This is a genomic window from Streptomyces lacrimifluminis (assembly GCF_014646095.1).
GTDB classification, from domain to species: Bacteria; Actinomycetota; Actinomycetes; order Streptomycetales; family Streptomycetaceae; genus Streptomyces; species Streptomyces lacrimifluminis.
This window is the reverse complement of sequence record NZ_BMMU01000004.1, coordinates 229266-286936: the sequence shown is the minus strand read 5'-3', so window position 1 is coordinate 286936 and position 57671 is coordinate 229266. Positions and strand designations below refer to the sequence as shown.

Here is a 57671-nt window from a genome sequence, read left to right as displayed (position 1 = left end):
GTGCGGGCCAGGAGCTGGCCGGGTGGGTGGGCCGGGGCCTGACCGCCGTCTTCGTCGCCAACGACCAGATGGCGCTCGGGGTGTTGTGGGCGCTGCGGGAGGCGGGCGTGCGCACTCCCCAGGACGTCGCGGTGGTCGGCTTCGACGACATCCCGGAGTCGGAGTTCTTCGCTCCGCCGCTCACCACCGTCCGGCAGGACTTCTCGGCGGTCGGCAAGCAGAGCATCGCCCTGCTGCTGGACCTCATCGAGGGCCGGCCGCCCTCCGGGACGTCACAGGTCGCCATCGAACCCCAACTCCTCGTCCGCGCCAGCACTTTCCCGTACGCCCCTCAGTCGGCGACCGCTCCCGACTGAGGGGGCACTGACCGGTTCGAGGATCGCCCCCCATCAACGTGGCCGATATCTCGAACAATGATCGACAGGTTGGACATATCGCAACCTGTCGCACCGAGCCCCACGAGAACAAAAGCACCACCAGCAACAACAAGCCCCACGAGTACCAACGAGCACCACGAGTTACCAGCGGGCCCATCACCGGGCCGGCGGCTCTTCAAAGGAGAAGACACATGCTCAACAGAAGGAACTTCCTCACTGCGGCGGTCGGCGTGGCGGCTGCGACGGGCCTGGCCGCCTGTGCCAAGAAGGACGAGGGCGGCTCCACCGGCTCCGGTGGCGGCGACGGCAAGATCGTCCTCGGCTTCTCGCAGGTCGGCTCGGAGAGCGGCTGGCGCAGCGCCAACACCGACTCGGTGAAGGAGGCCGCCAAGGAGGCCGGTTACAACCTCAAGTTCTCCGACGCGCAGCAGAAGCAGGAGAACCAGATCTCCGCGATCCGCAGCTACATCACCCAGGGCGTGGACGTCATCGCCTTCTCCCCGGTGGTCGTCACCGGCTGGGACGCGGTGCTGAAGGAGGCCAAGGCCAAGAAGATCCCCGTGGTCCTCACCGACCGCTCCGTCGAGACCTCCGACGAGTCCCTGTACGTCACCCTGGTCGGCTCCGACTTCACGGACGAGGGCCGCCGCGCCGGCAAGATCCTGGAGAAGGTCCTGGAGAAGGCCGGACACAAGGGCCCGGTGAAGATCGCCCAGCTGGAGGGCACCACCGGTGCCGCCCCCGCGATCGAGCGCGCCAAGGGCTTCAAGGAGGTCATGGACGCCGACCACGCGGACGACTGGAAGATCGTCGTCAGCCAGACCGGCGACTTCACCCGCGCCGGCGGCAAGCAGGTCATGGCCGCCTTCCTCCAGTCCAACCCGGACATCGACGTGCTGTTCGCGCACAACGACGACATGGGCATCGGTGCCATCCAGGCCATCGAGGCGGCCGGCAAGAAGCCCGGCAAGGACATCCTCATCGTCACGGTCGACGGCGTGAAGGACGGCTTCATCGCCATGTCCGAGGGCAAGATCAACGCCATCGTCGAGTGCAACCCGCTGCTCGGCCCCCAGCTGATGGAGGTCGTCAAGAAGGTCAAGAACGGCGAGACGGTCGAGCGCTGGATCAAGACCAAGGAGGGCGACTTCATGCAGGACCAGGCCAAGGCCGCCCTGCCCTCCCGCAAGTACTGACCGACCGCACCCATCGGCAGGGAGCCTCCGCCCGACCGCACACCACGGTCGAGGGGGCTCCCTGCGGGCCCGAACGACATCGCGGGCCCGACCAAAGAAACCGTGGGCCTGAACAAGATTCAAGAGGAGCATCTGCCATGGCAGAGCCGCGGCCCGTCCTGGAAATGACGGGCATAGTCAAGGAGTTTCCGGGGGTACGCGCTCTGTCGGGTGTCGACTTCCGGCTCTTCCCCGGTGAGATCCACGCCCTGATGGGCGAGAACGGAGCCGGGAAGTCCACCCTCATCAAGGTGCTGACCGGCGTCTACCCGCTGGACGGCGGCACGATCGCCCTCGACGGGCAGTCCATGCGGATCGACAGCCCGTTCCAGGCACAGCAGGCCGGCATCAGCACCGTCTACCAGGAGGTGAACCTCTGCCCCAACCTGTCGGTGGCGGAGAACATCTTCATCGGACGTGAACCCACCCGCTACGGCCGCATCCAGTGGAGCCGTATGCGCAAGGACGCGGCGGAGCTGGTCGACCGGCTCGGCCTCGACATCGACGTCACCGCGCCCCTGTCCTCGTACCCGCTGGCCGTGCAGCAACTGGTCGCGATCGTACGGTCGGTGGGCACCGGGGACAGCGACGGCGCCGGAGCCGGCACCAAGGTGCTGGTCCTCGACGAGCCGACCTCCAGCCTCGACCGCGACGAGGTCCTCGAACTGTTCCGCCTGATGCGCCGGCTCAGGGACGAAGGCGTCGCGATCCTGTTCGTCTCGCACTTCCTCGACCAGATCTACGAGATCTGCGACCGTATGACCGTCCTGCGCAACGGCACCCTCGTCGGCGAGCACCTGGTCAGCGAGCTCGACCAGGTCGGACTGATCCAGCTCATGATCGGCAAGGCCATGGACCAGCTGGAGGGGCTCCACGAGCACCAGCTGCACGCCGAGGTCGGCGAGACGCTGCTCCAGGCGGAAGGCCTCGGCCGGACGGGCGGTGTCGCCCCCTTCGACCTGGAGATCAAGAAGGGCGAGGTCCTGGGCCTGGCCGGCCTCCTCGGCTCCGGCCGTACCGAACTCGCCCGGCTGCTCTTCGGCGCCGACCAGCCCGACAGCGGCAAGGTCACCATCGGCGGCAAGCAGGTCTCGATGAGCGCCCCGAACGACGCCATCGGCGCCGGGGTCGCGTTCTGCTCCGAGAACCGCAAGACCGAGGGCCTGGTCCCCGACCTGACGGTGCGGGAGAACATCATCCTCGCCCTCCAGGCGGCTCGCGGCTGGACCCGGCCCATCCCGGCCGCCCAGCGCGACGAACTCGTCGCCAAGTACATCAAGGCGCTGGACATCCGCCCCGCCAACCCGGAGGCCCGGGTCGGCCAGCTCAGCGGCGGCAACCAGCAGAAGGTGCTGCTGGCCCGCTGGCTCATCACCCAGCCGAAGCTGCTGATCCTGGACGAACCGACGCGCGGCATCGACGTCGGCGCGAAGGCGGAGATCCAGAAGCTCGTGGTCTCGCTCTCCGAGGAAGGCATGTCCGTGCTGTACATCGCGGCCGAACTGGAGGAGGTGCTCCGGCTCAGCCACACCATCGGCGTGCTGCGCGACCGCAAACTGGTCGCCCGGATCGCCAACGGGCCCGAGATCACCCCCACCCGGATCCTGGAGACCATCGCGAGCGGAGAGCACCAGTGACCACCACTCCCCGTTGGCGGGCGTTGACCCAGCATCACCTGTTCTGGCCGGTGGCCGTGCTGGTCGTCCTGCTGCTGATCAACGTTCCCTTCACCCCCGACTTCTTCTCGATCAAGATGACGGACGGCCACCTCTACGGCAGCCTCGTCTCGATCGTGCTGTTCGGCTCGCCGCTCATCCTGGTGGCGGTCGGTATGACCCTGGTCATCGCGACCGGCGGCATCGACCTCTCGGTCGGCGCCGTGGTCGCCATCACCGGCGCCCTGACCTGCTCGTACATCAGCGACCAGGCCGACCAGGACTCCCTGTCCGGTGTCTTCCTGGCCCTGGGCATCGGCCTGGTGGCCGCGGTCGTCTGCGGTCTGTGGAACGGCTTCCTGGTCGCCCGGATGGGCATTCAGCCGATCATCGCGACCCTCATCATCATGGTCGCGGGCCGAGGCGTGGCCCAGCTGATCACCGACGGCCAGATCATCACGATCAACAGCGAGCCGTACAAGCTGATCGGCGGCGGCTACTGGCTGACGCTGCCCTTCTCCATCTTCGTGGTCGCGGCGGTCGTCGCCGTCACCGTGGCCCTGACCCGCCGGACCGCCCTCGGCCTCCTCGTCGAGTCGGTCGGCGGCAACGCCGAGGCCAGCCGCCTGGTCGGCATCAGGTCCATGCGCATCAAGATCATGGTGTACGTGTTCTGCGCCCTGTGCGCCGGCATCGCGGGCCTGATGATCAGCTCCAACACCTCGGCCGCGGACGGCAACAACGCCGGCCTGTGGATCGAGCTCGACGCGATCCTGGCGGTCGTCATCGGCGGCACGTCACTCCTGGGCGGCCGGTTCTCCATCGGCGGCACGGTGGTGGGCGCCCTCGTCATCCAGACCCTGACGACCACGATCTACACCATCGGCGTACCGACCCAGACCAACCTGGTCTTCAAGGCCGCCGTCGTCATCGTCGTCTGCCTGCTGCAGTCCCCGAAGTTCCGCGCGAAGGTCTTCGGCAACAAGTTCGGCTCCGGAGCGGGAAGCGGCGCGAAGGGCGGCGGCACCTCGGCCGCCACCCCGGCGGACACCGCCCCGACCACCGCGGCAGCCCCCAAGATGGAGGTGTCGTGATGAGCACGGCCACCAAGACCCCCACGGCCCCCGACAGCCGTCGTACGCCGTCCAGGGCCGCGCAGTTGCTCGGCGACCGGCGCCTGCCCGTCGTCGTCACCGCCACGCTCTTCCTCGTGATGTACCTCGTGGGCCTCGGCCGCTACCAGAACTACGGTTTCGGTGAACCGCAGGTCTTCCTCAACCTGTTCATCGACAACGGCTACCTGCTGGTCGCCGCGGTGGGCGCCACCTTCGTCATCCTCTCGGGCGGCATCGACCTCTCCGTGGGCTCCGTGATCGGCTTCACGACCATGCTCACGGCATGGCTGGTGGAGAAGCAGGGCCTGCCCATCCTGGTCGTCATCCCCATCGCGCTGGGCGTGGGAGCCTTCGGCGGCTTCCTGATGGGCTATGTGATCCACAACTTCGAGATCCAGCCCTTCATCGTGACCCTCGCCGGCCTGTTCCTCTTCCGGGGCCTGTGCCTGATCATCAGCAAGGAGTCGATCGCCATCGACGACTCCTCGGTGAGCAGCATGGCGCAGGCGCAGGCACAACTGGGGGTGGGCTTCCTGTCGATCGGCGCGATCATCGCGCTGGTGGTACTGGCCATCGCCTTCTACGTTCTCCACTACACTCGCTTCGGCCGCCGCGTGTACGCCATCGGTGGCAACGAGCAGTCCGCCCTGCTGATGGGCCTCCCGCAGGGCGGCACCAAGATCGCCGTGTACACGGTGAGCGGCTTCTGCTCCGCCCTGGCGGGCCTGCTGTTCACCCTGTACATCCAGTCGGGCGACCCGCTGCACGCGACCGGCATGGAACTCGACGCGATCGCCGCGGTCGTCATCGGCGGCACGCTCCTGACGGGCGGCTCGGGCTATGTCGTGGGCACCCTGTTCGGTGTCCTCGTGCTGGGCCTCATCAAGAGCATCATCCAGTTCGAGGGAACGCTCAGCTCCTGGTGGACGAAGATCGCCACCGGTGTGCTGCTCTGCGCGTTCATCCTGATCCAGCGGGCCATGACGGCGCGTAAGAAAACCTGAGCGGATGTGCTCTGCGGGCGGTCCGTCGCGCGTACGCCGTGCGACGGACCGCTCCGGCGTGCCAGAAGATGGCATGGAATGATCAACCTTGACCTCAAGTAGGCAAACTCGAAAGGCAAGTTCCGCACGGAATATTCACAGGTCTCCCTAGGAACGCTCCCCGTGAGGAACCTATTCTTCCCGCGTCATGGACTACTGCGACCAGTGCCAACGCCACCTCAACGGCGCACTCGCCTGCCCGGGGTGCGGCTCATCGACAGCACTCCTCCCTCTGTACGGGGAGGAAGCCGACGCGCGCCCGGAAACGGACGCGGGCGCGGACGGCTCCGCCGCTGCTGTCGCCGAGGCAGTCCGTCCTGGGCGGGCGGCGGCCCGTAAGGCGGGTCGTGGACGCGGGCGCGAGGCCGCCGCTGCCGTTCCGGCCGCGGAAGACGCCGACGAGTACGAGGGTGAGGATGAGGCCGCCGACCGGGCAAGCGGCAGCCGGCGTGACCGCAAGGCGGCGGCGCACCGGCGGCGACGGAAGCGGGCGCTGCTCGTCGTCGCGGGATTCGTCCTCGCGGCGGGCGGGCTGAGCCTCACCGAGCTGGGCACGGACGCGCCGGGCTCGAACCCGAACTCCGCGACGGCGGACGGCGAGACGTCGGACGGTGTGGCGTCGGCGGAGGCCGACGCCACGGAGGCGCCCGTGTCCGAGGAGTCGGCCGCGTCGGACGACACCGCGTCGGACTCGGCGTCCCGGTACTCGTCCCCGTCCTCATCGGCGTCGCCGTCGGCATCGGAGAGCTCGGGATCACCGTCGCCGTCGGTCTCGCCGAGCAGAAGCAAGGACGCCCAGTCGGCGCCGATCGGCTCGGCGCCGACACCGACGAGGGGCGAGTCCGCGACGACTCCGACGGACTCGACGACCCCGTCCACCGACCCGACCACCGCGGACCCGACCCCGGAACCGTCACCTTCGGAGACGTGCGAGCAGTTCCTCTGGTGGTGCTCGTAGGTTTCCTCCCGCCTGGGACCAGCCGTTTCCCCTGGTCAGCGATCAGTTCCGCCCGCAGCTGTGCCCTGTGGGGCAAGGTCGCGGCAACCGGCTGACCCGGCGGCCACGGGGGCTCTCGGCGCGGCCAGGGAGCCCCCGCCCGCCGGTCACCGTCGGTGGCTCCGGAAGGCCGAGCGCACGGGACCCGACCGGCCCCGGCCCCTTCCCTCCCGTTCGCCCGTCCGCCCTCGCTCGACGCGTCACCGAAGCGCCGGAGCCTTCCGCGAACCGAGGGCCCGCTGCGCGCCCGTGGCTACGCCTCCACCATCCGCACCAGCAACCCCCGCAACAGCACCCGCTCCTCGTCCGACAGTCCGGCCAGCGGCTCCCGGGCGAAGTCCAGGGAATCGCGCAGGCTCCGCGCGACCCTGAGCCCCTCGTCCGTACAGGCGGCCAGCTTCACCCGGCGGTCCGACGGGTCGGGGCGGCGCTCGACCAGGTCGCGGGACTCCAGGCGGTCCACGATCCCCGTGACGTTCGACGGCTCGCACCGCAGCTTCCGTGCCAGCTGCCGCATCGGCAGTGGGCCCAGGGAGAGCAGGCTCAGCAGGCGGGCCTGCGCTCCGGTGAGGGAGTGCTGGGTGGCCGCCTCCTCGTACTCCTCGTGGTAGCGGGCCACGACAGCGCCGATGAGGTCGACGACCTCCAGGGTCAGGGGGTCGGGGCGACGGGTCTTCTCCGGTGTGGCCATGCTCTCCAGGCTACCCGTTTACTTGACATCATGAAATGTTCAGGAGCATTATTGTTTCAGGTACTGAAACATTTGAGCCGTACAACCCCCAGGTACCCGTAGACACAGAGACAGTCAGCCGCACCGGAAGGCCCCCCTCATGTCCGAGACCCTCACCCTCCCCACCGTCAGCCGCGAATGGCACCTGCTCAGCCGTCCGGTCGGCTGGCCGAAGGCCGAGGACTTCGCCCTGGTCGAGGCCGAGGTCCCGCAGCCTCGCGAAGGCCAGGTGCTGGTGCGGAACCTGTACGTCTCCGTGGACCCCTACATGCGCGGCCGGATGAGCGACGCCAAGTCGTACGTCGCCCCCTTCGAACTGGGCAAGGTCATGCAGGGCGGGGCCGTCGGCGAGGTCGTCGCCTCCAACGCCGAGGGCTTCTCCGTCGGTGACCACGTCCTGCACTTCCTCGGCTGGCGCGAGTACGCGGCGGTGAACGCGAAGGACGCCGTCAAGGTCGACCCCGAGGCCGCGCCGCTGTCGACGTACCTCGGTGTACTCGGCATGACCGGCCTCACCGCCTACGCGGGCCTCCTGCGCACCGCCTCCTTCAAGGAGGGCGACGTCGTGTTCGTGTCCGGCGCGGCCGGCGCCGTGGGCGGCCAGGTCGGGCAGATCGCCAAGCTCAAGGGTGCCTCCCGGGTCATCGGTTCCGCCGGGTCCGACGAGAAGGTCAAGCTGCTGGTGGAGGAGTACGGCTTCGACGCCGCCTTCAACTACAAGGACGGGTCCGTCAGTTCGCAGCTCCGCGAGGCCGCCCCCGACGGCATCGACGTGTACTTCGACAATGTGGGCGGCGACCACCTGGAGGCGGCCATCGGCTCCCTCAAGCACGCCGGCCGGATCGCCATCTGCGGCATGATCTCCGTCTACAACAACACGGAGCCCGCCCCCGGCCCGAAGAACCTCGCCCGTCTCATCGCCACCCGCGGCCGTATCGAGGGCCTCCTCGTGGGCGACCACTACGACCTCCAGCCGCAGTTCGTCGAGGAGGTCGGTGCCTGGGTCCGCTCCGGCGAGCTCAAGTACCGCGAGACGGTCGTCGAGGGCATCGAGAACAACCTGGAGGCGTTCCTCGGGGTGCTGCGCGGCGACAACACCGGCAAGATGATCGTCAAGTTCTGAGCCACCGGACCTTCTTGACGGTATGACCGAGGCCGCACCCCTGGACGTGGGGTGCGGCCTCGTCCGCTGGACGGGAGGCTGGGTCAGCCGCGCAGCGCCGCCGTGTGCGCCGCCCGTACGAACCGCTCGTTCTCCGGCGCCGCTCCGCCCGGGAAGGCGTACCGGCGGCGGGTGTAGCCGTAGGCCAGACCGCTGTGCGGGTCGGCGAAGGCCTGGGAGCCGCCCGCGCCGCTGTGACCGATGGTGCCCGCACCCAGGAACGGGTAGGCCACGTCGGCGGTCTTCTGGAAGCCCAGGCCGAACGATTTGTGGGCACGGGCCACCAGGTCGTAGCCGGTCGAGTGGAACTGGCCGAACTCCGCCACCGTGTCCGGCTTCAGCAGCGGCGCGTGCTCACCGACCTCGCTGATCGCCGCCGCGTACAGCCCGGCCAGCCCACGCGCCGACGCCACCCCGCCGACCGACGCCGGACCCTTGGCGCGGACCACCCGGTGGTTGGGCAGGGACTCGATGTCGGTGGGCTCGACCCCGTTGCGGTTGAAGGCGATCGAGGCGAGCGTGTGCGGCCCGGAGGGCAGCGAGTCCAGCAACTCCCGTTCCACCGGCGTCGGTCGCATCGGCTGGACGGTACGGAAGCGCGGCTCCAGTGCCTCCGGCAGCCCCAGGTAGAAGTCCAGGCCGTACGGGACCCGCACCCGCTCCTCGTGGACCTCCTGGAGCGTACGGCCCGTGGCGCGCCGGACGATCTCGCCGGTCAACGCGCCGATGACCAGGGCGTGGTAGCCGAAGGCGGTGCCGGGGCGCCAGAACGGGCGCTGGTCCGCGAGGCGTTCGGCGATCAGCCGGTCGCAGGCCAGCTCCTCCAGGGTGAAACCGGTGTCGGTACCGACCAGCCCGGCCCGGTGCGCGATCAGGTCGCGCAGGGTCAGCGAGGCCTTGCCCTCAGGGGAGAACTCCGGCCAGTAGTAGGTGACTTTGCGGTCCAGCTCCAGCGTGCCCTCCTGGACCAGCAGGGCGACCACGAGATGGGCGGCGCCCTTCGTGGACGAGTACACGCCGTAGAGGGTGTCCGGTTCGGTGTCCGGCCCCGCCCACAGGTCGACGACCCGCCTGCCGTGCACATACGCACACAACTGGCCCTCGTAGTCGGGCAGTTCACCGGCGACGAAGGCGGCGAACTCCTCCCGCACCGCCTCGAAGCCCTCGGCGACCGTGCCCCGGACGAGTCGTCCCGCGGCCTCGGTGGTCTCCTGCGTCATCCGCTCTCCTCGCCCGACGTACCGATCGTCGCGGTCGGCACGCTCAGCAAAGCACGTGCCACCTGCGCGAACTCCCCCTTGGGATGATCCCGGAACAGCGGCTCGGTGCCGAACAGCACGGCGTGCGGCCCGCTGACCACCGACGCCTGTCCCGCCGCTGCCGCCGGACCCCCGGAGCCGTCCGCCAAGGGCCGCCAGTGCCCGGAGACCAGAGGATTCCCGGCCCCGTACGACTGGTCGACCCGCACGCCGGGGCCCAGGTCCGTGAACCAGACGGGCGCGTAGACGAACCCGTGGTCCGGCGCCCCGCCGGTGACCGGGCTCCGGCCCGAATTCACCACCCGGACAACGCCGTTGGCGTCCCCGTTGCCCTCGACCGGCTTGGCCGCCAGCAGCCCGGCGGCCGAGTTCAGCGCTGCCCCTTCCGCACCCCGGCCGACCAGCCCCCGGGAGCCGAGGAAGGCGTCGAGTGCCATACGGGCGGCCGGGGTCAGGCCGTCGTACTCCACGCCCTGCGACACGAACAGCACATCCGCCCTCGACCAGTCGAAGCCGGCGTTGAGGACGGCCGTCGACACCGGCGTGACCTCGAAGTTCATCTCCCGCAGCGCGAACAGTTCCCCGGACGTGACGGCCGCCGCGACCCGGGTGCGGTGCAGAGTGGCCGTACCGGTCGCCTTCGTCGCGTCGAAGGCGACGCCGTACGTACGGGCCAGCGCGACCGCCTTCCCGCGCGCAGACGCCGGGACGATCGCACTGCCGTCCGCTGCCCGCCGTACCGAAACACCGTCGCGCAGAAGGGAGTTGAGAGCCGCGATCTCACGCGGATCGTCCAGGCGCAGCCGCAGCCTGCCGTGCGGAGCGACGTACCCGAGGCGCGTGGCAGCGGCGACCGCCCGCAGGGGCGCGCCCGACAGGCTGCCCCGGTCGACCGGTTGGACGGTCGCGCCCCACAACCGGCCCAGGCTCCAGCCCGAGATGTCGTACATCACCGACACCTTGTCGCTGATGTCCCGCCCGTCGGCGAGCAGCACGTTCGCGAGCCCGCGCTTCGGCTGACGCATGTCGACGACGTACGAACCCTTCGCGTACGTCCGTCCGCCGAGGCGGAAGGCGTGGGTCGCGCGGGTGACGCGGACGTCGTTGGCGAGCAGCTGGTCGACCAGCCGGGCGGCGGCGGGCGCGGAGCGCTGGGCCGAGGTGCCCGCCGGGATGACGTACGCGCGGGGGAAGGTGGTCGTGTAGACGTCCTCCGGCCCGATCCCCGGAACACCCGGGACGGACGTCGTCGACACCGGCACCTGGGCGGCCCCCGCGGCACCGCGCCGGAAGACCTCGATCTGGTCGGCCACGAGCGAAGCCCGGTGATCCCGCACGTAGTCGAGGGTCCCCGTGATCGCCGCGCCGGCCACGGCGACGTTGATCGCGGAGCGGCGGCGCAACTCGTCCACCGGGAGGGTGTCGTAGGCGCGGTTGTTGACCGTCAGCGGGATCTCGACGGTGTGCGCGGCGACCGTGCCGTGGAAGGCCGCGTACTGCGGGGTGAAGATCGGCGGCCAGTCGTCCCAGCCCTCTTCCTGATCACGGAACGGGATCTGGGCGGGCTCGACGCCGTCCTTCCGCGGTGTGTAGCCGAGGCCGTTGACCGCGGCCTCCATCCCGAGGGCGTTGGCGTAGGAGTTCTTCAGGAAGAGGTCGTACTCGTAGTTCTCGCCGTGCGGGGGAGTGGTGGGCTCGATGAGGGTGCCGTTGACGTATCCGTGCACGTCGAGCATGACGGTCGGCTGCTTGTCGATCTCGATCTGCCGCATCGCCCGCCCCTCGGGCTGCGAGGAGGTGACGAAGTCCCGGTTCAGGTCGAACCCGTTGGCGTTGGCGCGGGTGCCGGCGATCCGGCCGTCAGGGTTGGCGGTGATGTTGAAGTAGAGCCGGCTGTGCGCGAGCAGGTCCCGGGTCCTGGCGTCGGTGGCGGTGGCGAGCCGCTCGATCAGCTTCAGGGAGGCGTCGGTGCCCTCCCACTCGTTGCCGTGGATGTTGTTGTTGACGAAGACGGGCGCCTTGTAACTCCGTTTGACCGCCCGGCTCTTGGCGGCGACCGTGGGCGCGTTCTCGATCAGCTCGCGCATGCCCTCCTGGGCGCGCGTCTGCGCCGCGCTCTCCGGCGCGGTGACCGTGACGAGATAGAGCCGGTGCCCGCCCGCGGAACGGCCCGCGACCTCGACGCTCACCCGGTCGCCCAGCTTCTGGAGGGCGTTCAGCTTCGGGGCGATGCCGTGGTACGGGATCAGGCCCAGCTTGATGGACTTGTCCGCCGGGTTCTCCGGGTCGGGGGACAGGGTCTGCTCGCGGGGGTAACCGCGCCCCCGGTCGGTGAGATCGGTGACAGGGGCGGTGAGGGCGCGGACGGCGGCGCCGGCGGAGGTATTCGCGGCGCGCGGGTCGTCGGCGGACCGCTCAGCCTCCGACCCCGTACCCTCCACCCCCTCACGGGTGACGGGCTTACGGTCGGCGGTGGCGGTGTGGGGGGTGAGCAGGAGCGAGCCCGCCGTGGCGACGGCGAGGACGGTGAGCAGAACAGGGCTCGGTGGAACGGGTCTTGTGCGACGCACGCGTACCTTCTCCCATGCTTCCTGAACTTCCGGTGCTTCCTGTGATCGGTACGGCGAGATGTACCCTCTCGACTCAACGTCAGCAAGAGGGTCTCCGCGTCACGAATGCCCCGGACGGCCGATGCCGAGGGGGCCGGAAGAGTCCCCGATAGAGTTCCCCCATGAGCGATCTCGTGACAGGTTTCCGTTACCTCCTGAAAGGCCAGCGCTGGGTCGCCCGACACGGCAGGCAGTACGGATTCGGGCTGCTCCCCGGCCTTCTCACCCTCGTCCTCTACCTCGCCGCCCTGACCTCCCTCGCCCTCTACGGCACCGACCTCACCACCTGGGCGACCCCCTTCGCCGACGGCTGGTCGAGCCCCTGGCTCGGCCTCTTCCGCGGCTTCCTCACCGGCCTCCTCTTCGTCCTGGCCCTGCTCCTCTCGGTCCTCACCTTCACCGCGATGACCCTCCTCATAGGCCAGCCCTTCTACGAGAACCTCTCCGAGAAGGTCGACCGTGACGTGTCCCCCGACGGCACGGCCCCCGAGTCGGGCCTGCCGCTGCACAAGGAGTTGTGGATCTCGGCCCGTGACAGCCTCCGGGTCCTCGTACGGGCCCTGTGCTGGGCGCTGCTCGTCTTCGCCCTAGGCTTCGTCCCGGTCGCCGGGCAGACCGTCGTACCCGTGCTCGGCTTCATGGTCACCGGCTTCTTCCTCACCGAGGAGCTGGCCGGCGTCGCCCTCCAGCGGCGCCGGGTCGAACTCCGGGAGCGGCTGGCCCTGTTGCGTTCCCGCAAGCTGCTCGTGTGGGGCTTCGGCGCGCCGCTCGCGCTGGCCTTCGTGGTGCCGTTCGTCGCCGTGTTCCTGATGCCGGGCGCGGTCGCGGGCGCCACGATGATGGCCCGCGACCTGCTCGGCGAGGAGACCCGGGACTCCTCGCGGGACAAGGACTCCGGCGATCAGGAGACGTCGACCTCGGCATCCTGACCGGACGGGTCCACGGCCACGGCCAGGATCGACCGCACCTGCGCGATGATGTCCAGCCGGTTCCGCACGAACTCGGGGTCGGTCACGGCCCCGGTCGCCGGGTCGGTGTTGCCCGTCCCGAACTGCAGCACGGGCGTGTGCACATGCCCGCCGGGAAGCGTGGCGCCCAGACCGAGCCGGTCGCGCAACAGGGTCGCCCGGTAGGCGATCTCGTTGGACAGGTAGTTCCCGCCGCCCCCGGCCCGCGCCGTCGACCCGGCGGTGGGCCCGTCGGCCCGTACGACGGGATCGCTGCCGCCTGCCGGTATCTCGGTCACACTGGTGTTGTCGTACACGGGGAAGCGCCCGGTGTCCGCGGCGACAACCGCTTTGTGGGGCAAGGTCGTCGAGGTCCACTGCGGCTGCGAGGCCGGGTCGCCGACCGGAACGGTCTGCGTCCGGGCGATGTTCTCGTTGTCCGGGAAGCCGCCCCGCCAGGCCCCGTTGGTCCGCTCCACGTCGAACCGTCCGACCCGCCCCTGACTCACGGTCGCGAACAGATCGACCGTCGGCAGAAGCGGCTTCAGCGTCCGCTCCACCGTCCCCTCGGCGAAGTCCTGCCAGCGCACCGGGAACACAGCGGCCTCGACCCTGACCCGGCCCTCCGCCGTCTCGATCACCGTGCCGTCGAGGGCGAGCGCGGTGGCCCCGGACGGGTTGGAGATCCGTATGTCCCGGTCGAGCGTGAACGGATCGAACCCGGTGACGAGAACCCGCTTCGACGCCCCGCCGCACGGATAACGGACCGATGCCTGTCCACGAGAGTTCCGCTCCAACTCACCTAGCAACGCAGCCCGTTGACTGTCACTGACCCCGAACGACGGCTCCCACAAACGCAGTTCACGGGTCATCCCCAGTCGCGCCCAGTACAGCGGCCGGTCGTCGTCCCGGCTGAGATCGCCGCCGGCCGGCCCGCGTCCCTGCGCCCGGTCGACGGCCCGCTGCCACAGCACCGCTCCCCGGCGTACGACGAGTCCGCGCGCCTCCGCGTACGAGCGTGCGCCGCCGAGCGCCCGCGCGAACGCCGGGGCCACGGCGTCGAATCCGGAGCGCCGGAGGATCTCCTGCGGCGCCGCCTTGTCGAGCCGCTGCTCCTCGACCGTGGGTGCGACCGGGGTGTCCGCCGCCGAAGCGGTGGCGGGCGCCGAGAGCCCCGCCACCAGGGCGAACCCGAGTATGCCGATCCGAACGCGTGGGGAATTCAAGGGAGTTCAGCCTTCCGTCGCCGTGGGCAGCCGTGGGCAGCCGTGGGCAGCCGTGGGCAGCCGTGGGGTGCTGCCGGACGGCCGCAGTATCGCGTGGTGGAAGTGGTCTACGCCATAGTGGGAGGCGGGGAGACGTTCATGGACTTCGACGAGGAGGCGCCCACGTGACGAAGGCACCACAGGTTCCACAGGTACCGAACGACAAGGCACGCGAGGATGCTGTCGAGGCGGCTCTCGGCAGGCTCGACCTGGACGCCAAGGCCCGGCTGCTGGCCGGGCAGGACTCGTGGTCGCTGCCCGAACTGCCCGAGATCGGGCTGAGGTCCCTGGTCATGTCCGACGGCCCGATCGGCGTCCGCGGCACCCGCTGGACCGCCGACGACCCCTCCGTCGCCCTGCCCTCCCCGACCGCGCTCGCCGCCACCTGGGACCCCGAACTCGCCCACAGGGCGGGGGTGTTGCTGGCCCAGGAGGCCCGCCGCAAGGGCGTCCACGTGCTCCTCGCGCCCACCGTCAACCTGCACCGCTCCCCGCTCGGCGGCCGGCACTTCGAGGCGTACAGCGAGGACCCGTACCTCACCGGGCGGATCGGCGCCGGCTACGTGAACGGCGTCCAGTCCGGTGGCGTCGGCACCACGGTCAAGCACTTCGTCGCCAACGACGCCGAGACCGACCGCTTCACGGTGGACAACCTGGTCTCCGAACGCGCCCTGCGCGAGCTGTACCTGGCCCCCTTCGAGGCCATCGTCGAGAACGCCCACCCCTGGGGCATCATGACCGCCTACAACACGGTCAACGGCACGACGATGAGCGAACACCGCTACCTGGTCAACGAGGTCCTGCGCGGCGAATGGGGCTTCGACGGCTACAACGTCTCCGACTGGACGGCCGCCCGCTCGACCATCGGCGCGATCAACGGCGGCCTCGACGTCGCCATGCCCGGCCCGAAGACGGTGTACGGCGCCCCCCTCGCCCGGGCCGTACGGAACGGACACGTGCCCGAGGCCACCCTGGACGGGGCCGTACGCAACGTGCTGCGCCTCGCCGCCCGCGTCGGTGTCCTGGAGGGCGCCGAGCCCGCCGTCGCCCGCGCCGACCTCCCCGCACCGGTCGACGGGGAGGCCCTGGCCCGCGAGATCGCCCACCGCTCCTTCGTCCTGGTCCGCAACCAGGGCGCGCTTCCCCTGCCCGCCGGACACACCGTCGCCCTCGTCGGGGCCGCCGCCCGCGACGCCCGCGTCCTCGGCGGCGGCTCCGCCACCGTCTTCCCGGCCCACGTCGTCTCCCCGCTCGACGGCCTCGCCGCCGCCCTCCCCGAAGGCGCCCTGACGTACTCCGTCGGTGCTGACCCGAACACCGAACTCGCCGTCGCCGACAAGGGGTTCGTCCTGCGCGCCGTCTGCCGCGACGCCGCCGGCACGGTCATCGGCACCGGCTCCGCCCCCAGCGGCCAGATCAACTGGATGGGCGCGGACCTCCCCGACGGCGTCACCCACGACCGGCTCCACACCGTCGAACTCACCGGCACCTTCACCCCGCGTGACACCGGCCCGCACACCTTCGGCATCAAGGGCCTCGGCGCCTTCACCCTCACCGTCGACGGCACGACGTACTACGACGACGTCCAGGCCACCGACAGCGACGACCCCTTCATCGCGTTCTTCGGCGACCCCCAACCCCGGGCCGAGGTCCAACTGACCGCGGACACACCGGTCGAGGTGTCCCTCACCTACGGCGTTGTCCTCCCCGACGACGCCGCGATGAAGTCCGTCGGCTTCAGCCTGTGCCACCAGGAACCGCGACGCGACCCCGACGAACTGATCGCCGAGGCCGCCGAGGTCGCCCGCGCCGCCGACACCGCCGTCGTCGTGGTCGCCACCACCGAACGCGTCGAGTCCGAGGGCTTCGACCGCACCGACCTCCGACTCCCCGGCCGCCAGGACGACCTGGTGCGCGCCGTCGCCGCCGCCAACCCGAACACCGTCGTGGTCGTCAACTCCGGCTCCCCGGTGGAACTGCCCTGGCGCGACGAGGTCGCCGCCGTGCTGCTGACCTGGTTCCCCGGCCAGGAGGGCGGCGCGGCCCTGGCGGACGTCCTCACCGGCGACCGGGAACCCGGCGGCCGGCTCCCCACCACCTGGGGCGCGCTCACCGACGCCCCGGTCACCCGGGTCACCCCGACCGACGGTCAACTCCCGTACACCGAGGGTGTGTTCATCGGCTACCGCGCCTGGGAGAAGGAGGGCCGCATCCCCTCCTACCCCTTCGGCCACGGCCTCGGCTACACGGACTGGACGTACGAGACGGCCGAGGCGGAGGGGAGTCGGGCGGACGGGGTGACCGTCACCGTCCGGGTCACCAACTCGGGTACGCGCGCGGGCCGCGAAGTCGTACAGGCGTACCTCGCTCCGACCACCCCGGACCCCGACCGCCCCGCCCGCCGGCTGGCAGCCTTCGCCGGGATCGAGGCCGCGCCGGGCGAAACAGTGGAAGTAGCCCTCGAACTCCCGCGCCGCGCCTTCGAGATCTGGGACGAGTCCGCCAACGGGTGGGCCTTTGTGAAAGGTTCGTACGAAATTCAGGTGGGCCGCTCGATCACCGACCGCAGGCTCACCTCTCCGATTACGGTCTAGCCGAGGGCAGTCCGCCCCACCAGCCGGCCCCGGCCCGGGACCTGACCCCTGGACCGGGGCCCGCCGGCGGCCCGCACACGGACCGCGCGCCCTTGAGCGCCGCGCCGCCCCTCACTCCCGTACGCCGAACCCGTACACCGTCTCCGAGCGGTACGTGCCCCCCGGCCGCAACTCCGTGCTCGGGAACCCGGGCCGGTTCGGCGAGTCGGGGAAGTGCTGGGTCTCCAGGGCGACGCCGTGCCCGGGCCCGAAGGGTTCGCCCAGGTGGTCGGCGGTGTAGAGCTGAATGCCGGGCTCGGTCGTCGCCACGGTCAGGACCCGCCCCGATGCCGGGTCGTACAACTCGGCGACCTCCACCGAACCCTCCGTCCGCCCCTTGTCGAGGACGAAGTTGTGGTCGTACTCGACGCCCACCTTCCGTTCCGTACGGAAGTCGAAGCGGGAGTCCGCCACCGGCTCGACGCCGGTCGGGATCAGGTCCGCGTCCACCGGGGTGTACCGCGAGGCGTCGATGCGCAGGGCGTGCCCGCCCGTGCTGCCGGAGGCCGGGCCGGACAGGTTCCAGTAGGTGTGGTTCGTCAGGTTGATCACCGTCGGCGCGTCCGTGACCGCCTCGTACGCGATCCGCAGCGCCCCGTCCGCGTCCAGCGTGTACGTCGCCGAGAGCTCCAGGCGCCCCGGGAACCCCTCCTCGCCGTCCGGGCTCACCAGCGACAACCGCACCCCGTGCTCGACCGGCTCCGCGTCCCACACCCGCTTGTCGAAGCCGTGGACACCGCCGTGCAGGCAGTTGGGCCCGTTGTTCCGCGCGAGCCGGTACGCCCGGCCGTCCAGCACGAAGGCGCCGCCCGCGATGCGGTTCGCGTACCGGCCCACCAGCGCGCCGAAGTACGGCTCCGGGTGCGCCAGATAACCGGCCAGGTCCGGGAACCCCAGCACCACGTCCACGAGCCGCCCGGCCAGGTCCGGAACCTCGACCGACTGCACGATCCCGCCGTACGACAGCACGCGCACCCGGACCCCGGCCCGCTCCAGCGTCCAGCGGTGGACGGGGGTGCCGTCGGACAGTGTGCCGAAGAGCTCGTTGATATGGGCCATGCGGAAAACCCTAGGTCACCGCCTTCTTGCCGGTGACCCCGCGGTACGCGATCTCGGCCAGCCGCGCCTGCCCGTCGCGGCTCGGATGGAACCAGTCCCAGGGGCTCAGCTGCCGTGTCCCGAAGTCGTAGTCGAAGACCGCGCCACCGTCGGACCGGCACAGCCGGTCCGTGGCACACACCTTCGCCAGCACCGAGTTGTACGCCTCCACCCGCGCCCGCACCTCGTCCCGCCGCGCGGTCGCCGCCGCGTCGACCGCGTCGGGGTCGGCGAGCATCGACTGGCAGATCCCCAGCCTCCACACCGCCTTGCCCATCTCGTTGGTCCGTCCCTGCGACCAGAGCCGCTTCAGATCCGGCACGCTCGCCACGTACACCTGGCTCTTGGGCGCGGCCGTCCGCAGGGTCCGCAGGGCCTTCTCGAAGGACGACCGGAAGTCGGCCACCGACGTCATCTCCGCCACCGACGCCCGGCACGCGTCGTTGGCCCCCGTCATCACCGTCACCAGCGCGGGCTTTTGGACGGCCGCCTTCGTCATCTGGGCGGGCAGATCAGCCATCCGGGACCCGCTGACCGCGTAGTTCCAGCTGCGCGCGACAGCCCCGGACGCCCCCAGCAGCCGTACGGCCAGACTGTTCACGTCCTTGTCGGCGCCGGTCGCCCAGGACACCTCGGGGCAGTCGGACAGCACCGAACAGGCGTCGAAGCCCCGCGTGATGGAGTCGCCCACGGCGGCCATGGAGGCCGGACTGCTGTCCCAGGCGGGCGTCGGGGTCGCCGACGGTTTCGCCTTCGCCCGGGTGCCGTCCGGCGCCGGAGACGTGCCACCGGCGGCGTCACACCCGGCGACGCCCAGCAGGGCCGCCGACACGACGGCGGCGGCGGCCCGCGAACGGTGACTTCGTTTCCGCATTCCTTCGGGTCCCCTCGGTCGGCGTGCAATGGCCCTCGCCCTTAACAACGCACGACAGTTCCCGAACCGAAAACAACTAATGCGCCAAACGTTGCAACGTCGCACACCCGTACAAGCGTCCCCCTGGGTGAATGGCGGGCGTTTCATGGCATCGGGACCGACGGTACGTCACACTCCTTGCGCCGCCGCACGGTAGCCTCGCCATCAACGCGGCTGCCCCGCCACCGCTGCTCAGCCAGTTCGCAAGATGTCCCGCTCTGTCCGGAGGTTGCAGTGACGACACGTGGAGTTCTGTACGTGCACTCCGCGCCGCGCGCGCTGTGCCCGCACGTCGAGTGGGCCGTCGCCGGAGTCCTCGGTACGCGCGTCAGCCTCGACTGGATCCGCCAGCCCGCCGCACCGGGCACCTGGCGCTCCGAGTTCTCCTGGAAGGGGCAGGTCGGCACGGCCTCCAAGCTCGCGTCGGCCCTGCGCGGCTGGCAGTTGCTCCGCTTCGAGGTCACCGCGGAACCCTGCGCCACCGCCGAGGGCGAGCGCTACAGCTGCACCCCCGACCTCGGCATCTACCACGCCGTCACCGGCATCCACGGCGACATCCTCATCCCCGAGGACCGCCTCCGCGCCGCCCTGACCCGCTCCCAGCGAGGCGAGACGGACCTGGAGGCCGAACTGGCCAAACTTCTGGGCAAACCGTGGGACGACGAGCTGGAGCCCTTCCGGTACGCGGGCGAGGGCGCCCCGGTGAGATGGCTGCACCAAGTGGTGTGACCTCTTGCGGTGTGACGCCTTGTGGTGTGACCTCTTCACGAACGTCGTGCCGGTTGTTCCGAGCGACAGGCGAAGGCCCCACCGATCGGTGGGGCCTTCGCCTGTGTGCGGCTGTACTCGCCGTCCGTCAGACCGACCGGAACGCCAGCACCACGTTGTGCCCACCGAACCCGAACGAGTCGTTGAGGGCGGCGATACGACCGTCGACAGGCAGCTTGCGGGCTTCTCCCCGGACGATGTCCGCGTCGGCCTCGGGGTCGAGGTTGTCGACGTTGATCGTCGGCGGGGCGACCCGGTGGTACAGCGCGAGCACCGTCGCCACCGTCTCGACCCCGCCGGCGCCACCGAGCAGATGCCCGGTCATCGACTTGGTCGCGGACACCGCCATGTGGTCGACATCCGCGCCGAACACATTGCGCAGCGCCTTGAGTTCGGCCACGTCACCCGCCGGCGTCGACGTCGCGTGCGCGTTGACGTGCACGATCTCCGCGGGGTCCAGATCATTGTTGGCCAGCAGATTCCGCAGGGCCGCCGAGATACCGCGCCCCTCCGGCTCCGGCTGCACGATGTCGTGGCCGTCGGCCGAGATGCCCTGGCCGACCGCCTCCGCGTAGACACGGGCACCGCGCGCGGCGGCGTGCTCGGCGGACTCCAGGACGACCACACCTGAGCCCTCGCCCATCACGAAGCCGTCGCGGTCCGTGTCGTAGGGACGGGACGCGGCCTGCGGGTTCTCGTTGTTCTTGGACATCGCCATCATGTTGCCGAACGCGGCGATGGGCAGCGGATGGATGGCCGCCTCCGTGCCACCCGCGACGACGACGTCGGCGCGGCCGGTGCGGATCATCTCGATGGCGTAGCCGATGGCCTCGGCGCCCGACGCGCAGGCGGAGACCGGGGTGTGCACACCGGCGCGGGCACCGACGAGCAGGCCCACGTTGGCGGAGGGGCTGTTGGGCATCAGCATCGGGACGGTGTGCGGGGAGACGCGGCGCACGCCCTTCTCCTTCAGCACGTCGTACTGGTCGAGCAGCGTCGTGACTCCGCCGATGCCCGAGGCGATGACGGCGCCGAGCCGGTCCGGGTCGACGGCCGGGCCCTCGCCCTCGCCCGCCCGGTCGGTGAAGCCCGCGTCGGCCCACGCCTCCTTGGCGGCGATCAGCGCGAACTGCGCCGACCGGTCCAGCCGGCGGGCCTGGGGCCGCGGGATGACCTCGGACGGTTCCACCGCGACCTGCGCGGCGATGCGGACGGCCTGCTCGGCCGCCCATTCCTGTTCGAGGGGACGGACGCCGGACCTGCCGGCGATCAGACCTTCCCAGGTCGAGGCTGCGTCGCCACCCAGCGGTGTGGTTGCGCCGATACCGGTGACGACCACGGTGCGATTGGTCGGGCTCACGGGAATTCCTTCTCCAACGGATACGGGAGGACAACCCCCGCACAGGCGGGGAGAACGGCGCCACCGCCGGATGGCGGGGCTGAGGGACCGATCAGTGGGATCAACCCCCACGACCAGCCCTGACGACCGGTCCTGACCACCGGTCCCGATGAGCAGGACCGGTGGATCAGGGCCGGTGGATCAGGCCTGGTTCTTGAGGATGTACTCGGTGGCGTCGCCGACCGTCTTGAGGTTCTTGACGTCCTCGTCGGGGATCTTGACGTCGAAGCGCTCTTCGGCGGCGACGACGACCTCGACCATGGACAGCGAGTCGACGTCCAGGTCGTCGGTGAAGGACTTGTCCAGCTGGACGTCCTCAACCGGGATGCCGGCGATCTCGTTCACGATGTCGGCGAGACCGGCGACGATCTCTTCCTGAGTGGCGGCCATGGCAGGCGCTCCTTCTTGTGTATCTATCCAGAGGGTTGGCAGGTGTCCTCGTCCCGGATCCGAAGATCCGGTGCGAGGTGCCTAGGGGAGGGTAACGACCGTCGCGGCGTACACGAGACCCGCCCCGAAGCCGATGACGAGCGCAGTGTCGCCGCTCTTCGCCTCGCCGGTCGCCAGAAGCCGCTCCATCGCGAGCGGGATCGAGGCTGCCGACGTGTTGCCGGTGGTGCGCACGTCGCGAGCGACCGTGACGTGCTCCGGCAGTTTGAGGGTCTTCACCATCGAGTCGATGATCCGCTCGTTGGCCTGGTGGGGAATGAAGACGTCCAGGTCGTCCGGGGTGATCCCGGCCGCGTCCAGCGCCTGCTGGGCGACCTTCGCCATCTCGAACACGGCCCAGCGGAACACCGCCTGGCCCTCCTGCGTGATCGCAGGAAACTTGCCGGAACTGTCGTACTCGTTCCATGGAACGGTCTGTTTGATGGTGTCCGACTTGTCGCCCTCGGAGCCCCACACGGTCGGACCGATGTGCGGTTCCCGGGACGGGCCCACGACGACCGCGCCCGCGCCGTCACCGAAGAGGAAGGCGGTCGCCCGGTCCTCCAGGTCGGTCAGGTCGGACAGCCGCTCGACGCCGATGACAAGGACGTACTCCGCCGAACCGTCGACGACCATGCCCTTGGCCAGGGTCAGGCCGTAGCCGAAGCCAGCGCAGCCGGCCGAGATGTCGAAGGCGGCGGCCTTGGCCGTGCCGAGCTTGTCGGCGATCTCGGTGGCCACGGCCGGGGTCTGCTTGAAGTGCGAGACGGTGGCGACGACCACGCCGCCGATCTGCCGGGCGGTGATCCCCGCGTTCGCGATCGCCTTGCCGGACGCCTCCAGGGACATCGCGGCGACGGTCTCCTCGTCGGAGGCCCAGTGCCGGGTCTCGATGCCGGAGCGGGAGCGGATCCACTCGTCGGACGAGTCGATCGTCTCCAGGATCACGTCGTTGGGCACGACCCTGACCGGCCGGTACCCGCCCACGCCCAGGATGCGCGCGTACGGGGCGCCCTTACTGGGCTTGATCTTCGACATTGCTCGGGCTCCTTTCAGGCGCCCGCCGCGTCGGCGGCGGAGGTCAGGGACGCGGCGATGAGCTCGCGGGCGGCGTCGAGGTCGGCGGGGGTCTTCAGGGCCAGGGTCTGCACGCCGGGCAGCGCGCGCTTGGCGAGACCGGTGAGGGTGCCGCCGGGGCACACCTCGATCAACGCGGTCACACCCAGCGTCTTGAACGTCTCCATGCACAGGTCCCAGCGCACCGGGTTGGCGACCTGCCCGACCAGCCGGGCGAGCACCTCGGAGCCGTCCGAGACCGTCTGCCCGTCCTTGTTCGAGACGTACGTGATCTTCGGGTCGCCGGGCGTCAGCGAAGCGGCGGCAGCGGCGAGGACGTCGACGGCAGGAGCCATGTGGTGCGTGTGGAAAGCGCCGGCCACCTTCAGGGTGACGACCTTGCGCACCCCTTCGGGCTTGTCCTCGACGAGGGCCTCGATCTGCTCGACCGTACCCGCGGCGACGATCTGCCCGGCGCCGTTCACGTTCGCCGGGGTCAGGCCCAGCTTCTCCAGGTGCCGCACGGTCACCTCGGGGTCACCACCGAGGAGCGCCGCCATCCCGGTCTCCGTGACGGCCGCTGCCTCGGCCATGGCCAGACCGCGCTTGCGTACGAGGGTCAGGGCGGCCGTGTCGTCGAGTACGCCCGCGAAGGCGGCGGCGGTGATCTCACCGACGCTGTGACCGGCGACGGCGCCGGGCGTGAGGTCACCGCCCATGGCACCCAGTGCCGAGGCGGACAGTATCCCGGCCGCGACCAGCAGCGGCTGGGCGACAGCGGTGTCGCGGATCGCGTCGGCGTCGGCCTCGGTACCGTAGTGGGCGAGGTCGAGCCCGATGGCGTCGGACCACGCGGCGACGCGCTCGGCGGCACCGGGCAGTTCGAGCCAGGGAGTCAGGAAGCCGGGCGTCTGGGCGCCTTGGCCGGGAGCGACGAGTACGAGCACTCTCACACTCTCTCTTGGGTACGGGCACGGCCGCCCGTGGGGACAAGGACGAAGAACAGGAGGGGGTTTTGTAGACCCCCGACAAAACCCTAGGACTGGAGATCCCCATCGGCCAGGCGCCCCAGGATCAGCGCGATCCGCAGTGTGAATGCGGATCGTACATCTGAAGGTGACCATCCGGTGACGTCAGTCACACGTCGAAGCCGGTAGCGCACGGTGTTGGGGTGAACGAAGAGCATGCGGGCCGCGCCCTCCAGGCTGCTCGCCTGTTCGAGATAGACGGCGAGGGTCTCAAGAAGCGCGGATCCGGCCTCTTCCAGCGGTCTGTAGATCTCCTCCACCAACTGGTCGCGCGCCCCCGGGTCACCGGCGATCGCGCGCTCCGGAAGGAGATCGTCCGACAGCACCGGACGCGGAGCGTCCTGCCACGCAAAACACGCCTTGAGCCCCGCGGCGGCGGCCTGTGCGGACCGGGTGGCGGCGAGCAGATCGGGCACGATCGGCCCCGCGACCACGGGCCCGGCGGCATAAGGCCCGATCAACGACTTGGCGACGGCGAGGGGATTGTCGTTGCCCCCCGCGATGACGACGAGCCGATCGCCCAGCACCCCGGTCAGCACCTGCACCTTGGCGTGCCGGGCGGCCCGCCGGATCGCCTCGACGGTCAGCTCACTGTCACCGTCGGGCGCGGTGCCCAGCACCACGCACACATGCTCGGGAGAGTTCCAGCCGAGCGCGGCGGCCCGCGAGACCGCCCCCTCGTCGGCTTCACCACTGAGCACGGCGTTGACGACGAGCGACTCCAGCCGGGCGTCCCAGGCACCCCGTGCCTCGGCGGCCTGGGCGTACACCTGTGCGGTGGCGAAGGCGATCTCACGGGCGTAGACGAGCAGCGCCTCGCGCAGCACGGACTCGTCACCGGGAGCGGCCACCTCGTCGATGGCGCTCTCCATGACCTCGATGGTCGTACGGACCATCTCGACGGTCTGGCGCAGGGTGATCGCCCTGGTCAGCTCGCGCGGAGCGGTACCGAAGACGTCCGTGGAGATGGCCTGCGGAGCATCGGGATGCCGGAACCACTCGGTGAAGGCGGCGATGCCGGCCTGGGCGACCAGCCCGATCCAGGAACGGTTCTCCGGGGGCATGGCCCTGTACCACGACAGCGTCTCGTCCATGCGCGTGATCGCCTGCGCGGCGAGGCTCCCGGACGACTTCTCCAGCCGCCTGAGGGTCGCCGGGTGCGGGTGCGCGGGACGTGCGGAGGGCTCGGGGCGGTGGGATTCGGGTTCGGGCACGGAACAAGACTGCCTTATCAGGACGGGGGCGTGCGGCGTCGGGTCTACCGTGGGTGCGTGATGGACGTACGGCGCGCGCACGAGCGCTATCCAGGGGGCGACCCGGCAGCCGGTATCGAATCCTGGCACGCCTTCTCGTTCGGCCCCCACTACGACCCGGAGAACCTCCGCTTCGGCACGATGATCGCCTGCAACGAGGAACGCCTGGCGCCCGGCGCCGGTTTCGACGAACACCCGCACAGCCACACCGAGATCGTGACGTGGGTGACGGAGGGGACACTCACCCACCGCGACTCGACGGGTCACGAGACGGTGGTGCTCCCGGGGGACGTGCAACGCCTGAGCGCGGCGGCGGGTGTACGGCACGTGGAACGCAACGAAGGGGAGACCCCCCTGACCTTCGTCCAGACCTGGCTGGCCCCGCTCACCCCCGGCGGCACCCCGTCCTACGAGACGGTGCACGGCATCGCGGACTCCACGCCGTACGCGGTCCCGGAGGCGGGCGCGATGCTGCACGTACGCCGACTGGCGGCGGGGGAGCGGACGGCGGTGCCGGACGCGGTGTACGTGTACGTCCATGTCGTACGGGGTGAGGTGCGCCTGGGCCCGGAGAACCTGGGCCCGGGCGACGCGGCACGGATCACGGGAGCGGAGGGGATGGAGGCGGTAGGGCTGACGCCGGCGGAGCTGCTGCTGTGGGAGATGACAACGTAACGACCCGAGCCCGCCCCTCCAGCCCGGCCGGTGTTTCCCACCCACCCGCCCCCACCGTCTGTGCAGCCAGGCCCAGGGCATTCCAGCCCGTCCGGCCTTTGGGGACGAGGCCCCTTCAGGGCCGAAGCGGGGGTCCGGGGGCGCAGCCCCCAGGGACAGGACGGGACGGGTAGGGCGGCGCGGGCGAACCCCCTGCCTCAGCCACCCACCTCCGCGACCACCGCATCCGTGAACCCCGGCCACACCTCCACCGCCCACGCGCCGAACGCCCGATCGGTCAGCGCGACACACGCCACCCCCAGCACCGGATCGACCCACAGAAACGTACCGGACTGCCCGAAATGCCCGAACGTCCGGGCCGACGACGAACTCCCCGTCCAGTGCGGCGACTTCGCACCCCGGATCTCGAACCCGAGCCCCCAGTCGTTGGGGTTCTGATGCCCGTACCCCGGCAGGACACCCTTCGTCCCCGGGTACTGCACGCTCATCGCCTCCGCGACCGTCCGCGGATCGAGCAGCCGAGGAGCCTGCACCTCGGCGGCGAACCGCACCAGATCCCCGACGGTCGACACGCCGTCCTTCGCGGGCGACCCCTCCACCCCCGTCGACGTCATCCCCAGCGGCTCCAGCACCGCCTGCCGCACATACTCCGCGAACGGGATCTCCGTCGCCTTCGCCACGTGCTCCCCCAACACCTCGAACCCGGCGTTGGAGTACAGCCGCCGCTCCCCGGGCGGAGCCGTCACCCGGTGCTCGTCGAAGGCGAGCCCCGAGGTGTGCGCGAGGAGATGGCGGACCGTCGATCCGGGCGGCCCGGCCGGCTCGTCGAGTTCGACGGCGCCCTCCTCGTACGCGACGAGGGCGGCGTACGCGGCGAGCGGCTTGGTGACCGAGGCGAGCGGGAACCGGTGGTCGAGGGGGCCGTGGCCGCCGAGAACGGCACCATCGGCCCGTACGACGGCTGCGGCGGCGGTGGGCACGGGCCAGTTCTCGATCAGTGCGAGGCTCTTCAACGACATGACGTCGAGCTTAGGAGGCTCACAACCGCAGCCGCATGAAGGGGTCCGGCTGACGGACGAAGCCCAGCGACGCGTACAGCGGCACCGCGTCCGCGGAGGCGGTGAGGTCGATCTGGCCGACGCCCTGCTCCCGGAACCAGTCCACCAACGCCTCCATACAGGCCCGCGCGTATCCCCGGCGGCGCGCGTCCGGATCGGTGGCGACGCTGAAGACGTACCCGATCCGCCCGTGCGGATTGCCCGCGCGCCCGATCCGGTACTCGACGGTCCCCACGGCCAGCGCGGCCAGTGCGCCCGGCCGCTCCGGATGGTCGACGACGAACGCGGCGAAGGTCTCGGCGGGGTCGGCGAGCCTCGCGGTCACCGTCGACGAGGACGCGGACTGCCAGCCGGTGTCGGTGTTCGCCCCGGCCATCGAGTCGATCAGCACCTGGCGCAGCCGCAGCAGCTCTCCGGTGTCCTCGGGGGTGGCACGGCGTACGGGACTCATGATCCGTACGGTAATGAGCCCGGACCGGCCAAGTCTCCGCAATATCGCGGTATCCGCTTGCTTGGAGTGCACTCCAGGGTTTTAGCGTGGGGGTCATGACGGTGCTGGAGACCACAGAACCCCTCACGGACACCACGACGGATCCCGCCACGGCCGACGGCTGTGCGGGGCCGCGGCGGCCCGACCGGCGCCCGGACGGACAGGACCACTACACGATCAGCGAGGTCGTCGTCTTCACCGGGCTGACCGCGCACACCCTGCGCTGGTACGAGCGCATCGGGCTGATGCCGCACATCGACCGTTCGCACACCGGCCAGCGCCGCTACCGCAACCGCGACCTCGACTGGCTCGACCTCGTCGGCAAGCTCCGGCTCACCGGTATGCCGGTCGCGGACATGGTGCGGTACGCCGAACTCGTGCGCGAGGGCGACCACACGTACGGCGAACGGTTCGAGCTGCTCGAATCGACCCGCCGGGCCGTCCTGGACCGGATCGGCGAACTCCAGGACACGCTCGCGGTACTCGACCGGAAGATCAGTTTCTACGCGGAAGCGGACCAGGACGCGGGCCTTGTCCGCGACGTCCGTCAGATGGAGAGGGTTCGATGACGAACGACAACCCCGCAGGCAGGCTCGCGACGGCCCCGCTGGGCACCGGCGGCCCCGAGGTCGGTGTACAGGGCCTCGGCTGCATGGGCATGAGCTTCGCGTACGGCCCCACGGACGCCGACGAGGCCCGCGCCACGCTGGAACGCGCACGCGAACTGGGCGTGACCCTCTACGACACGGCGGACGCCTACGGCGAAGGTGAGAACGAACGTTTCCTGTCCCCGTTCTTCAAGGCACACCGCGACGAGGTCGTCGTCGCGACGAAGTTCGCCCTGGCGATCCCGCCCGGTGAGCCGACCCGGCGGATCATCCGCAACGACGCGCCCTACATCCGCCAGGCCGTCGAGGCGAGCCTCAAGCGCCTCGACCTGGACGTCATCGACCTCTACTACATGCACCGGCGCGATGTGGACGTCCCCATCGAGGAGACGGTCGGGGTCATGGCCGAGCTGGTGCGCGAGGGCAAGGTCAAGCAACTGGGCCTGAGCGAGGTCACGGGCCCGGAGCTGCGCGCGGCCCAGGCCGTGCACCCGATCGCCGCCCTCCAGTCGGAGTGGTCCCTGTTCAGCCGGGACATCGAGGCGGGCGTGGTCCCGGCGGCCCGCGAGCTGGGCGTCACCCTGGTCCCGTACTCCCCGCTCGGCCGGGGCTTCCTGACCGGCTCCTTCACCGACGCCGACCAGGAACTGACCCCGGACGACTTCCGCCGCCACCAGCCCCGCTTCACGGGCACCAACGCCACGGCGAACGCGGCCCTGTTGGCCCCCATCAGGACGGTCGCGGAAGCCCACGGCGCCTCCCTCGGCCAGATAGCCCTGGCCTGGGTCCAGCAGCAGGCAACCACCCACAACCTCCCGGTCGTCCCGATCCCCGGCACCCGCAGGCGCTCAAGGGTGGAGGAGAACACGGCGGCGACGCGCATCGTGCTGGACGAGAAGGACCTGGCCCTGCTGGAACCCATCGCGGCCCAGGTCGCGGGGACCCGCTACGCCGACATGACCTTCACATCGGCGGCCAGGGAAACCCCCTAGGCCCGCGAGGGCGCCGGTTCCTCCCAAGGGGCGAGGGGCTGCCGTACCTAGGGGCGCGGGGAACCGCGCGACAAGCCACGACGGCCCCGCAGCCGCCAATCGCACCGAACCCGCCCCCCAATCGGCGCTACAACTCCGCCAACAACTCAGCCTTCTTCACCGAGAACTCCTCATCGGTGACCAACCCGGCCGAGTGCAACTCCCCAAGATGCCGGATCCGTTCGGCGACATCCGCAGGATCACGCCGACCGGAGTGCAGCTGAACCGCCGGCACCCCGCCCGCGGAGCGAACCGCGGCCAACACCGCCGCCGCGAACGGCAACGACTCGTGCACAGGCCCGTACCCCAGCCCGAACACCACCGAGGCGGGGTCCTGGTCGACCGGCACGACGGAAGAATCGGTACGCCTCAGCAGTCGCAGATGGCCCTCGAACACCTCGGGCGACCGCCACTCCACCCCGCTCAGGTCGGCGACCGGAAACGTCTGGTCGCCGGCCTTCCACTTCGCCGACGACGCGCCCGTCCAGAACCACCGGAAGGAGACGGCCCGCCCGTCGAAGGACGCCTTCGCGTCGTACGCCTTGAACGCCCGCGGCACCTCGGGGGCATCCACCAGGAACCTTTCAGCAGGCCCCTGTTGGGTCAGCCGGTCCCGCAGTTCGTCCGCGTAGTACTCGGCGAGCGTCTCCCGCTCGGCCGGCAGCACCAGCCGGTACGGATCGCAGGCCTCCTTGAGCTGGCCGTCGGCCGCCTCCATCAACGGGTCGGCGCCGGGCCGGGGTTCGGCGCGCAGGACCACCGTTCCACGCTTGCCCGGGGTCAGCGTCACCCCCGCGATCGCCTCCAGGGGGATACGTCGTTCGCCGAGCGCCTGGAACAGCTTCGGCGTGCGGATGCCCCGTTCGAAGCGGATGAGCACGGAGTCGGACTCGAACTCCCAGGCGGCATGAAATCCGGCCAGTACGTCACCCATGCGGCTCATCGTATGCGGCGCGAGCTTCATAGTCCCCTCCCCGGGCACACCGTGATTTCTGCGTCCTCTACGCGCGTCCGGCCGTCGCCCCGTCGGGCAAACCCTTCAGACACACGTCATCCTTGCGGTCCTGCTGATCGTTCTGATCCCGCCGAGCGCACCGCACGGCGCGATACGCGCCGACGCCGATCTCCGCGAAGTTGTGCAGACTCTCCGTGCCCGGCTCGAAATAGCCGCCGTGTCCTTTCGCGCCCCGCGCGGACAGCACGCGCGCGCCGAACGCCGACGACATCGGATCGGCGCCGTGTCCGAGACCGCCGACCTCCAGGTACGGCACGTCCTGGATCCAGTCGTCGGCGTCCCGCATCGCCCACACCCGGGCGTGGCTACGCAGCCCCGCGGCGTTCTCGGCCCGCATCCCGGGGCTGCCGGCCACCGCGATGTCGGTGACCCGACGCGGCAGCGCGTGCGCGGCGACGCCGCACACCACCGAGCCGTAGCTGTGGCAGTACAGCGCGACCGGTGCCCGGCCGGGCAGGACGCGCACCAGCGCGTTCAGCCGCAGCGCCCCGGAGTTGGCGCGCATCGCCGTCGCCGCGTCCATGCCGAGCCCGTTGGGCGCGGTGTAGTCGGCCCAGGCGATCACCGCCGTACGCGTCGTGGGGCTCGCCTCCCGCTCCGCGCGGTACAGCGCCGAGGCCATGCCGACGGGCGCCGAGTACTTGCGGTTGGTGCGCTGGAAGGTGAGGACGTCGGTGTCCACGCCCGGGACCACGACCGAGACGCGCTGCGCCCTGTCGAGGTCGCCGAAGACCTCGGCGACACGGCCCGAGCCCTCGGGGTTGAACGCCAGGATCTGGCGGCCCTTCGCCAGCAGCGCGTCGTAGCGGTGCATGCGGCGCCCCGCCGTGTACTGGCCGACGGCCGACAGCCGGCCGTCGCGCATACGCGCCCGCTCGGTCTCGCGGGCCGCGTGCAGCGCGACGCGGTTGGCGCGGTAGCGCAGTACGACGGGTGCGCCGTTCATGTTGCCGAGCGCCAGCGGGTAGCGCCGGACGAGCCGGTCGCGCTGGCGGTCGGTGAGCGAGGCGAAGAACCGGGCCAGCCGGGCGGGCGCCTCGCCAGGGTCGGGCAGCGCGTGACCGCCGATTTGCCCGTGCTCCCACGCGGAGAGCGACGCCTGGAGCGGCGACGGCGTGCGATGACTGCGGACCGCGGTCCAGCCGGTCGTCGCGAGCATCACGAAGACCACGGCCAGCGCGAGCAGTGCGCGCCAGACGTTCAGTTGCGGGGAGGTGTCGAAGGAAGTCACTGAAAGGACACACTAGGAGAACGAGAGGGTCTCGGGTTAACCGAGTGACGGGGATCACGTTTCGGTAACCGGCGCTGGGTAAGTCGCTCCGTGTGTATGCACATACGGGGTGTCACGGCCGTTCCGTACGCCAACTCCCCGCCAGTGCCGGGCCCATGGCGTCGAGATAAGTGCTGGTCAGCTCGTGCATCGCCGCCACACTCATGTCCGAGCCGGCGCCCCACCGCCGTTCCGCCAGCCGCATCAGCCCGCTGAACAGGGCCACCACGACCCGCGGTCGGAGGTCGCGGTCGACGTCGACGCCCTCGCGTTCGGCGATCAGCCGCGCCACCGCTTCCTCCGTCTCGGCGGAGCGGCGCATGTGCGCGGCGAGCAGGGTCGGCGTCGACTCGATCAGGTGGTACATGCGCATCTGCAACTCCGCCGGAACGACGGACTCCACGGCCTCGTGGATGGTGTGCCAGCCCTCCAGAACGGCCTGCCGCAGCGCCTCCAGGGGGGCCTCGTGCGGCGGGCGTCCGCGTACCGCCTGGATGAAGTGCGCCTCGGCGATGCGGTGTACGGCGAAGGCGGCGTCCTCTTTCCCGGCGAAGTAGCGGAAGAAGGTGCGCTGCGAGACCTCGACGGCCTCGGCGATCTCGTCGACGGTCGTGTGTTCGTACCCGTTGCTGGTGAACAGGGTGAGGGCGGCGCGCACCAGCGCGTCCCGGGTGCGCTGCTTCTTGCGCTCGCGCAGGCCGGGTCCGGAGTCCGGACCCACCTCGGTTTCGGCAGCGCTCATGGCGATCGGGCCTCTCCGTTCTGCGGGTGCTTCTCTTCGTGTTCTTCTCGGCGGGTGACGTGTCAGTTACCGACTTGTGAATTGGTTTGTCAATTGTCAGTGGCTGTCACTAGCCTCGAACGTATGACTAGTCAGACCACCATCGATGCGACGGAGCCGGGGGACGGGACGCCGTCCGCGCCGTCGGACCACACGCCTGCCAAGGGGTTGCGCGGCCACCCGTGGCTGACCCTGATATCCGTGGCCGTCGGGGTCATGATGGTGGCCCTGGACGGCACCATCGTGGCCATCGCCAACCCGGCCATCCAGAAGGACCTGGGCGCGAGCTTCGCCGACGTCCAGTGGATCACCAACGGCTACTTCCTCGCGCTCGCGGTCACGCTGATCACCGCGGGCAAGCTCGGTGACCGGTTCGGGCACCGGCAGACCTTCCTCATCGGCATCGTCGGCTTCGCCGCCGCGTCGGCGGCCATCGGCCTGTCCAGCAGTATCGCCCTGGTCGTCACCTTCCGGGTGTTCCAGGGACTGTTCGGCGCGCTGCTCATGCCGGCCGCGCTCGGTCTGCTGCGGGCCACGTTCCCCGCCGACAAGCTGAACATGGCCATCGGCATCTGGGGCATGGTCATCGGCGCGTCCACCGCGGGCGGCCCGATCCTCGGCGGACTGCTCGTCGAGCACGTCAGCTGGCAGTCGGTGTTCTTCATCAACGTGCCGGTGGGCGTCCTGGCGCTCGTCATCGGCCTGGTGATCCTGGTCGACCACCGCGCGGAGAACGCCCCGCGCTCCTTCGACCTCCTCGGTATCGCCCTCCTCTCCGGCGCGATGTTCTGCCTGGTGTGGGCGCTCATCAAGGCGCCCGCGTGGGGCTGGGGCGACGGCAAGACCTGGCTGTTCCTCCTCGTCTCGGTGGCGGGCTTCGCCTTCTTCGCCTTCTGGGAGCAGAAGGTCAAGGAGCCGCTGATCCCGCTCAACCTGTTCCGGTCGGTCCCGCTCTCGGCGGGCGTCGTGCTGATGGTCCTGATGGCCATCGCCTTCATGGGTGGCCTCTTCTTCGTCACCTTCTACCTGCAGAACGTGCACGGGATGAGCCCCATCGACGCGGGTCTGCACCTGCTCCCGCTCACCGGGATGATGATCGTCGGTTCGCCCCTGGCCGGCGCGATGATCAGCAAGACGGGCCCGCGCGTCCCGCTCGCGGGCGGTATGGCGTGCGTCGCGATCGCCATGTTCGGGATGTCCACGCTGGAGACGGACACCGGCAGCGGCATCATGTCGGTCTGGTTCGCCCTGCTCGGCCTCGGCCTCGCCCCTGTCATGGTCGGCGCGACGGAGGTCATCGTCGGCAACGCCCCCATGGAGCTCTCCGGTGTCGCCGGCGGCCTCCAGCAGGCGGCGATGCAGATCGGCGGCAGCCTCGGTACGGCTGTCCTGGGCGCGGTCATGGCCTCCAAGGTCGACAGCGACCTCGCGGGCAACTGGACGGCCGCGGGCCTCCCGCAGCTCACCCCGGAACAGCAGGCCCAGGCCTCGGAAGCGGTCCAGGTCGGCGTGCCGCCGGTGGCGGAGGGCACACCGGAGTCGGTCGTCGCCCAGATCACGAAGGTCGCCCACGACACGTTCATCTCCGGCATGAGCCTGGCCTGTCTGGTGGCGGCGGGCGTGGCCGTGGCCGCGATCCTGGTCGCGCTCCTGACGAAGCGCGGCGTGAACGCGGACGCGAGTGCGGGGGCGGCGCACATCTGAGGCGCATATATCGCGCATATATCTACGGCCAGGGCGGGAGAGTTCCCTCATCAGGGTGACTCCGCTAAAGATTCCTCCCCTTCGGCCCACGGGACAGGTCACAGTTAGTCAAGTCCTCCGCACGACATGGTCCGTACGACATGGCACGGAGGACGGCCGGGCCGCGGCGCGCTGCCGGAGGGGGACAGCGCGCCGGCAGGCCCGCCGAAGAGCGGGACGGCTAGAACCCCGCGACGGGGGTACCCGCCTCATCGACCCCGAACTACCGACAAGTTCCAGGGAGTTGATGAGAATGGCGGCCTTCGGACGGCAGCACCCCACCCGCAGGCACCCCGGCGCACGCGGCAGGAGCTGGCAGCGCACCACCCCGGACAGCGCGACGCTCGGCATCATCGGCCTCATCTGCGCCGTCGCGGGCTTCTTCGTCCTCGGCATCGTCCTGGGCCCCGTGGCCATCATCTGCGGCTGGCTGGCGATGGGCCGGACCTGGAAGGGCCCGCACCCGATCCCGCCTCTGGTGGCCGTGATCCTGGGCGCGATCGACACCCTCCTGGCCATCATCTGGCTGGCGAGCGCCACAGGCCCGACGACCGGCTTCTTCTGACCGTCCGTCCGACGACGGACACCTGACGAGGGACGCACCTAACGGGGCTGGTCCTCGGCGACCCGCTCCCTCGTGACGGTCAGCGCGGCCACCTCGGCCCGCAGCGCCCGAACCTCGTCCGTCAGTGCCGCGATCGCCGCCGTCTGGCGCCTCTCCTCCAGGTCGTCCATCTCGAACCGGGAGATGAACCAGGCGGCGATGTTCGCGGTGACGAGACCGAGCAGCGCGATCCCGGACAGCATCAGCCCGACCGCGAGTATCCGGCCCGCTCCGGTCGTGGGCGCGTGGTCCCCGTACCCCACTGTCGTCATCGTCGTGAACGACCACCACAGCGCGTCATCCAGCGTTCGGATGTTCCCCTCCGGCGACGCGCGTTCCACCGACAGCACGGCCAGGGAGCCGAACATCAGCAGCCCCACCACGGCCCCGCCGACATAGGTCGTCAGCCGCACCTGGGACGCCATCTGGGCCCGTCGGCCCACCAGCATCAGCGTGGAGACGACCCGAAGCAGGCGCAGCGGCTGGAGCAGCGGCAGCAGCACCGCGAACAGGTCCAGCCAGTGCCGCCGTACGTACTCCCGGCGCCGGTCGGCGAGAGCGACCCGGACGAGATAGTCGACCGCGAACGCACCCCACACCGTCCACTCCGCGATCGTGCACGCGACCGACACGGAGCGACTCGCGGGGCTGGCCACGATCGGTACCGCGTAGGCGACGGCGAACACGACCGCGAGCCCCATCAGAGGCCGCTGGGTACGCCGTTCCCAACGGGCCTGTGCCGAGGGTTCCTTCATGCCCTGCATGGTAAGGGCCCGGAAGCGCCCTGTAGGGCCGCCCCGAAGGGGCGCCCTACAGGGGCGCGGGGAACTGCGCGACCAGCCACAACGGACCCGCAGACGAACTCCCGCGCGCCCCGCGGAGCGCTACGCGTCGCCGCCCGCAGCACCCGGATCGGCCGCCGCCACGTCGAGCAGCTGGTACCGGTCGATCGCCTGCTTCAGCACCGAACGGTCGACCTTGCCCTCCCGTGCCAGCTCGGTCAGTACTCCCACCACGATCGACTGCGGGTCGATGTGGAAGAAGCGCCGCGCCGCACCCCGGGTGTCGGCGAAGCCGAAGCCGTCCGCGCCCAGCGACTGGTACGTCCCCGGCACCCACCGCGAGATCTGGTCCGGAACCGAACGCATCCAGTCGGACACGGCCACGAACGGACCTTCGGCGCCGCTGAGCTTCCGCGTCACATACGGGACGCGCTGCTCCTCCTCCGGGTGCAGCAGGTTGTGCTGCTCCACCGCGACCGCCTCGCGCCGCAGTTCGTTCCAGGAGGTCGCCGACCAGACGTCCGCCCGTACGTTCCACTCCTCGGCGAGGATCCGCTGCGCCTCCAGCGCCCACGGCACCGCGACACCGGACGCGATGACCTGGGCCGGGATGGTGCCCGAAGTCCCTTCGCCCACGCGGTGGATGCCCTTGAGGATGCCGTCGACGTCCACGTTCTCCGGTTCGGCCGGGTGCTGGATCGGCTCGTTGTAGACGGTGAGGTAGTAGAAGACGTCCTCACTGTCGGGGCCGTACATCCGGCGCAGTCCGTCCTGCACGATGTGCGCGATCTCGTACGAGTACGCCGGGTCGTACGCCACACAGCCCGGGTTGGTCGAGGCGAGCAGCTGCGAGTGGCCGTCTGCGTGCTGGAGACCCTCGCCGGTCAGGGTCGTACGGCCGGCGGTCGCACCCAGCACGAAACCGCGCGCCAACTGGTCGGCCATCTGCCAGAACTGGTCACCGGTGCGCTGGAAACCGAACATCGAGTAGAAGACGTACACCGGGATGAGCGGTTCGCCGTGCGTCGCGTAGGCCGAGCCGGCGGCGATCAGCGAGGCGGTGCAGCCCGCCTCGGAGATGCCGTCGTGCAGCATCTGGCCGGTCGGCGACTCCTTGTACGCGAGGAGCAGCTCCCGGTCGACCGACTCGTACTGCTGGCCGAGCGGGTTGTAGATCTTCGCACTCGGGAAGAACGAATCCATGCCGAACGTGCGGTACTCGTCCGGCGCGATCAGCACGAACCGTTTGCCGATTTCCTTGTCCCGCATGAGGTCCTTGAGCAGCCGGACGAACGCCATGGTGGTGGCGATCGACTGCTGACCTGAACCCTTCTTCACACTCGCGTACGTCTTCTCCGCCGGCAGCGTCAGCGGCTTGGCGCGGACGACGCGGGTCGGGACGTAACCGCCGAGCGAGTTGCGGCGGTCGTGCATGTACTGGATCTCTTCCGACTTCCGGCCCGGGTGGAAGTACGGCGGCGCCCCGCCCTCCAGCTCCTTGTCGGAGATGGGCAGACGGAGCCGGTCGCGGAAGCCCTTGAGGTCGGCCACCGTCAGCTTCTTCATCTGGTGCGTGGCGTTGCGGCCCTCGAAGTTGGGTCCGAGCGTCCAGCCCTTGACCGTCTTGGCGAGGATGACGGTCGGCTGGCCCTTGTGCGCCTTGGCCGCCGCGAACGCCGCGAAGATCTTCTTGTGGTCGTGACCACCGCGGCCCAGGTGCAGGACCTGGTCGTCGGTCATGTTCTCGACCATCGCGCGCAGCCGGGTGTCGTCACCGAAGAAGTGGTCACGGATGTACGCGCCCGTCTCGGTGGCGTACGTCTGGAACTGCCCGTCGGGGGTCGTGTTCATCTTGTTGACGAGCACGCCGTCCCGGTCCTGCGCGAGCAGCGGGTCCCAGCTGCGGTCCCACACCAGCTTGACGACGTTCCAGCCGGCGCCCCGGAACTGCGACTCCAGCTCCTGGATGATCTTGCCGTTGCCGCGTACCGGGCCGTCGAGCCGCTGGAGGTTGCAGTTGACGACGAAGGTCAGGTTGTCGAGGCCCTCGCGCGCGGCGATCGACAGCTGGCCGAGCGACTCCGGCTCGTCCATCTCGCCGTCACCGAGGAACGCCCACACGTGCGACTTGGAGGTGTCCGCGATCCCCCGCGCCTCCATGTAGCGGTTCATCCGCGCCTGGAAGATCGCGCCGAGCGGGCCAAGGCCCATCGAGACGGTCGGGAACTCCCAGAAGTCCGGCATCAGCCGCGGGTGCGGGTACGAGGACAGCCCGTACGGCGCCTTCGACTTCTCCTGGCGGAACGCGTCGAGCTGCTGCTCGCTGAGCCGGTCGAGAAGGAACGCGCGGGCGTAGATACCGGGGGAGGCGTGGCCCTGGAAGAAGATCTGGTCGCCGCCGTCGCCCTCGTCCTTGCCCCGGAAGAAGTGGTTGAAGCCCACGTCGTAGAGGGAGGCGGAGGAGGCGAAGGTCGCGATGTGACCGCCGACGCCGATCCCGGGCCGCTGCGCGCGGGAGACCATCACCGCCGCGTTCCACCGGGTCGCGTTGAGGATGCGGCGCTCGATCTCCTCGTTGCCGGGGAAGAAGGGCTCGTCCTTCGTCGCGATCGTGTTGACGTAGTCCGTGCTCCGCATCTCGGGCACGGCCACGCGCTTCTCGCGGGCCCGCTCGATCAGCCGCAGCATCAGATAGCGCGCCCGCTCCCGGCCGCGCTCGTCAACGGCGGCATCGAGGGAGTCGAGCCATTCCTGGGTCTCTTCGGGATCGAAGTCAGGAACCTGACTCGGAAGGCCGCCAATGATGATCGGGTTGCGATCTGATCCGGAAGCCACGCTGTTCCTTCGCTCTCGGAGGGCTTGTTCCGGGGCACGCTGTGGGCCTGTCCCGGGGCTGCGAATGCACTGGCCCCATCGTGTACCCCGAGGCCGGGTACGTCACCTCTACTCAGAAGTAGTCCCGGTGAAGATCGCCGGGCGGGGTGTCCGCAGCCAAATCGCAACGATACGCCCAGTCCGTGACGTGTTCCGTAAAGCGATTCGGATCTCGCACGCATGTGTGAGAGGTTCGGGAGTCCCTCGGGAGCAGCAAAACCGCAAAGCGGGCAGAATGGTGTGGTGCGCGTCACTGGTTCCCGGGAGTCGCTGTCTGAAGTTGCGGCGACACCGCCAGGATCGTCACCGTTTCGGCGGTCTCGACGGCCGGGTACTTGCGCGATCCGCCCCGCCCGTGTGGACTACGGCCAATGCTTCGCGCACGCGCGTTGCTGGACAATTCTCGAAACATGATCAGGAGGCAACCCGTGAGCGCGACCGCGGACCACGCGGAGGAGCGGACTAACCCTGCCGCAAGGCTGGGGTTCCAGCCCGAGCAGGTGGTCCAGGAGATCGGCTACGACGACGACGTCGACCAGGAGCTCCGCGAGGCCATTGAGGAAGTCATCGGCAGCGATCTCGTTGACGAGGAGTACGACGACGTCGCAGATGCCGTGGTGCTCTGGTTCCGCGACGACGACGGCGACCTGACCGATTCGCTGGTGGACGCCACCACGTTCATCGAAGAAGGCGGCGCGATCCTGCTCCTCACGCCCAAGACGGGCCGTGACGGCTACGTGGAGCCGAGCGACATCTCGGAAGCCGCGACGACGGCGGGTCTGTCGGCGACGAAGAGCGTCAGTGTGGGCAAGGACTGGAGTGGGAGTCGTCTGGCGACGCCCAAGGCAGCGAAGTCGAAGAAGTAGGCAGTGACCGTGGCCGAAGCGGGCCGTCTGCCGGGGGCTGCCGCCCCCGGCAGCCCGCTTCGGCCCTGAACGTGCCCGAGTACAGCGGCCTGCTCCTGCCCCTGCGGTCGGTCTCACTAGGGTGTTCTCACCCGAACAGCCCACCGAAGGGATGCAGGATCATGGTGATCGAGGTCGGCGACAAGGCCCCGGACTTCGAGCTCAAGGACAACCACGGCGCCACCGTGCGGCTCTCGGACTTCCGCGGCGCGAAGAACGTGGTGCTGCTCTTCTATCCCTTCGCCTTCACCGGCGTCTGCACCGGCGAGCTGTGCGACCTGCGGGACAACCTGCCGAGGTTCTCCGACCGGGACACCCAGGTGCTCGCCGTCTCCAACGACTCCATCCACACCCTGCGCGTCTTCGGTGAGCAGGAGGGCTTCGAGTACCCCCTGCTGTCCGACTTCTGGCCGCACGGCAACATTTCGCGCGCGTACGGCGTCTTCGACGAGGACAAGGGTTGCGCGGTGCGCGGGACCTTCATCATCGACAAGGAGGGCGTCGTGCGGTGGACCGTGGTCAACGGCCTGCCGGACGCGCGTGACCTGAACGAGTACGTGAAGGCCCTCGACACCCTGTGATTCTTCGGTTCCAGCCCTGCGTGGGGCGGGAACCCGTCACTAGGATCGACACGTTGATCCGAATACCGGCGCACGACGGGGCACACCGCCCCTGGACGCAGACGAGACACCAATGGAGGACTCGTGGGAGTCAGCCTCAGCAAGGGCGGCAACGTATCGCTGACGAAGGAGGCCCCGGGTCTCACCGCGGTCATCGTCGGTCTGGGGTGGGACGCGCGTTCCACCACCGGCACCGACTTCGACCTCGACGCCAGCGCGATCCTGACGAACGCGGACGGCAAGGTCAGTTCCGACGCCAACTTCGTGTTCTTCAACAACCTCAAGAGCCCGGACGGCTCCGTCGAGCACACCGGTGACAACACCACCGGTGAGGGCGACGGGGACGACGAGCAGATCAAGGTCAACCTCGCGGCGGTCCCGGCAGACATCGACAAGGTCGTGTTCCCGGTCTCGATCTACGACGCCGAGAACCGTCAGCAGTCCTTCGGCCAGGTGCGCAACGCGTACATCCGCGTCGTGAACCAGGCGGGCGAGGCGGAGCTCGCCCGCTACGACCTCTCCGAGGACGCCTCGACGGAGACCGCCATGGTCTTCGGCGAGCTGTACCGGCACGGTGCGGAGTGGAAGTTCCGCGCCATCGGCCAGGGATACGCGTCCGGCCTGCGCGGCATCGCGCAGGACTTCGGCGTGAACGTCTGAGCCGGGCTCCCTCCGGCTCCGTCGTCCGGCGCCGCACTCCCGGTGCGGCGCCGGACGCGCTCGGCACATCTGTCCGGCATCACCTCGGGGAGGACCAGCACTATGGGCGTCACGCTTGCCAAGGGGGGCAATGTCTCCCTCTCCAAAGCCGCACCGAACCTCACCCAGGTGTTGATCGGGCTCGGCTGGGACGCGCGTTCCACCACCGGAGCGCCCTTCGACCTCGACGCCAGCGCGCTGCTCTGCGGGGGCGGTCGCGTGCTGGGTGACGAGTGGTTCATCTTCTACAACCAGCTCACGAGTCCGGACGGCTCGGTGGAGCACACCGGCGACAACCTCACCGGTGAGGGCGAGGGCGACGACGAGTCGCTGATCGTCGACCTCCCCAGGGTGCCGGCCGCCTGCGACAAAATCATCTTTCCGGTCTCGATCCACGACGCGGACAACCGCGGCCAGACCTTCGGCCAGGTCAACAACGCCTTCATCCGGGTCGTCAACCAGGCCGACGGCCAGGAACTGGCGCGTTACGACCTCTCCGAGGACGCGTCGACGGAGACCGCCATGATCTTCGGGGAGCTCTACCGCTACCAGGGCGAGTGGAAGTTCCGTGCAGTTGGACAGGGGTACGCGTCGGGTCTGAAGGGCATCGCTCTAGACTTCGGAGTCAACGTTTCGTAAAGCCGAGTACGGCAGCGGGGGAGACCCGTAAACACACGATTGGGTAGCCAGTGATTCTGAAAACCTTCGGCTGGTCGTTCGCGGTCACCGCGCTCGGCCTGGTCGCGGCGGTCTTCTACGGGGGGTGGACCGGCTTCGGTGTCGTGGCGATCCTCTCGATCCTCGAGATCTCGCTGTCCTTCGACAACGCGGTGGTCAACGCCGGAATTCTGAAGAAGATGAGTGCCTTCTGGCAGAAGATCTTCCTCACCATCGGCATTCTCATCGCCGTCTTCGGTATGCGTCTCGTCTTCCCCGTGGTGATCGTGGCCGTCAGCGCCAAGATCGGTCCCATCGACGCGGTCGACCTGGCGCTCAGCGACAAGAACCGCTACCAGGAACTGGTCACCGACGCCCACCCGTCGATCGCCGCCTTCGGTGGCATGTTCCTGTTGATGATCTTCCTCGACTTCATCTTCGAGGACCGGGACATCAAGTGGCTGGGCTGGCTGGAACGCCCGCTGGCCAAGCTCGGCAAGGTCGACATGCTGTCGGTCTGCATCGCCCTGATCGTGCTCATGATCTCCGCCATGACCTTCGCGACCAATGCCCACCAGCACGGTGGCGCCCACGTCGACAAGGCGCAGACGGTGCTCATCTCCGGCGTCGCCGGTCTGATCACGTACATGATCGTCGGCGGGCTCTCCGGCTACTTCGAGGGCAAACTCGAGGAAGAGGAGGAGCGCGAGCACGAGGCCGAGGAAGAGGCCGAGCGCACCGGCAAGAAGAAGCCGGCCATCGTCCTCGCGGGCCAGGCCGCGTTCTTCATGTTCCTCTACCTCGAAGTGCTGGACGCGTCCTTCTCCTTCGACGGTGTGATCGGCGCCTTCGCCGTCACGAACGACATCGTGCTGATGGCTCTGGGCCTCGGTGTCGGTGCCATGTACGTCCGGTCGCTCACGGTCTACCTGGTCCGCCAGGGCACCCTCGACGACTACGTCTACCTGGAGCACGGCGCGCACTACGCGATCGGCGCCCTCGCCGCCATCCTGCTGATCACCATCCAGTACGAGATCCACGAGGTCATCACCGGCTCGGTGGGTGTCATCCTGATCGCCTGGTCCTTCTGGTCCTCCGTGCGCCGCAACAAGGCGCTGGCAGCGGCAGAGGGAAAAGCATCGGGCTCGGACGAGAAGACTGAGGTCTCGTCCGGGGTGTGACAACCTCCGCTGTGAGGAACGCTCTGAGCGGGGCGGCTACGAGGAATCGTCCTCGTCGGCCGCCCCGCGGTCTTGTGGGCAGTGGACTGACGGCACAGAGGAATGTGCGGGGGCTGGACGGGTGGGGGCGGGATGAGTTTCTGGGACGACCTGTGGCGCGGCCGGTCGATGGAGTACGACGCCGGCAGCGCGGCAAGCAACTCCATCGAGCTGACCAAGCGGCACCAGCGGGTCTCGCTCACCAGGCAGGGCGCCGCGACCGGGCATCTGCGCATCAACCTGTCCTGGCGGATGCGTACGTCGGACATCGGCGCCCCCAAGCGCCAGAGCCTGTGGCGACACCCTTTCCAGGCCCTGCGGCCGGAGGAGGTCAAGGGCCACACCCAGAGCATGGTCAACGTCGACCTCGATCTGGGCATCCTGTACGAGCTGGCCGACGGCACGAAGGGGGTCGTACAGCCGCTGGGCGGATTCCTCGGCGACACGAACGTGCCGCCGTACGTCAAGCTGAGCGGTGACGACCGGTTCGGGTCGGCGTCCGGGGAGACGGCGTACGTCAACCTTGATCACCGCGACGAGATCAAGCGGTTGCTGGTGTTCGTGTACATCTACGACCAGACGCCGGCCTTCGACCGGACCCATGCGATCGTGACGCTCTACCCCAGCAACGGGCCCCGGATCGAGATAGGCCTGGACGAGCGGCACTCCCAGGCTCGCTCATGTGCGGTCGTGCTGATCGAGAACGTGAAGAACGAACTGATCGTCCAGCGGGAGGTGAAGTTCGTCTACGGGTTCCAGGCGGAGCTTGACCGGTTGTACGGGTGGGGGCTGCAGTGGGGCAGGGGTTACAAGACGAAGGCGGAGCGCTGACGCTCGTCTGGACGGGGCGCCCTGGAGCTCGGCGGTTCTGTGGAGTGGCGGCTGCGGGTTGTGTGTGGTTGATCGCGCCCCGCGGCGGAGCCGCACAACGACTACAGCCCCGCGCCCTTCAGGGCGCCTGTCCTACCGTCCGATGAACTGTGGGCCCTGTGGCGGGAAGTGGAAGTCCGGGGACGGGTTCGGGGATGTTCCCACCGGCTGGGGGTAGCCGTACGCCGGTTGGGTCGTGTTCGGGCTTGCGGGCTGGGGATAGCCGTAGGTCGGCTGCGGAGGGAGCGTGGGCGGATGCTGGACCGTGGTGACCGCAGAGGTGTCCGCGGGCGGGGCGTCCGTGGTGTCCGGGAACGGTTCCTCGGCCGGCTGGTCCTCCACCGAGATGCCGAAGTCCGTCGCCAGGCCCTCCAGGCCGTTCGAGTAGCCCTCGCCCAGGGCGCGGAACTTCCAGCCGTCGCCGCGCCGGTACAGTTCGCCGCAGATCAGCGCCGTTTCCTCGCCCGTCTCCGGTTTGACGTCGAAGTACGCCAGCGGTTCGCCATCCGCGACGGCACCGTCGTACAGCACGATGCGCAGGGACCGTACGCGGTCGAAGGGCACGCCGTCCGCCGAGGCGATCAGCAGAATCTGTCCGACTCCTGACTCGACACCGGTCAGATCTGTCTGGATCGTGTCGGTCAGGCCCTCGGCCACCCGTTTCTTGCCGAGGCGCCAGACCTTGCCCGAGGGGTGGCGGGGCTGGTTGTAGAAGACGAAGTCCTCGTCGGAGCGCACACGACCGTCGGGGCCGAGGAGCAGCGCCGAGGCATCGACATCCGGAACCCCCTGCCCGGGCGTCCAGCGCAGTACGGCGCGCACCGTCGTGGCTTCGAGAGGGATGTTCGACCCCTTCAGCATCGCGTGCGTCATGCGGTCATCCTGCCTTCTCGGTTCTGGTCACGACAATGCGGGGGCATCGGTTCTGCTTGTCCGCGTTACCTGAACTTCATTCTCAGTGGGAACCCCTGACATGGATCCCTACGTACTATTACCGGCCACCCATCACCACTCGACCGACACTCGATCAGCACTCGACCGGCCGTCCAGCCGCCACGGGGGAATTTCATGCGTCATTTCGGGCACATCGCGCCTGAGGTACGGCAGCGCCTGTTCCACCAGGAGCCGTGCGAGTTCACCGCCGACTCCCCGGCCCGGCTGCTCGCCACGGCCCTGGGGGCCACCCTGTACAGCCCGGCCACCCGCCCGCGCCTCGCCGACGCCGTCGTCAAGCAGGTCGCCCGCGGTGTCGTCTCGATGGTGCTGTGCCTGGAGGACTCGATCGACGACTCGGAGGTCGAGGACGCCGAGGAGAACCTGGTCCGGGAGTTCGGTATGCTCGCCGAGCGCCCCGACGCCGCCACCGGGCTGCCGCTGCTGTTCATCCGGGTCCGTACGCCCGAGCAGATCCCCGACCTCGTACGGCGCCTCGGGCCCGCCGTCAGGCTGCTCTCCGGGTTCGTGATGCCGAAGTTCACCGAGGAACGCGGGATGCCGTTCCTGGAGGCCCTCGCCGACGCCGAGGCCGCGAGCGGACGCCGGCTGTTCGGCATGCCGGTGCTCGAATCCCCCGAGCTGATGTACCGGGAGACGCGCGTAGAGACCCTGGAGGGCATCTCCCGCGCCGTCGACAAGTACCGCGACCGCGTCCTCGCCCTGCGCCTCGGCGTCACCGACTTCTGCTCCTCGTACGGGCTGCGCAGAGCCCCGGACATGACCGCGTACGACGTCCACGTCGTCGCCTCCGTCATCGCCGACGTCGTCAACATGCTGGGGCGGGCCGACGGCACGGGGTACACCGTCACCGGGCCCGTCTGGGAGTACTTCCGGGTCCAGGAGCGCATGTTCAAGCCCCAGCTGCGCCGCAGCCCCTTCCTGGAGGGCCAGGCCGAGGAACTGCGCGAGACGCTCATCGAACACGCCATGGACGGGCTGCTCCGCGAGATCAGTCTCGATCAGGCCAACGGTCTGCTCGGCAAGACCTGCATCCATCCCTCGCACGTGCTGCCCGTGCACACCCTGTCCGTGGTCAGCCACGAGGAGTTCAGCGACGCGCAGGACATCCTGCGGCCCGAGCGCGGCGGCGGGGGCGTCCTGCGGTCGGCGTACACGAACAAGATGAACGAGGTGAAGCCGCACCGTGCCTGGGCGGAGCGGACCCTGCTGCGGGCCGAGGTCTTCGGCGTCGCCAACGAGGACATCGGCTTCGTGGAGCTGCTCACCGCCGGTATCCCCGACTGATCCCCACTGATCTCCATCTTCGATCATATGTGCGACTGGTATGACTGGTATGACCGACATCACCGACCTGGCACCCCCGACGACCACACCTAGGGATTCATGAACAACGCTGTGCACAACGGGGTCTGGTCCGGCACCTGGGTCGCCGAGCGGCTCGGGGTCGAGCTGGTCGGCGACGACGACCTGCGCGAGCTGCTCGGTCTGGCCCTGCGCCGCAACCCCAAGCGGGCGCACCTGCTGGTGTCGAACGTGCTCGGCAAGCACGTCCCGCAGTCTCCCGCCGTCGTCTACGGCCACGGCTTCGCCCTCGGCACGCGCGTCCGTGAGCTGCTCGGCGCCGACGAGTCGCGGCGCGCCGTCGTCCTCGGGTACGCCGAGACGGCCACCGGACTCGGCCACTGCGTCGCCGACGGCGTGGGCCTCGCGCCCTACCTGCACTCCACCCGGCGCCCGGTCGACGGCGTGGCCCGGGCGGGCGGCTTCGAGGAGTCCCACTCGCACGCCACCTCCCACCTTCTCCTCCCGGAGAACCCCGCGCTGCTGGCCGGCCCCGGCCCGCTGGTCCTCGTCGACGACGAGTTCTCCACCGGCAACACCGTCCTCAACACCATCCGCGCCCTGCACGAGCGCTATCCGCGTGAGCGGTACGTCATAGTCGCCCTCGTCGACATGCGCTCCGCCGCCGACGCCGGCCGCCTGGACGAGTTCGCCGACGAGATCGGCGCCCGCGTCGACCTGGTCACCACGGCGGACGGAACGGTTCGCCTGCCGGAGGGCGTGCTGGCGAAGGGCCAGGAGCTCGTCGAGCGGTACGAGCGAGCCGTACCGCCCGCGCGGGCGAGGGCCGCCGGGAGCGTGTCCCGCGTCGAGCTGCGCTGGCCCGCCCGGCTGCCGGACGGCGGACGGCACGGGTTCACGCCCGGGCACCGAATACGGATGGAGGGCGCGCTGCCCGCCATGGCCGCCCGGGTCGCCGACGCGCTGCCCGACACGGCCCGGCGCGTCCTCGTGCTCGGCTTCGAGGAGCTGATGTACGCCCCGCTGCGCCTCGCCCACGAGCTGGAGCGGGTGAGGGAGGGCGCCGAGGTCCGTTACTCGACGACCACCCGTTCACCTGTCCTCGCCGTGGACGACCCGGGATACGCGATCCGCAGCCGCCTCGTCTTCCCGGCGCACGACGGCCCGGCCGACGGGCCCGGCGAGCGCTACGCCTACAACGTGGCCGGCGCCGGCTTCGACGCCGTCGTCGCGGTCGTGGACTCCGCCGCCGACACGCCCGAACTGCACGCTCCCGACGGCCTGTTGGCCACGCTCGCCGCGCACACGTCGAACGTCGTGCTCGCCGTCGTCCCCTCGTACGTACCCGCACCTCCGCACGTACCCGAAAGGCCCCGCATGCTGCCCGAGCCCCTCCGCGGACCCGCGTTCTCCTCGTATCCACCGGACGAGGTCGGCTGGCTGCTGCGGGATCTCTCGGACGTCAGCCTGGAGGCGCCCACCGAGGAGCGCGAGGAGGCCATCCAGGCGGGCGGCGCCCACTACGCCGAGTCGCTGCCGGTCGAGTACCAGCCCAGTGACCAGTACCAGGAGCTGTTCCGCGCCGCCCTCGACACCTCCGCCGCCCGTATCGCCCAAGCCGTGGGCGCGGTGACGGAGTTGGTGCTCGCGGAGCGCTCCCCCCGGCCGGTGCTGGTGTCGCTGGCCCGCGCCGGGACGCCGGTCGGTGTGCTGATGCGCCGCTGGGCCCAGCACCGCCACGGGCTCGAACTGCCCCACTACGCCGTGTCGATCGTCCGGGGCCGGGGCATCGACGCCAACGCGCTGCGCTGGCTGGCCGCCCACCACGACCCCGCCGACGTCGTGTTCGTCGACGGCTGGACCGGCAAGGGCGCCATCACCCGCGAACTCGCCGACGCCATCGAGGAGTTCGAGGCCTCCGACGGCATCACCGGCTTCGACCCGGAGATCGCGGTCCTGGCCGACCCGGGCTCCTGCGTCCGTACGTACGGCACCCGCGAGGACTTCCTCATCCCCTCCGCCTGCCTCAACTCCACGGTGTCGGGCCTGATTTCGCGGACCGTCCTGCGCGCGGACCTGGTCGGCCCGAACGACTTCCACGGCGCCAAGTTCTACCGCGAACTCGCCGGCGCCGACGTCTCGGTGGACTTCCTCGACGCCGTCGCCGCCCGCTTCCCGGAGGTGGCGGACGCCGTCGACAGCACGGTGAAGGAGCTGTTGGCTGCCGACCGTTCTCCGGCCTGGGAGGGCTGGGCTGCGGTCGAGCGGATCAGCGAGGAGTACGGGATCCACGACGTGAACCTCGTCAAGCCCGGCGTCGGCGAGACCACCCGGGTGCTGCTGCGCCGTGTCCCCTGGAAGATCCTGGCCCGCGCCGGAGCGGGCGCCGACCTCGACCACGTACGCCTGCTCGCCGAGCAGCGGGGCGTAACCGTCGAGGAGGTGGCCGAACTCCCGTACACCTGCGTCGGGTTGATCCACCCCAAGTACACGCGGGGCGCGACCGGCGCCGACGGCAGGGCGGTGTCGGTATGAGTCCCGTCCTGGTCGCCAGCGATCTCGACCGTACGCTCATCTACTCCGCCGCGGCCCTCGCGCTGACCATGCCGGACGCCCGCGCGCCCCGGCTGCTCTGCGTCGAGGTGCACGAGAGCCGGCCGCTGTCCTACATGACGGAGGTGGCCGCCGGACTGCTCACCGAGCTCGGCGACGCCGCCGTCTTCGTGCCGACGACGACCCGGACCCGCAAGCAGTACCTGCGCATCAACCTGCCGGGTCCGGCACCGAAGTACGCGATCTGCGCGAACGGTGGCCACATCCTCGTCGACGGTGTCGCCGACGAGGACTGGCACGCGCGGGTGCAGGCGCGGCTCGCGGACGAGTGCGCGTCCCTGGACGAGGTCCGGGACCATCTCGCCGCCACCGCCGACCCGCTCTGGGTGCGCAAGCACCGTATCGCCGAGGACTTCTTCGCCTACCTCGTCGTCGAGCGCGAACTGCTGCCCGAGGAGTGGGTGAAGGAACTGGCGGTCTGGGCGGAGGTCCGCGGCTGGACGGTCTCCCTCCAGGGCCGCAAGATCTACGCCGTGCCGAAGCCGCTCACCAAGAGCGCGGCGATGCGCGAGGTCGCGCGTCGTTGTGGGGCGACGCTCACTCTTGCCGCCGGTGACTCTCTCCTCGACGCCGATCTGCTGCTTGCCGCCGATCGGGGCTGGCGCCCGGGGCACGGTGAGCTGGCGGAGACGGAGTGGACGGCCGACACGGTCATCGTGCTTCCCGAGCGGGGGGTCGCGGCGGGGGAGAGGATCCTTCGGGAGTTCCTGCGGGAGGTGCGGTAGCGCTCCGCTGGGGGTGTCGTGGGGGGTTGTCGGTTCGCCGCGGCACCGTCGTGGCTTGTCGCGCAGTTCCCCGCGCCCCTTTGGGGCGCTGCCGCACGATCCGTGCGGCGACGAAGGCCACCAGCGCCACCGCCGCCCCGATGAGCACCACCTTCGAGTACGCGGAGACGACGGTCGTGACCTCGGCCCAGTTGTCGCCCAGCAGATAGCCCGCGCACACGAAGGCGGCGTTCCACAGGGCGCTGCCGAGCGTGGTGAGGCCGAGGAACACGGGCAGGGGCATGCGTTCGACACCGGCCGGTACGGAGATCAGGCTGCGGAAGACGGGGATCATCCGCCCGAAGAACACCGCCTTCGTGCCGTGCCGCAGGAACCACGCCTCGGTCTTCTCGATGTCCGCCACCTTGACCAGCGGCAGCCGGCCGGCGAGGGCGACGGTGCGGTCACGGCCGAGCAGCGCGCCGACCCCGTACAGGGCGAGCGCGCCGACGACCGAGCCGGCCGTGGTCCAGAGCAGCGCGGCGAGCAGGCTCATCTGCCCGGTGCTCGCCGCGAAGCCGGCGAGCGGCAGGATCACCTCGCTCGGCAGCGGTGGGAAGAGGTTCTCCAGCGCGATGGCGAGGCCCGCGCCGGGGGCGCCCATCGTGTCCATGAGGTCGGTGACCCATTGGGGTGCGGGCGTCGTCGCTGTCATACGGCCAGGCTAGGAAACCCAACCTGAACCCAGCCTGAAGGGCCCCGAACCGCCTTGCGCGCAGGCCCTCAGCCGCAGCAGCCCCCGCCGCAGCAACCGCCGCCTCCGCCACCGCCGCTCGCGCGCGGCGCCGGCGCGGACGCCGAGCCGCCGACGGCGACCGTCGACAGAAGCTTCACGGTGTCGTCATGACCGGCGGGGCAGTCCGCGGGGGCGGCCGACTCGGCCATCGGGCGGCTCAGTTCGAAGGTGTCACCGCAGGTGCGGCAGCGGTACTCGTAGCGAGGCATGCGGACAGATTAGTCCCCAATTGCTCGCCGTGCGGAGCCCGACGGTTTCGATGATGATCCTTTCTGTTCATTCCCCATGTGGAGAACCTGCGAAGGTCGCTGGTAATTTGTGTACGCCGCGATGAGCCGTGAGGTCGGGGAATTCAGGGTTTGCACGGAGTGCGGAGGGGTGTGTCGTGACCCAGGAGCCGGATGAATCGGACGCCACTCTGCAATTACGGATATCCGCGATACCGGGAAACAGGCGTAAAGCACGATTAGCTCGGAAATCCCACAGGTTCTCGCCGGAGTACCCGCGGCCCGGCCGGGCCGGCTGGCGGCGGTGGATCCCCTCCTGGCGCCAGTCGCTGGGGGGTGTCCTGGCGTCCGCGGGGCTGAGCTGCCTGCTCCTGGGCATCGCCTACGCGGCCACCGACATTCCCGAGAACCTCAACACATACGCCACCCAGCAGGACAACGTGTACTTCTGGGCCGACGGCACACCCATGGCCCGCACCGGCTGGGTGCAGCGACAGGCGATGCCGCTCCAGGAGATCCCGGAGGATGTCCGCTGGGCGGTGCTCGCCGCCGAGAACGCGAGTTTTTACAGCGATTCCGGCATTTCCGTCAAGGGCATCAGTCGCGCCCTTTTCCGCACTCTCGGTCAGGGTGACACCCAGGGCGGATCCACCATCACCCAGCAGTACGTCAAAAACGTCTATCTCACCCAGAACCAGACGATCGGCCGCAAGTTCACCGAGGCGATGATCGCCCTCAAGCTCGACAACCGGATGAGCAAGGACGACATCCTCGAGGGCTACCTCAACACCAGCTGGTTCGGCCGTGGCTGCTACGGCATCCAGCGCGCCGCCCAGGCCTACTACGGCAAGGACGTCAGCCAACTCGACGCCGGCGAGGGCGCTTTCCTCGCCTCCCTCCTCAAGGGCGCGGGCCTGTACGACCCGACCCTGAGTGGTGCCAACCGGGCCCGCGCCGTGGAGCGCTGGTCCTGGACCCTCGACCGGATGGTCGACATCGGCAGACTGACGAAGGCCGAGCGGGCCACGTACACGAAGTTCCCCGAGCCGCTGAAGAGCAACCCGCTGTACGACACCGGTGAGCAGACCGACTATCTGGTGGAAGTGGCCTCGCAGTACGCCAAGAAGGCCGGGAACATCTCCGCCAAGGACTTCGACCTCGGCGGCTACCAGGTCTACACGACGTTCGACCGCACGCGGGAGCGCAAGCTCGCCGACGCCGTCGCCAAGGCCCGCAAACAGGCGCTGAAGAGCGATCCGAGCGCCGCGAGGACCGCCCACTACGGCGCCGCCTCGGTGACCGCCGACGGCCGGATCCTCGCCGTCCATGGGGGCCCCGACCACCGTACGCAGGGCTACAATGAGTCCAATTCGACCACCGTCCCCGCCGGTTCGGCCTTCCTGCCGTTCGTCTACGCGGCCGGTCTGGAGCACGGCGTCCACGAGAGCCGCGGCGACGAGGCGACACGTGTCACAGGGGAGACCTTGTACGACGGCAACGACGACGTGCCGGTGACCACGCCCGAGGGGCCCTACTGGGACCGCAGCGGCAAGAAGGTGGCCGCCAGCAACGACGGCGACCTGTCCTACGGGCAGATCTCGCTGCACCGGGCGCTGGAGCTGTCGGTGAACACGCCGTTTATGCAGCTCGGCATGGACACCGGCCTGGACAACGTCCGCGCGACCGCCGAGGCGGCCGGCCTGCTGCCCGCCAGCATCGGGGCGCAGGTGCCCGCGCTGTCGATGGGGACCTCCACGCCGAGCGCGATCCGCATGGCCGGCGGCTACACCACCTTCATCGCAGGCGGCAAGCGCACCGAGCCGTACTCGGTGCGCAAGATCACCCGCAACGGCATCGGCGTCCCCTTCGACACCCCCACCCCGACCCGCGCGATCGGCGCCGACGTGGCCGAGGAGGTCGCCTCGGCGCTCACCGACGCCTTCAGCACCGCCCACCCCGACACCGCCGCGTCCGCCGACGGGAATGTGGCAGGGAAGGCGGGGACCACCCCGGACGACACCGCCTCCTGGTTCGTCGGTACGCACAAGTTCGTGTCCACGGCCGTCGTCGTCTACCGCATCGACCTGACCAGGAGTCTCGAACCGCTGCCGTTGAAGGGCCTCGCCGGTACCGCCGACGACAGCGTTCCGTACGGCATCTGGTCGGGTGCCATGAGCCCGCTCGGCTGACCACCGGACGGGGCCCCCACCCCCCTCGAAATGAGCACGACATGACACAAGCGTCGGGCCGCCGCCGCAAGGCCCCGGCAACACGTCGCCCCGCTCCGACCCGCCCGCGGATCGCGGCGTACCTCGTCGTCGCGTCCCTGACCATGGCGTCCCTGACCGCCGGATACCTGGTGCTGGGCCGCACCGACCAGACCGCACCGACAGCCTCCGTGGGGTCCGGGGGAACCGTGAAAGCCCCCGCGCAGGCGACCGTTGAACCGAAGTGGGACGGCAAGATCAGGGTCCTGGGGGACGGCTCCACCTCGTACACCGGCCCACAGCAGGGCCGGTTGAAGCCGGTGCCGCTCAAGCCAGGTGAGAAACCGCCCCAGTTCGTCGTCTTCTCCTGGGACGGGGCGCTCTCGGGCGACGACGAACTCTTCGCGCACTACCGGGAGTTGTCCGCGAAGTACGACGCCCACATGACCTTCTTCCTCACGGGCATCTACCTGCTGCCCAAGAGCAAGGCGAACCTCTACAAGCCTCCGCAGCACCCCGAGGGGTCGGCGGCGATCAGCTACGCCACCGACGAACACATCCGCACCACCCTCGAACAGCTCGGCAAGGCGTGGCAGGAGGGCAACGAGATCGGCACCCACTTCAACGGCCACTTCTGCGGCGAGAAGGGCGGCGACGACTGGAGCGTCGCCGAGTGGAAGAGCGAGATCGACCAGTTCTTCGACTTCGTGCAGAAGTGGAAGACCAACACCGGCTACACCGACCTCGACCCGCTGCCGTTCGACATCAAGGAAGAGGTCACCGGCGGGCGTGCCCCCTGCCTGGAGGGTCAGAAGAACCTGCTGAAGGCCGCCGAGAGCTACGGCTGGCGCTACGACGCGAGTTCCGCGGGCGACTTCCAGATCTGGCCGGCGAAGAAGAACGGCATGTGGGACTTCCCGCTGCAGATGCTCCCGTACGAGGGCGGTGAATACCAGGGCCTCTCCATGGACTTCAACTTCCTCTACAACCAGTCCGAGGGAAAGACCGACGGGGCTCCGGCCAACTACCCGCGGTGGCAGCAGGAGACCGTCGACTCCTACATGGCCGGCTTCGACCGGGTGTACTACGGCAGCCGCGCCCCGCTGTTCATCGGCAACCACTTCGAGGAGTGGAACGGCGGCATCTATATGAAGGCCGTCGACGAGGTCATAGCGACCATGTGCACGAAGGCGGACGTCAAGTGTGTCTCCTTCAAGGAACTCGCCGACTGGCTCGACGTGCAGACCCCGGCGACGCTGGAGCGGCTGCGCGGCCTGGACCCGGCGCAGTCGCCGGACTGGTCGACGGTCGTGAAGTGATCGCCGTGCAGGTGACCTCTTCTGTCTGACGATCCGTCAATTCCCTTGCTGGTAAAGGGTATCCCCGTTCACGGGAGCTCCACATGGCATGCGAAAATTCCACAACCCGGCATCCCCCATCGCCGGGGCAAGAGGGGAACCATTCGTGAAGTCAAGAAACATGGGCCGCACGCGCAGCCGCGCCGCCATAGCCGTCGCGGCCACTGCCTCGGTCGCCACGGGAGCGGCGCTGCTGCCGGTCACCAGCGCGAGCGCGGCGACCGCGCGCTCCGCCGCCCCGATCGTGGACCAGCAGACCAGAGCCAGCTTCCAGCGCCTGGCCGACGCGGTCCTCACCGACCGTACGGACGCGCTGGTCGACGGCGCGCAGGGCGACCGGAAGAAGCCGCTGACCAACGGCTTCTCCGGTGACGTCGGGCTGTCCGCCGCGCTGGCCCGCAGCGAGCAGGCCGCACTGTCCTCGCTGGACCGGCGCAAGGCCCGCCTCGCTGCGCTCGGCGAGAAGTACGGCAAGGCCGACACCGTCGTCACCCTGAACAGCACCCGCCTCCGGGGCGCCAAGGCCGAGGTCGAGGTCACCGAGACCACGACCCTGACCTACCGGAAGGTCCACGGCGACGAGCCGGGGACCACCGGCTTCCAGGCCCACCACGCGCTGACGTTCACCGCCGACGCGCGCGGCCACTGGCAGCTGACGGGCATCCGGAACACCGATTCGGCCGCCGACATCGCGGTGAACCAGCCGGCCATGCCGTCCGGTACGGCCAGGGCCGCCGCGGTGGCCGCCGACACCATGCCCAACGCCCTCCGCGCGGCCACCACCCGCACAGCACCGGCCAAGGCCAAGAACCTCACCACCGGCGCCTTCGACTACAAGGCCATGGCCACGTACGCGGAGAAGTACTGGAGCACCTACAACCCGGCCTACCCGAACTTCAACGGACAAGGCGCCGGCGGCGACTGCACCAACTTCGTCAGCCAGTCCCTGAAAGCCGGCGGCTGGAAGCACGCTCCCGGCTATGTCTACGACTACACCAAGTGGTTCGGCAACGCCGAGATCCAGTCGCACTCCTTCGTCGGCGTCAACGAGTGGTCCTGGTTCACCCAGAACTCGAAGCGCAGCACCAGCCTCGCGTACGTCTACCAGATGGACGTCGGCGACGTGCTCCAGTTGGACTTCGAGAGGGACGGGTCCAAGGACCACACGATGATCGTCACGTACCGCAGCGCCCAGGGCGTGCCCTACCTGACGTACCACTCGGCCAACACCTACCGCAGGTCGGTGGCGAGCATCATCGCGTCGGAACCGAACGCCTACTACTACGCCTACCGCACCTGACCGCCCCGGTCCCGCCGCTCCGGTCCCTCATCCGGGCCGGGGCGCCGGGATTCATAGCCCCGTAGCCCGTAGCCCGTGCCCGTAGCCCGTAGTGCGCGCGCTCAGTGGGCGGTCATCCCGCGCTCCTCGCGGATGCGGGTCACCACACCGGCCACCGTGTGCCGCACCGCCTCCGTCTCCGTCAGGAAGTGCCAGTAGTCGGGGTGACGGCCCTCCAGCCCGGCGATCGCGCGGTCCAGCCGGGCCACCGACTCGTCCAGCGGGCGGGCGTCCCGCGGGTCCGGGGTGTTGCGCCCCGACATGGCGAGCCGCTGCGCGTCCCGGATCGCGAAGCGTGTCCGGTCGATCTCGGCCCGCGGGTCCTTCTGCACCGCGTTCAGCTGCCGCAGGCGGTCCCCGGCCGCCGACACCGCCTCGTCGGTGGTGTTCAGCAGCGCCCGCACCGTCGACAACAGTGAGGTCGCGTCCGGCCAGCGCTGGGCGTCCCGCGCGGCCTGCGCCTCCTTGAGCCTGGCCTCGGCCAGCCGTACATGGTCCGTGGCCTGCTCCGGCACGTGCTGGAGGTCCTGCCAGCACGCCGCCGAGAACCGCCTGCGCAGCTCGCTCAGCAGCGGTTCCACCTGCCCGGACCGGGTGGTCAGCGCCTCTGCGCGGGTACGCAGCGACACCAGCCGGTGATCGATCTCCGCGGCCCGCTCGGGCAGCCGCGCCGCCTCCGCCCGCACGGCCTCCGCCTCGCGCGCGACCCGGTCGGCCCGCTCCAGCGTCTCCGGCACGCCGTGCTGCCCGGCGCCCTGGTTGAGCCGGGTCAGCTCGGGCCCGAGGGCGGCGAGCCGGGCGGCCAGGTCGTCCGCCCGCAGCCCCGATCCCCGTACCGCGTCCAGGGCGTTCGACGCGGCCAGCAGCGACTGACGGGCGCGCTCCACGGAGGGCGCGAGCCGGGCCAACTGTGTCTCGGCCTTGCCGAGCAGCGGCCCGAGCCCGTCCGCGAAGCGGTCCAGGTCCTGCTTGACCCGCCCCAGCTCCTCCTTGGCCCGGGTCAGCTCGGAGCGGGCATGGGTGGCGGCCGAGGCCTCCAGGTCGTCACGGTCGAGGTCGTGGGCGTCGATGGCGGTGATGTACTGGCCGCTGGCCTCGTCGATCCGGCGCCCGAGCCCCTCGAAGTCGGCGACCGCGCGCCGGGCGGCCGGGGTGTCGTCGACTGCCTTGATGGTCTCTATCGAGATCCGCAGATCCCGCTGGGCGGTGTCCAATTCGTAGAAGGCAGCGGCGGCGGCGTCCTTCGCGGCCTGCGCCTCGGCACGCTGGCTCTCGGCCCGCCCACCGAACCACCGCCGCGTACCGCCGCTGGCGAAGGCGGCGGGCAGCGCGAGGAGCAGCGGCAACGGGAGCAGCACGAGCGTCAGCGCGTCCCGCGCCGCGGCGCGCACGCCCCTGCGAGAGAACTCGGGTGGGCGGTGCGGCAAGCGGTGAGGTGACTGGTGCGCGCGCGGCGCAATCGGCGTGTACGGCTCAGAAGTGGTCGCCGTCACATCCCTCTCCCGTGCTGTGATCTGCCCTGCCCGGTTCATTCTCCCACCGGTTGAGGACGAACACACGGCCCGGTCGGTTCGCGCTGCGCGTACCCGGTTCCGCAACCGCTCACGCATCCAGCCGCGTACCGGGCCCGGGCCCACACCGGGCCACCGCGAGGCTCACTCCCCGGCGACCCGCACCCGTATGCTCCCGTCCTGCGTCTTCGCCGACACCACATGCGCACTGCTCTCGGCGCGCGGCACCGAGACCTTCACGGAGCCGTCGTCGGAGTCGGCCGTCACGCGGTACGTCTCCTTCGGCAGCTCGATCGTGAGCGAGCCGTCGTCGCTGCTCGACTCGACCAGGTCCGGCACCGAGGCGAGTTCGAGGCGCACCGAGCCGTCCTCGGAGTGCGCCCGCACCTGCTGGGAGCGGACACCGAGGGCACGGATCGAACCGTCGTCGGTGTGCAGCTTCAGCGGGCCGGTGGAGTCCTTGACGGTGACGGAGCCGTCCTCGGAACGGATGTCGAGGGCCTGGTCGAAGCCGCGCGCGGAGACCCTCCCGTCCCCGTTCCGCACGACCACCGAGACACCGCTCGGCACCTCGATCCGGTGCCTGGCCGAGCAGTCGGCGACCACGCCCGAGCACTTCACCCGCAGCTTGAGGCGGTCGTCCTCCATGGACCAGGTCACCTTGGGATCCTTGCCCATGGTGACGGAGCCCTGGAACCAGCGGGTGACCTCGATCCGGTCCGGCCTGCCGGACTCCGCGGCGACGATGTCGAGCGCGGATTCGTTCGAGTCGACGGTGAGCGTGCGCCCCTGCAGGGCGAAGGAACGCTGCTCCGGATCCTTGTCGTCCCCGGCCGAGGAGCAGCCCGACGCGGTGGCGACGAGCGCGACCACCGCGCCGGCGACGGCGATGACACGGCTGCGCGGAAATGCTGATGCTGACGCTGATCGGGCCATGGTCCTGCTCCCCCTGAGGTGAACGCGGGACCGGTGATCGGCGATCGGTGGAGCGGCCCCGCGACACTCTTCGACCGTACGGAGCCGCCGCCCGCCGGAGCATCCGGGGCGCTCCCCGATGTGTACGGGGGAAAACCCCCGAATCCGGGTCCGGCGATCTCCGGGGCGGATACGCGTTTGCGAGGCAGTGCCCCGGGCAATGTAGGCTGACCACTCGTCCTGGGCGCGTAGCTCAGTGGTAGAGCGCCGCCCTTACAAGGCGGATGTCGGCGGTTCGAAACCGTCCGCGCCCACCAGGGCTAGTTAGCAGGTCAGAGGCCTCTCGGGGGATTCCCCGGGAGGCCTCTCCTGTGATCAAAGTCTGCTGAGAGTCCACATCCGCCAGCAATCATGGTTTCAGCGTCCCTGGTTCAGAGGGCTGAGCTTGATCACTGCACTGAGGCACGTGACGAGGGTCGGCGCGTCTCCCCACGCGCCGGACACGTCCTCGTTCTCTTCCCACGGTGGCCGCGTGGGGAGTCCCGGCCCGCAGGCGGCGGCCCCCGCCGACGTGATCGGCGTGGACCTCGTTCGGTAACCGGTCGGTCCCGACGGGGTGACGGGGTCGGCCGTGGCTCAGAGGCGCCTGCCGACCGCGAGGGTGTCGATCCCCGACAGGGTGATCATGGCGCGCAGGACGATCGCGAGGCGTCGCTCGTCGAGGTCCATCACGCGGGTGAGGCTGGTCTGGTGCGGCGACGCGATGGACAGGACGAGGTCGACGAAGCTCCGCTCGGCGTCGTCCAGTCCGAGGCCGTAGAGGTAGCAGGCGGGGTTCTGCCAGGAGAACTCCATCCCGTCGTCGGTGT

Annotated in this window: 51 protein-coding genes and 1 tRNA gene (2 of these 52 cut by a window edge); 28 read left to right on the top strand and 24 right to left on the bottom strand. The window is 69.8% G+C overall.

Annotated elements, in window-relative coordinates:
* From IEY89_RS08845 to IEY89_RS08820, 6 genes are all read left to right on the top strand, one after another.
* On the top strand, window positions 1-356 hold the end of the coding sequence (locus IEY89_RS08845; RefSeq protein ID WP_189146931.1) for a LacI family DNA-binding transcriptional regulator. The gene continues 661 nt to the left of window position 1, outside the view; the window shows 356 of its 1017 coding nt (coding positions 662-1017); its start codon lies beyond the left edge, outside the window; its stop codon occupies window positions 354-356.
* A 212-nt stretch (window positions 357-568) separates the two neighbouring features.
* Complete coding sequence (locus IEY89_RS08840; RefSeq protein ID WP_189146733.1) at window positions 569-1573, top strand: ABC transporter substrate-binding protein; 1005 nt, start codon at window positions 569-571, stop codon at window positions 1571-1573.
* Window positions 1574-1710: 137 nt separating this feature from the next.
* Window positions 1711-3249 (top strand): sugar ABC transporter ATP-binding protein, encoded by a 1539-nt coding sequence (locus IEY89_RS08835; RefSeq protein ID WP_189146732.1) that lies wholly within the window; start codon window positions 1711-1713, stop codon window positions 3247-3249.
* Entirely contained in the window at window positions 3246-4361 is a 1116-nt protein-coding gene (locus IEY89_RS08830; protein ID WP_189146731.1) for an ABC transporter permease, read from the top strand. The genes IEY89_RS08835 and IEY89_RS08830 overlap by 4 nt, the downstream gene beginning before the upstream one ends.
* The gene (gene yjfF / locus IEY89_RS08825) at window positions 4361-5386 is read left to right on the top strand and encodes a galactofuranose ABC transporter, permease protein YjfF (protein WP_189146730.1); all 1026 of its coding nucleotides are present in this window, start codon (window positions 4361-4363) and stop codon (window positions 5384-5386) included. The genes IEY89_RS08830 and yjfF overlap by 1 nt, the downstream gene beginning before the upstream one ends.
* 187 nt (window positions 5387-5573) lie before the next feature.
* Complete coding sequence (locus IEY89_RS08820; RefSeq protein ID WP_189146729.1) at window positions 5574-6383, top strand: SCO2400 family protein; 810 nt, start codon at window positions 5574-5576, stop codon at window positions 6381-6383.
* 292 nt (window positions 6384-6675) lie between these two features.
* Here the strand turns inward: IEY89_RS08820 and IEY89_RS08815 are convergent, their stop codons facing one another.
* Window positions 6676-7113 (bottom strand): MarR family winged helix-turn-helix transcriptional regulator, encoded by a 438-nt coding sequence (locus IEY89_RS08815; protein WP_189146728.1) that lies wholly within the window; start codon window positions 7111-7113, stop codon window positions 6676-6678.
* 139 nt (window positions 7114-7252) lie between these two features.
* On the opposite strand from IEY89_RS08815, the gene IEY89_RS08810 reads away from it, so the two are divergent.
* Complete coding sequence (locus tag IEY89_RS08810) at window positions 7253-8275, top strand: NADP-dependent oxidoreductase (RefSeq protein ID WP_189146727.1); 1023 nt, start codon at window positions 7253-7255, stop codon at window positions 8273-8275.
* Window positions 8276-8358: 83 nt separating this feature from the next.
* On the opposite strand, the gene IEY89_RS08805 is transcribed toward IEY89_RS08810, so the two are convergent.
* Window positions 8359-9534, bottom strand: a complete 1176-nt coding sequence (locus tag IEY89_RS08805; RefSeq protein ID WP_189146726.1) for a serine hydrolase domain-containing protein — start codon at window positions 9532-9534, stop codon at window positions 8359-8361.
* Window positions 9531-12143: a M14 family zinc carboxypeptidase gene (locus IEY89_RS08800; protein WP_189146725.1), complete on the bottom strand. Its 2613-nt coding sequence runs from the start codon at window positions 12141-12143 to the stop codon at window positions 9531-9533. Before IEY89_RS08800 ends, IEY89_RS08805 begins: the two co-directional genes overlap by 4 nt.
* Before the next feature lie 161 nt (window positions 12144-12304).
* On the opposite strand from IEY89_RS08800, the gene IEY89_RS08795 reads away from it, so the two are divergent.
* Window positions 12305-13111 carry an EI24 domain-containing protein gene (locus IEY89_RS08795; RefSeq protein WP_189146724.1) on the top strand — a complete coding sequence of 269 codons (807 nt, stop codon included), beginning with the start codon at window positions 12305-12307 and terminating at the stop codon, window positions 13109-13111.
* On the opposite strand, the gene IEY89_RS08790 is transcribed toward IEY89_RS08795, so the two are convergent.
* Window positions 13084-14355, bottom strand: coding sequence for a pyroglutamyl-peptidase I (locus IEY89_RS08790; protein ID WP_189146723.1), 1272 nt, complete (start codon window positions 14353-14355; stop codon window positions 13084-13086). The genes IEY89_RS08795 and IEY89_RS08790 overlap by 28 nt on opposite strands.
* Window positions 14356-14519: 164 nt before the next feature.
* Between IEY89_RS08790 and IEY89_RS08785 the strand changes: the two genes are divergently transcribed.
* Window positions 14520-16988: a beta-glucosidase family protein gene (locus tag IEY89_RS08785; protein ID WP_189146722.1), complete on the top strand. Its 2469-nt coding sequence runs from the start codon at window positions 14520-14522 to the stop codon at window positions 16986-16988.
* Window positions 16989-17099: 111 nt separating this feature from the next.
* On the opposite strand, the gene IEY89_RS08780 is transcribed toward IEY89_RS08785, so the two are convergent.
* A complete protein-coding gene (locus tag IEY89_RS08780; protein WP_189146930.1) occupies window positions 17100-18077 on the bottom strand; it encodes an aldose epimerase family protein in 978 nt (325 codons plus the stop codon).
* A gap of 19 nt (window positions 18078-18096) precedes the next feature.
* Window positions 18097-18999 (bottom strand): SGNH/GDSL hydrolase family protein, encoded by a 903-nt coding sequence (locus IEY89_RS08775; RefSeq protein ID WP_189146721.1) that lies wholly within the window; start codon window positions 18997-18999, stop codon window positions 18097-18099.
* A 273-nt stretch (window positions 19000-19272) separates the two neighbouring features.
* Here IEY89_RS08775 and IEY89_RS08770 point away from each other — a divergent pair, with 273 nt between their 5' ends.
* Window positions 19273-19767 carry a DUF3145 domain-containing protein gene (locus IEY89_RS08770; protein ID WP_006374635.1) on the top strand — a complete coding sequence of 165 codons (495 nt, stop codon included), beginning with the start codon at window positions 19273-19275 and terminating at the stop codon, window positions 19765-19767.
* A 127-nt stretch (window positions 19768-19894) separates the two neighbouring features.
* Here the strand turns inward: IEY89_RS08770 and fabF are convergent, their stop codons facing one another.
* From fabF to IEY89_RS08745, 5 genes are all read right to left on the bottom strand, one after another.
* Window positions 19895-21166, bottom strand: coding sequence for a beta-ketoacyl-ACP synthase II (fabF, locus tag IEY89_RS08765; protein WP_189146720.1), 1272 nt, complete (start codon window positions 21164-21166; stop codon window positions 19895-19897).
* A 180-nt stretch (window positions 21167-21346) separates the two neighbouring features.
* A complete protein-coding gene (locus IEY89_RS08760; protein ID WP_055525601.1) occupies window positions 21347-21595 on the bottom strand; it encodes an acyl carrier protein in 249 nt (82 codons plus the stop codon).
* Window positions 21596-21676: 81 nt separating this feature from the next.
* A complete protein-coding gene (locus IEY89_RS08755) occupies window positions 21677-22672 on the bottom strand; it encodes a ketoacyl-ACP synthase III (RefSeq protein WP_189146719.1) in 996 nt (331 codons plus the stop codon).
* Window positions 22673-22686: 14 nt separating this feature from the next.
* The gene (locus IEY89_RS08750) at window positions 22687-23637 is read right to left on the bottom strand and encodes an ACP S-malonyltransferase (protein ID WP_189146718.1); all 951 of its coding nucleotides are present in this window, start codon (window positions 23635-23637) and stop codon (window positions 22687-22689) included.
* An 89-nt stretch (window positions 23638-23726) separates the two neighbouring features.
* On the bottom strand, window positions 23727-24932 hold the full coding sequence (locus IEY89_RS08745; protein ID WP_189146717.1) for a PucR family transcriptional regulator: 1206 nt from the start codon (window positions 24930-24932) through the stop codon (window positions 23727-23729).
* Window positions 24933-24992: 60 nt separating this feature from the next.
* Here IEY89_RS08745 and IEY89_RS08740 point away from each other — a divergent pair, with 60 nt between their 5' ends.
* Entirely contained in the window at window positions 24993-25646 is a 654-nt protein-coding gene (locus IEY89_RS08740; RefSeq protein WP_189146929.1) for a pirin family protein, read from the top strand.
* A 197-nt stretch (window positions 25647-25843) separates the two neighbouring features.
* Here the strand turns inward: IEY89_RS08740 and IEY89_RS08735 are convergent, their stop codons facing one another.
* Complete coding sequence (locus tag IEY89_RS08735) at window positions 25844-26665, bottom strand: serine hydrolase domain-containing protein (protein WP_189146716.1); 822 nt, start codon at window positions 26663-26665, stop codon at window positions 25844-25846.
* Window positions 26666-26684: 19 nt separating this feature from the next.
* A complete protein-coding gene (locus tag IEY89_RS08730; RefSeq protein ID WP_189146715.1) occupies window positions 26685-27155 on the bottom strand; it encodes a GNAT family N-acetyltransferase in 471 nt (156 codons plus the stop codon).
* Window positions 27156-27250: 95 nt separating this feature from the next.
* Here IEY89_RS08730 and IEY89_RS08725 point away from each other — a divergent pair, with 95 nt between their 5' ends.
* Window positions 27251-27763, top strand: a complete 513-nt coding sequence (locus tag IEY89_RS08725; protein WP_189146714.1) for a MerR family transcriptional regulator — start codon at window positions 27251-27253, stop codon at window positions 27761-27763.
* Window positions 27760-28794: an aldo/keto reductase gene (locus IEY89_RS08720; protein ID WP_189146713.1), complete on the top strand. Its 1035-nt coding sequence runs from the start codon at window positions 27760-27762 to the stop codon at window positions 28792-28794. Before IEY89_RS08725 ends, IEY89_RS08720 begins: the two co-directional genes overlap by 4 nt.
* 127 nt (window positions 28795-28921) lie before the next feature.
* On the opposite strand, the gene IEY89_RS08715 is transcribed toward IEY89_RS08720, so the two are convergent.
* The 3 genes from IEY89_RS08715 to IEY89_RS08705 all read right to left on the bottom strand — a co-directional run bounded on the left by IEY89_RS08715 (window position 28922) and on the right by IEY89_RS08705 (window position 31860).
* The gene (locus IEY89_RS08715; RefSeq protein ID WP_189146712.1) at window positions 28922-29767 is read right to left on the bottom strand and encodes a DUF4429 domain-containing protein; all 846 of its coding nucleotides are present in this window, start codon (window positions 29765-29767) and stop codon (window positions 28922-28924) included.
* A gap of 67 nt (window positions 29768-29834) precedes the next feature.
* Window positions 29835-31079, bottom strand: a complete 1245-nt coding sequence (locus tag IEY89_RS08710) for an alpha/beta hydrolase (protein ID WP_189146711.1) — start codon at window positions 31077-31079, stop codon at window positions 29835-29837.
* A gap of 112 nt (window positions 31080-31191) precedes the next feature.
* On the bottom strand, window positions 31192-31860 hold the full coding sequence (locus IEY89_RS08705; protein WP_189146710.1) for an acyl-CoA-like ligand-binding transcription factor: 669 nt from the start codon (window positions 31858-31860) through the stop codon (window positions 31192-31194).
* Between the two features lie 123 nt (window positions 31861-31983).
* Here IEY89_RS08705 and IEY89_RS08700 point away from each other — a divergent pair, with 123 nt between their 5' ends.
* Both IEY89_RS08700 and IEY89_RS08695 read left to right on the top strand, forming a co-directional pair.
* A complete protein-coding gene (locus IEY89_RS08700) occupies window positions 31984-33603 on the top strand; it encodes an MFS transporter (RefSeq protein WP_189146709.1) in 1620 nt (539 codons plus the stop codon).
* Window positions 33604-33895: 292 nt separating this feature from the next.
* Window positions 33896-34207, top strand: a complete 312-nt coding sequence (locus IEY89_RS08695) for a small hydrophobic protein (RefSeq protein ID WP_189146708.1) — start codon at window positions 33896-33898, stop codon at window positions 34205-34207.
* A 38-nt stretch (window positions 34208-34245) separates the two neighbouring features.
* On the opposite strand, the gene IEY89_RS08690 is transcribed toward IEY89_RS08695, so the two are convergent.
* Both IEY89_RS08690 and aceE read right to left on the bottom strand, forming a co-directional pair.
* A complete protein-coding gene (locus IEY89_RS08690; RefSeq protein ID WP_189146707.1) occupies window positions 34246-35001 on the bottom strand; it encodes a potassium channel family protein in 756 nt (251 codons plus the stop codon).
* A 129-nt stretch (window positions 35002-35130) separates the two neighbouring features.
* On the bottom strand, window positions 35131-37863 hold the full coding sequence (aceE, locus tag IEY89_RS08685) for a pyruvate dehydrogenase (acetyl-transferring), homodimeric type (RefSeq protein ID WP_189146706.1): 2733 nt from the start codon (window positions 37861-37863) through the stop codon (window positions 35131-35133).
* A gap of 467 nt (window positions 37864-38330) precedes the next feature.
* On the opposite strand from aceE, the gene IEY89_RS08680 reads away from it, so the two are divergent.
* From IEY89_RS08680 to IEY89_RS08655, 6 genes are all read left to right on the top strand, one after another.
* Window positions 38331-38768 (top strand): DUF3052 domain-containing protein, encoded by a 438-nt coding sequence (locus IEY89_RS08680; protein WP_189146705.1) that lies wholly within the window; start codon window positions 38331-38333, stop codon window positions 38766-38768.
* A 161-nt stretch (window positions 38769-38929) separates the two neighbouring features.
* On the top strand, window positions 38930-39388 hold the full coding sequence (locus IEY89_RS08675; RefSeq protein ID WP_189146704.1) for a peroxiredoxin: 459 nt from the start codon (window positions 38930-38932) through the stop codon (window positions 39386-39388).
* Window positions 39389-39511: 123 nt separating this feature from the next.
* A complete protein-coding gene (locus IEY89_RS08670) occupies window positions 39512-40087 on the top strand; it encodes a TerD family protein (RefSeq protein WP_189146703.1) in 576 nt (191 codons plus the stop codon).
* A gap of 102 nt (window positions 40088-40189) precedes the next feature.
* A complete protein-coding gene (locus IEY89_RS08665; protein WP_189146702.1) occupies window positions 40190-40765 on the top strand; it encodes a TerD family protein in 576 nt (191 codons plus the stop codon).
* A gap of 50 nt (window positions 40766-40815) precedes the next feature.
* Window positions 40816-41964 carry a DUF475 domain-containing protein gene (locus IEY89_RS08660; RefSeq protein ID WP_189146701.1) on the top strand — a complete coding sequence of 383 codons (1149 nt, stop codon included), beginning with the start codon at window positions 40816-40818 and terminating at the stop codon, window positions 41962-41964.
* Between the two features lie 132 nt (window positions 41965-42096).
* Window positions 42097-42834, top strand: a complete 738-nt coding sequence (locus tag IEY89_RS08655) for a TerD family protein (protein WP_189146700.1) — start codon at window positions 42097-42099, stop codon at window positions 42832-42834.
* 132 nt (window positions 42835-42966) lie between these two features.
* Here the strand turns inward: IEY89_RS08655 and IEY89_RS08650 are convergent, their stop codons facing one another.
* Complete coding sequence (locus tag IEY89_RS08650; RefSeq protein ID WP_189146699.1) at window positions 42967-43746, bottom strand: TerD family protein; 780 nt, start codon at window positions 43744-43746, stop codon at window positions 42967-42969.
* A 195-nt stretch (window positions 43747-43941) separates the two neighbouring features.
* Here IEY89_RS08650 and IEY89_RS08645 point away from each other — a divergent pair, with 195 nt between their 5' ends.
* The 3 genes from IEY89_RS08645 to IEY89_RS08635 all read left to right on the top strand — a co-directional run bounded on the left by IEY89_RS08645 (window position 43942) and on the right by IEY89_RS08635 (window position 48470).
* The gene (locus IEY89_RS08645) at window positions 43942-45114 is read left to right on the top strand and encodes an HpcH/HpaI aldolase/citrate lyase family protein (protein WP_189146698.1); all 1173 of its coding nucleotides are present in this window, start codon (window positions 43942-43944) and stop codon (window positions 45112-45114) included.
* A 99-nt stretch (window positions 45115-45213) separates the two neighbouring features.
* Window positions 45214-47667 carry a phosphoribosyltransferase gene (locus IEY89_RS08640; protein ID WP_189146697.1) on the top strand — a complete coding sequence of 818 codons (2454 nt, stop codon included), beginning with the start codon at window positions 45214-45216 and terminating at the stop codon, window positions 47665-47667.
* A complete protein-coding gene (locus tag IEY89_RS08635) occupies window positions 47664-48470 on the top strand; it encodes an HAD family hydrolase (RefSeq protein ID WP_189146696.1) in 807 nt (268 codons plus the stop codon). The genes IEY89_RS08640 and IEY89_RS08635 overlap by 4 nt, the downstream gene beginning before the upstream one ends.
* Here IEY89_RS08635 and IEY89_RS08630 read toward each other — a convergent pair.
* Together IEY89_RS08630 and IEY89_RS08625 are read right to left on the bottom strand one after the other, a co-directional pair.
* Complete coding sequence (locus IEY89_RS08630) at window positions 48397-49164, bottom strand: DedA family protein (protein ID WP_189146695.1); 768 nt, start codon at window positions 49162-49164, stop codon at window positions 48397-48399. The genes IEY89_RS08635 and IEY89_RS08630 overlap by 74 nt on opposite strands.
* Before the next feature lie 68 nt (window positions 49165-49232).
* A complete protein-coding gene (locus IEY89_RS08625) occupies window positions 49233-49454 on the bottom strand; it encodes an FmdB family zinc ribbon protein (RefSeq protein ID WP_189146694.1) in 222 nt (73 codons plus the stop codon).
* A 230-nt stretch (window positions 49455-49684) separates the two neighbouring features.
* Here IEY89_RS08625 and IEY89_RS08620 point away from each other — a divergent pair, with 230 nt between their 5' ends.
* From IEY89_RS08620 to IEY89_RS08610, 3 genes are all read left to right on the top strand, one after another.
* A complete protein-coding gene (locus IEY89_RS08620; protein WP_229695128.1) occupies window positions 49685-51661 on the top strand; it encodes a transglycosylase domain-containing protein in 1977 nt (658 codons plus the stop codon).
* Between the two features lie 41 nt (window positions 51662-51702).
* The gene (locus tag IEY89_RS08615) at window positions 51703-52998 is read left to right on the top strand and encodes a polysaccharide deacetylase family protein (RefSeq protein WP_189146692.1); all 1296 of its coding nucleotides are present in this window, start codon (window positions 51703-51705) and stop codon (window positions 52996-52998) included.
* 145 nt (window positions 52999-53143) lie between these two features.
* Window positions 53144-54337 carry an amidase domain-containing protein gene (locus IEY89_RS08610; protein ID WP_229695106.1) on the top strand — a complete coding sequence of 398 codons (1194 nt, stop codon included), beginning with the start codon at window positions 53144-53146 and terminating at the stop codon, window positions 54335-54337.
* Window positions 54338-54438: 101 nt separating this feature from the next.
* Here IEY89_RS08610 and IEY89_RS08605 read toward each other — a convergent pair whose 3' ends face one another.
* Entirely contained in the window at window positions 54439-55869 is a 1431-nt protein-coding gene (locus IEY89_RS08605) for a hypothetical protein (RefSeq protein WP_189146691.1), read from the bottom strand.
* Between the two features lie 162 nt (window positions 55870-56031).
* Window positions 56032-56823 (bottom strand): DUF4097 family beta strand repeat-containing protein, encoded by a 792-nt coding sequence (locus IEY89_RS08600; RefSeq protein WP_189146690.1) that lies wholly within the window; start codon window positions 56821-56823, stop codon window positions 56032-56034.
* 221 nt (window positions 56824-57044) lie between these two features.
* Between IEY89_RS08600 and IEY89_RS08595 the strand changes: the two genes are divergently transcribed.
* A tRNA-Val gene (locus tag IEY89_RS08595) sits at window positions 57045-57119 on the top strand.
* 319 nt (window positions 57120-57438) lie between these two features.
* On the opposite strand, the gene IEY89_RS08590 is transcribed toward IEY89_RS08595, so the two are convergent.
* On the bottom strand, window positions 57439-57671 hold the 3' portion of the coding sequence (locus tag IEY89_RS08590; protein ID WP_189146689.1) for a hypothetical protein. It continues 163 nt past the right edge of the window; the window shows 233 of its 396 coding nt (coding positions 164-396); its start codon lies off the right edge, out of view; the stop codon is at window positions 57439-57441.

Coding starts and splice junctions, on each gene's coding strand:
- IEY89_RS08640 (WP_189146697.1), top strand. CDS start 45,214: ATGAACAACGCTGTGCACAACGGGGTCTGGTCCGGCACCTGGGTCGCC.
- IEY89_RS08735 (WP_189146716.1), bottom strand. CDS start 26,665: ATGTCGTTGAAGAGCCTCGCACTGATCGAGAACTGGCCCGTGCCCACC.
- IEY89_RS08600 (WP_189146690.1), bottom strand. CDS start 56,823: ATGGCCCGATCAGCGTCAGCATCAGCATTTCCGCGCAGCCGTGTCATC.
- IEY89_RS08615 (WP_189146692.1), top strand. CDS start 51,703: ATGACACAAGCGTCGGGCCGCCGCCGCAAGGCCCCGGCAACACGTCGC.
- IEY89_RS08715 (WP_189146712.1), bottom strand. CDS start 29,767: ATGGGTGACGTACTGGCCGGATTTCATGCCGCCTGGGAGTTCGAGTCC.
- IEY89_RS08695 (WP_189146708.1), top strand. CDS start 33,896: ATGGCGGCCTTCGGACGGCAGCACCCCACCCGCAGGCACCCCGGCGCA.
- IEY89_RS08810 (WP_189146727.1), top strand. CDS start 7,253: ATGTCCGAGACCCTCACCCTCCCCACCGTCAGCCGCGAATGGCACCTG.
- IEY89_RS08795 (WP_189146724.1), top strand. CDS start 12,305: ATGAGCGATCTCGTGACAGGTTTCCGTTACCTCCTGAAAGGCCAGCGC.
- IEY89_RS08835 (WP_189146732.1), top strand. CDS start 1,711: ATGGCAGAGCCGCGGCCCGTCCTGGAAATGACGGGCATAGTCAAGGAG.
- IEY89_RS08700 (WP_189146709.1), top strand. CDS start 31,984: ATGACTAGTCAGACCACCATCGATGCGACGGAGCCGGGGGACGGGACG.
- yjfF (WP_189146730.1), top strand. CDS start 4,361: ATGAGCACGGCCACCAAGACCCCCACGGCCCCCGACAGCCGTCGTACG.
- IEY89_RS08725 (WP_189146714.1), top strand. CDS start 27,251: ATGACGGTGCTGGAGACCACAGAACCCCTCACGGACACCACGACGGAT.
- IEY89_RS08630 (WP_189146695.1), bottom strand. CDS start 49,164: ATGACAGCGACGACGCCCGCACCCCAATGGGTCACCGACCTCATGGAC.
- IEY89_RS08740 (WP_189146929.1), top strand. CDS start 24,993: ATGGACGTACGGCGCGCGCACGAGCGCTATCCAGGGGGCGACCCGGCA.
- IEY89_RS08805 (WP_189146726.1), bottom strand. CDS start 9,534: ATGACGCAGGAGACCACCGAGGCCGCGGGACGACTCGTCCGGGGCACG.
- IEY89_RS08650 (WP_189146699.1), bottom strand. CDS start 43,746: ATGACGCACGCGATGCTGAAGGGGTCGAACATCCCTCTCGAAGCCACG.
- IEY89_RS08690 (WP_189146707.1), bottom strand. CDS start 35,001: ATGAAGGAACCCTCGGCACAGGCCCGTTGGGAACGGCGTACCCAGCGG.
- IEY89_RS08755 (WP_189146719.1), bottom strand. CDS start 22,672: ATGTCGAAGATCAAGCCCAGTAAGGGCGCCCCGTACGCGCGCATCCTG.
- IEY89_RS08635 (WP_189146696.1), top strand. CDS start 47,664: ATGAGTCCCGTCCTGGTCGCCAGCGATCTCGACCGTACGCTCATCTAC.
- IEY89_RS08840 (WP_189146733.1), top strand. CDS start 569: ATGCTCAACAGAAGGAACTTCCTCACTGCGGCGGTCGGCGTGGCGGCT.
- IEY89_RS08760 (WP_055525601.1), bottom strand. CDS start 21,595: ATGGCCGCCACTCAGGAAGAGATCGTCGCCGGTCTCGCCGACATCGTG.
- IEY89_RS08720 (WP_189146713.1), top strand. CDS start 27,760: ATGACGAACGACAACCCCGCAGGCAGGCTCGCGACGGCCCCGCTGGGC.
- IEY89_RS08705 (WP_189146710.1), bottom strand. CDS start 31,860: ATGAGCGCTGCCGAAACCGAGGTGGGTCCGGACTCCGGACCCGGCCTG.
- IEY89_RS08645 (WP_189146698.1), top strand. CDS start 43,942: ATGCGTCATTTCGGGCACATCGCGCCTGAGGTACGGCAGCGCCTGTTC.
- IEY89_RS08625 (WP_189146694.1), bottom strand. CDS start 49,454: ATGCCTCGCTACGAGTACCGCTGCCGCACCTGCGGTGACACCTTCGAA.
- IEY89_RS08820 (WP_189146729.1), top strand. CDS start 5,574: ATGGACTACTGCGACCAGTGCCAACGCCACCTCAACGGCGCACTCGCC.
- IEY89_RS08655 (WP_189146700.1), top strand. CDS start 42,097: ATGAGTTTCTGGGACGACCTGTGGCGCGGCCGGTCGATGGAGTACGAC.
- IEY89_RS08665 (WP_189146702.1), top strand. CDS start 40,190: ATGGGCGTCACGCTTGCCAAGGGGGGCAATGTCTCCCTCTCCAAAGCC.
- IEY89_RS08730 (WP_189146715.1), bottom strand. CDS start 27,155: ATGAGTCCCGTACGCCGTGCCACCCCCGAGGACACCGGAGAGCTGCTG.
- IEY89_RS08815 (WP_189146728.1), bottom strand. CDS start 7,113: ATGGCCACACCGGAGAAGACCCGTCGCCCCGACCCCCTGACCCTGGAG.
- IEY89_RS08775 (WP_189146721.1), bottom strand. CDS start 18,999: ATGCGGAAACGAAGTCACCGTTCGCGGGCCGCCGCCGCCGTCGTGTCG.
- IEY89_RS08675 (WP_189146704.1), top strand. CDS start 38,930: ATGGTGATCGAGGTCGGCGACAAGGCCCCGGACTTCGAGCTCAAGGAC.